General features: G+C 65.3%; 59 protein-coding genes (2 of these 59 only partly in view). 25 read left to right on the top strand and 34 right to left on the bottom strand.

All coding sequences use genetic code 11. The features are described 5' to 3' along the window. Positions 1–239 carry the 5' portion of an SDR family oxidoreductase gene (locus tag IEW02_RS17115; protein ID WP_188546010.1) on the bottom strand. It extends 691 nt beyond the left edge of the window, so only the first 239 of its 930 coding nucleotides appear in the window; its start codon is at positions 237–239; the stop codon falls past the left edge of the window. Between the two features lie 100 nt (positions 240–339). On the opposite strand from IEW02_RS17115, the gene IEW02_RS17110 reads away from it, so the two are divergent. After that, a complete protein-coding gene (locus tag IEW02_RS17110; RefSeq protein ID WP_188546009.1) occupies positions 340–1,209 on the top strand; it encodes a helix-turn-helix transcriptional regulator in 870 nt (289 codons plus the stop codon). Here the strand turns inward: IEW02_RS17110 and IEW02_RS17105 are convergent. Together IEW02_RS17105 and IEW02_RS17100 are read right to left on the bottom strand one after the other, a co-directional pair. Next, positions 1,171–1,380 carry a hypothetical protein gene (locus IEW02_RS17105; protein WP_188546008.1) on the bottom strand — a complete coding sequence of 70 codons (210 nt, stop codon included), beginning with the start codon at positions 1,378–1,380 and terminating at the stop codon, positions 1,171–1,173. The two genes, IEW02_RS17110 and IEW02_RS17105, sit on opposite strands and share 39 nt — an antisense overlap. A gap of 119 nt (positions 1,381–1,499) precedes the next feature. Continuing rightward, positions 1,500–2,054, bottom strand: a complete 555-nt coding sequence (locus IEW02_RS17100) for a CGNR zinc finger domain-containing protein (RefSeq protein ID WP_188546007.1) — start codon at positions 2,052–2,054, stop codon at positions 1,500–1,502. A 71-nt stretch (positions 2,055–2,125) separates the two neighbouring features. Here IEW02_RS17100 and IEW02_RS17095 point away from each other — a divergent pair, with 71 nt between their 5' ends. The 5 genes from IEW02_RS17095 (at position 2,126) to IEW02_RS17075 (ending at position 5,241) form a co-directional block, all read left to right on the top strand. Continuing rightward, a complete protein-coding gene (locus tag IEW02_RS17095) occupies positions 2,126–3,070 on the top strand; it encodes an EamA family transporter (protein WP_188546006.1) in 945 nt (314 codons plus the stop codon). A gap of 142 nt (positions 3,071–3,212) precedes the next feature. Beyond that, positions 3,213–3,656, top strand: coding sequence for an effector binding domain-containing protein (locus IEW02_RS17090; protein ID WP_188546005.1), 444 nt, complete (start codon positions 3,213–3,215; stop codon positions 3,654–3,656). Between the two features lie 140 nt (positions 3,657–3,796). Then, a complete protein-coding gene (locus IEW02_RS17085) occupies positions 3,797–4,090 on the top strand; it encodes a hypothetical protein (protein WP_188546004.1) in 294 nt (97 codons plus the stop codon). Between the two features lie 234 nt (positions 4,091–4,324). Next, entirely contained in the window at positions 4,325–5,032 is a 708-nt protein-coding gene (locus IEW02_RS17080) for a TetR family transcriptional regulator (protein ID WP_229746128.1), read from the top strand. 38 nt (positions 5,033–5,070) lie between these two features. Continuing rightward, the gene (locus IEW02_RS17075; RefSeq protein ID WP_188546003.1) at positions 5,071–5,241 is read left to right on the top strand and encodes a hypothetical protein; all 171 of its coding nucleotides are present in this window, start codon (positions 5,071–5,073) and stop codon (positions 5,239–5,241) included. Between the two features lies 1 nt (position 5,242). Here the strand turns inward: IEW02_RS17075 and IEW02_RS17070 are convergent, their stop codons facing one another. Together IEW02_RS17070 and IEW02_RS17065 are read right to left on the bottom strand one after the other, a co-directional pair. Beyond that, positions 5,243–5,944 (bottom strand): ferredoxin reductase, encoded by a 702-nt coding sequence (locus IEW02_RS17070; protein ID WP_188546192.1) that lies wholly within the window; start codon positions 5,942–5,944, stop codon positions 5,243–5,245. 16 nt (positions 5,945–5,960) lie between these two features. Then, on the bottom strand, positions 5,961–6,560 hold the full coding sequence (locus IEW02_RS17065; RefSeq protein WP_188546002.1) for a sulfite oxidase-like oxidoreductase: 600 nt from the start codon (positions 6,558–6,560) through the stop codon (positions 5,961–5,963). Between the two features lie 57 nt (positions 6,561–6,617). On the opposite strand from IEW02_RS17065, the gene IEW02_RS17060 reads away from it, so the two are divergent. Genes IEW02_RS17060 through IEW02_RS17040 form a run of 5 tightly spaced genes read left to right on the top strand, consistent with a single transcriptional unit; the run spans position 6,618 to position 11,329 of the window. Beyond that, entirely contained in the window at positions 6,618–7,469 is an 852-nt protein-coding gene (locus IEW02_RS17060; RefSeq protein WP_188546001.1) for an SDR family oxidoreductase, read from the top strand. A 55-nt stretch (positions 7,470–7,524) separates the two neighbouring features. Then, positions 7,525–8,757, top strand: coding sequence for an arginine deiminase (gene arcA / locus IEW02_RS17055; protein WP_188546000.1), 1,233 nt, complete (start codon positions 7,525–7,527; stop codon positions 8,755–8,757). A 2-nt stretch (positions 8,758–8,759) separates the two neighbouring features. Continuing rightward, positions 8,760–9,122 (top strand): GntR family transcriptional regulator, encoded by a 363-nt coding sequence (locus tag IEW02_RS17050; RefSeq protein WP_188545999.1) that lies wholly within the window; start codon positions 8,760–8,762, stop codon positions 9,120–9,122. 57 nt (positions 9,123–9,179) lie between these two features. Further along, positions 9,180–9,611 (top strand): DoxX family protein, encoded by a 432-nt coding sequence (locus IEW02_RS17045; RefSeq protein WP_188545998.1) that lies wholly within the window; start codon positions 9,180–9,182, stop codon positions 9,609–9,611. Positions 9,612–9,670: 59 nt separating this feature from the next. Continuing rightward, positions 9,671–11,329 (top strand): BCCT family transporter, encoded by a 1,659-nt coding sequence (locus IEW02_RS17040; RefSeq protein WP_188545997.1) that lies wholly within the window; start codon positions 9,671–9,673, stop codon positions 11,327–11,329. Between the two features lie 17 nt (positions 11,330–11,346). Here IEW02_RS17040 and IEW02_RS17035 read toward each other — a convergent pair whose 3' ends face one another. Then, positions 11,347–12,852 (bottom strand): dolichyl-phosphate-mannose--protein mannosyltransferase, encoded by a 1,506-nt coding sequence (locus IEW02_RS17035; RefSeq protein ID WP_188546191.1) that lies wholly within the window; start codon positions 12,850–12,852, stop codon positions 11,347–11,349. 116 nt (positions 12,853–12,968) lie between these two features. Here IEW02_RS17035 and rsmI point away from each other — a divergent pair, with 116 nt between their 5' ends. Then, positions 12,969–13,820, top strand: coding sequence for a 16S rRNA (cytidine(1402)-2'-O)-methyltransferase (gene rsmI, locus IEW02_RS17030; RefSeq protein WP_188546190.1), 852 nt, complete (start codon positions 12,969–12,971; stop codon positions 13,818–13,820). On the opposite strand, the gene IEW02_RS17025 is transcribed toward rsmI, so the two are convergent. Together IEW02_RS17025 and IEW02_RS17020 are read right to left on the bottom strand one after the other, a co-directional pair. Then, positions 13,817–14,245 carry an SRPBCC family protein gene (locus IEW02_RS17025; RefSeq protein WP_188545996.1) on the bottom strand — a complete coding sequence of 143 codons (429 nt, stop codon included), beginning with the start codon at positions 14,243–14,245 and terminating at the stop codon, positions 13,817–13,819. The two genes, rsmI and IEW02_RS17025, sit on opposite strands and share 4 nt — an antisense overlap. Before the next feature lie 40 nt (positions 14,246–14,285). Beyond that, on the bottom strand, positions 14,286–15,293 hold the full coding sequence (locus IEW02_RS17020) for an alpha/beta hydrolase (RefSeq protein ID WP_371829969.1): 1,008 nt from the start codon (positions 15,291–15,293) through the stop codon (positions 14,286–14,288). A gap of 269 nt (positions 15,294–15,562) precedes the next feature. On the opposite strand from IEW02_RS17020, the gene IEW02_RS17015 reads away from it, so the two are divergent. After that, the gene (locus IEW02_RS17015) at positions 15,563–16,951 is read left to right on the top strand and encodes a WS/DGAT/MGAT family O-acyltransferase (protein WP_188545994.1); all 1,389 of its coding nucleotides are present in this window, start codon (positions 15,563–15,565) and stop codon (positions 16,949–16,951) included. A 7-nt stretch (positions 16,952–16,958) separates the two neighbouring features. On the opposite strand, the gene IEW02_RS17010 is transcribed toward IEW02_RS17015, so the two are convergent. After that, positions 16,959–18,074 (bottom strand): DUF2786 domain-containing protein, encoded by a 1,116-nt coding sequence (locus IEW02_RS17010; RefSeq protein ID WP_229746097.1) that lies wholly within the window; start codon positions 18,072–18,074, stop codon positions 16,959–16,961. 144 nt (positions 18,075–18,218) lie between these two features. Continuing rightward, positions 18,219–19,772 carry a methionine--tRNA ligase gene (metG, locus tag IEW02_RS17005; protein ID WP_188545992.1) on the bottom strand — a complete coding sequence of 518 codons (1,554 nt, stop codon included), beginning with the start codon at positions 19,770–19,772 and terminating at the stop codon, positions 18,219–18,221. Positions 19,773–19,794: 22 nt separating this feature from the next. On the opposite strand from metG, the gene IEW02_RS17000 reads away from it, so the two are divergent. Further along, positions 19,795–20,652: a TatD family hydrolase gene (locus tag IEW02_RS17000; protein WP_188545991.1), complete on the top strand. Its 858-nt coding sequence runs from the start codon at positions 19,795–19,797 to the stop codon at positions 20,650–20,652. Here the strand turns inward: IEW02_RS17000 and IEW02_RS16995 are convergent. The 5 genes from IEW02_RS16995 to IEW02_RS16975 form a co-directional block, all read right to left on the bottom strand. Beyond that, positions 20,625–21,413 carry an LppP/LprE family lipoprotein gene (locus tag IEW02_RS16995; protein WP_188545990.1) on the bottom strand — a complete coding sequence of 263 codons (789 nt, stop codon included), beginning with the start codon at positions 21,411–21,413 and terminating at the stop codon, positions 20,625–20,627. The two genes, IEW02_RS17000 and IEW02_RS16995, sit on opposite strands and share 28 nt — an antisense overlap. Further along, complete coding sequence (locus IEW02_RS16990) at positions 21,410–22,057, bottom strand: LppP/LprE family lipoprotein (protein ID WP_188545989.1); 648 nt, start codon at positions 22,055–22,057, stop codon at positions 21,410–21,412. The genes IEW02_RS16995 and IEW02_RS16990 overlap by 4 nt, the downstream gene beginning before the upstream one ends. A 134-nt stretch (positions 22,058–22,191) precedes the next feature. Further along, positions 22,192–22,443, bottom strand: a complete 252-nt coding sequence (locus tag IEW02_RS16985; protein ID WP_188545988.1) for a modification methylase HgiDII — start codon at positions 22,441–22,443, stop codon at positions 22,192–22,194. A gap of 13 nt (positions 22,444–22,456) precedes the next feature. After that, positions 22,457–23,209 carry an amino acid ABC transporter ATP-binding protein gene (locus tag IEW02_RS16980; RefSeq protein WP_188545987.1) on the bottom strand — a complete coding sequence of 251 codons (753 nt, stop codon included), beginning with the start codon at positions 23,207–23,209 and terminating at the stop codon, positions 22,457–22,459. Next, on the bottom strand, positions 23,206–24,630 hold the full coding sequence (locus IEW02_RS16975) for an amino acid ABC transporter substrate-binding protein/permease (protein WP_188546189.1): 1,425 nt from the start codon (positions 24,628–24,630) through the stop codon (positions 23,206–23,208). The genes IEW02_RS16980 and IEW02_RS16975 overlap by 4 nt, the downstream gene beginning before the upstream one ends. 221 nt (positions 24,631–24,851) lie before the next feature. Between IEW02_RS16975 and IEW02_RS16970 the strand changes: the two genes are divergently transcribed. Then, on the top strand, positions 24,852–25,979 hold the full coding sequence (locus IEW02_RS16970; RefSeq protein WP_188545986.1) for a resuscitation-promoting factor: 1,128 nt from the start codon (positions 24,852–24,854) through the stop codon (positions 25,977–25,979). A gap of 23 nt (positions 25,980–26,002) precedes the next feature. Further along, positions 26,003–26,872, top strand: coding sequence for a 16S rRNA (adenine(1518)-N(6)/adenine(1519)-N(6))-dimethyltransferase RsmA (gene rsmA / locus IEW02_RS16965; protein ID WP_188545985.1), 870 nt, complete (start codon positions 26,003–26,005; stop codon positions 26,870–26,872). On the opposite strand, the gene IEW02_RS16960 is transcribed toward rsmA, so the two are convergent. From IEW02_RS16960 to IEW02_RS16950, 4 genes are read right to left on the bottom strand one after another with little or no spacing between them, the layout of a single operon-like run. Next, positions 26,862–27,521 (bottom strand): response regulator, encoded by a 660-nt coding sequence (locus IEW02_RS16960; RefSeq protein ID WP_308933191.1) that lies wholly within the window; start codon positions 27,519–27,521, stop codon positions 26,862–26,864. The two genes, rsmA and IEW02_RS16960, sit on opposite strands and share 11 nt — an antisense overlap. Beyond that, positions 27,509–28,624, bottom strand: a complete 1,116-nt coding sequence (locus IEW02_RS25170) for a sensor histidine kinase (protein WP_229746095.1) — start codon at positions 28,622–28,624, stop codon at positions 27,509–27,511. Before IEW02_RS25170 ends, IEW02_RS16960 begins: the two co-directional genes overlap by 13 nt. 2 nt (positions 28,625–28,626) lie before the next feature. Next, positions 28,627–29,331 (bottom strand): YqeB family protein, encoded by a 705-nt coding sequence (locus tag IEW02_RS16955; protein WP_188545983.1) that lies wholly within the window; start codon positions 29,329–29,331, stop codon positions 28,627–28,629. A 50-nt stretch (positions 29,332–29,381) separates the two neighbouring features. Next, positions 29,382–30,350 (bottom strand): helix-turn-helix transcriptional regulator, encoded by a 969-nt coding sequence (locus tag IEW02_RS16950; RefSeq protein WP_188545982.1) that lies wholly within the window; start codon positions 30,348–30,350, stop codon positions 29,382–29,384. A gap of 79 nt (positions 30,351–30,429) precedes the next feature. Between IEW02_RS16950 and IEW02_RS16945 the strand changes: the two genes are divergently transcribed. From IEW02_RS16945 to IEW02_RS16935, 3 genes are read left to right on the top strand one after another with little or no spacing between them, the layout of a single operon-like run. Continuing rightward, complete coding sequence (locus tag IEW02_RS16945) at positions 30,430–31,365, top strand: 4-(cytidine 5'-diphospho)-2-C-methyl-D-erythritol kinase (RefSeq protein WP_188545981.1); 936 nt, start codon at positions 30,430–30,432, stop codon at positions 31,363–31,365. Then, positions 31,365–33,143, top strand: coding sequence for an ABC-F family ATP-binding cassette domain-containing protein (locus IEW02_RS16940; protein ID WP_188545980.1), 1,779 nt, complete (start codon positions 31,365–31,367; stop codon positions 33,141–33,143). The genes IEW02_RS16945 and IEW02_RS16940 overlap by 1 nt, the downstream gene beginning before the upstream one ends. Beyond that, positions 33,143–33,820 carry a DUF4166 domain-containing protein gene (locus IEW02_RS16935; RefSeq protein ID WP_188545979.1) on the top strand — a complete coding sequence of 226 codons (678 nt, stop codon included), beginning with the start codon at positions 33,143–33,145 and terminating at the stop codon, positions 33,818–33,820. The genes IEW02_RS16940 and IEW02_RS16935 overlap by 1 nt, the downstream gene beginning before the upstream one ends. Before the next feature lie 230 nt (positions 33,821–34,050). On the opposite strand, the gene IEW02_RS16930 is transcribed toward IEW02_RS16935, so the two are convergent. Together IEW02_RS16930 and IEW02_RS16925 are read right to left on the bottom strand one after the other, a co-directional pair. Next, positions 34,051–34,410: a hypothetical protein gene (locus IEW02_RS16930; protein WP_229746094.1), complete on the bottom strand. Its 360-nt coding sequence runs from the start codon at positions 34,408–34,410 to the stop codon at positions 34,051–34,053. A gap of 272 nt (positions 34,411–34,682) precedes the next feature. Continuing rightward, positions 34,683–36,311: a peptide chain release factor 3 gene (locus IEW02_RS16925; RefSeq protein WP_188545977.1), complete on the bottom strand. Its 1,629-nt coding sequence runs from the start codon at positions 36,309–36,311 to the stop codon at positions 34,683–34,685. Between the two features lie 202 nt (positions 36,312–36,513). Between IEW02_RS16925 and IEW02_RS16920 the strand changes: the two genes are divergently transcribed. Further along, positions 36,514–38,148 carry a fatty acyl-AMP ligase gene (locus IEW02_RS16920; protein WP_188545976.1) on the top strand — a complete coding sequence of 545 codons (1,635 nt, stop codon included), beginning with the start codon at positions 36,514–36,516 and terminating at the stop codon, positions 38,146–38,148. 81 nt (positions 38,149–38,229) lie between these two features. On the opposite strand, the gene pth is transcribed toward IEW02_RS16920, so the two are convergent. From pth to IEW02_RS16905, 3 genes are all read right to left on the bottom strand, one after another. Further along, positions 38,230–38,817, bottom strand: coding sequence for an aminoacyl-tRNA hydrolase (gene pth / locus IEW02_RS16915; RefSeq protein WP_188545975.1), 588 nt, complete (start codon positions 38,815–38,817; stop codon positions 38,230–38,232). Positions 38,818–38,875: 58 nt separating this feature from the next. Next, positions 38,876–39,535: a 50S ribosomal protein L25/general stress protein Ctc gene (locus IEW02_RS16910; RefSeq protein ID WP_188545974.1), complete on the bottom strand. Its 660-nt coding sequence runs from the start codon at positions 39,533–39,535 to the stop codon at positions 38,876–38,878. Positions 39,536–39,701: 166 nt separating this feature from the next. Beyond that, entirely contained in the window at positions 39,702–40,289 is a 588-nt protein-coding gene (locus IEW02_RS16905) for a TetR/AcrR family transcriptional regulator (protein ID WP_188545973.1), read from the bottom strand. 60 nt (positions 40,290–40,349) lie between these two features. Between IEW02_RS16905 and IEW02_RS16900 the strand changes: the two genes are divergently transcribed. After that, positions 40,350–41,276, top strand: a complete 927-nt coding sequence (locus IEW02_RS16900) for a DMT family transporter (protein ID WP_188545972.1) — start codon at positions 40,350–40,352, stop codon at positions 41,274–41,276. Here IEW02_RS16900 and IEW02_RS16895 read toward each other — a convergent pair. Continuing rightward, positions 41,205–42,380: an aminotransferase class V-fold PLP-dependent enzyme gene (locus IEW02_RS16895; RefSeq protein WP_188545971.1), complete on the bottom strand. Its 1,176-nt coding sequence runs from the start codon at positions 42,378–42,380 to the stop codon at positions 41,205–41,207. The two genes, IEW02_RS16900 and IEW02_RS16895, sit on opposite strands and share 72 nt — an antisense overlap. A 113-nt stretch (positions 42,381–42,493) precedes the next feature. Between IEW02_RS16895 and egtA the strand changes: the two genes are divergently transcribed. From egtA to egtD, 4 genes are read left to right on the top strand one after another with little or no spacing between them, the layout of a single operon-like run. Then, the gene (gene egtA, locus IEW02_RS16890; RefSeq protein ID WP_188545970.1) at positions 42,494–43,717 is read left to right on the top strand and encodes an ergothioneine biosynthesis glutamate--cysteine ligase EgtA; all 1,224 of its coding nucleotides are present in this window, start codon (positions 42,494–42,496) and stop codon (positions 43,715–43,717) included. Beyond that, positions 43,714–45,045, top strand: coding sequence for an ergothioneine biosynthesis protein EgtB (egtB, locus tag IEW02_RS16885; protein WP_188545969.1), 1,332 nt, complete (start codon positions 43,714–43,716; stop codon positions 45,043–45,045). Before egtA ends, egtB begins: the two co-directional genes overlap by 4 nt. 2 nt (positions 45,046–45,047) lie before the next feature. After that, the gene (egtC, locus tag IEW02_RS16880) at positions 45,048–45,782 is read left to right on the top strand and encodes an ergothioneine biosynthesis protein EgtC (RefSeq protein ID WP_188545968.1); all 735 of its coding nucleotides are present in this window, start codon (positions 45,048–45,050) and stop codon (positions 45,780–45,782) included. Positions 45,783–45,806: 24 nt separating this feature from the next. Next, positions 45,807–46,781, top strand: a complete 975-nt coding sequence (gene egtD / locus IEW02_RS16875; protein ID WP_229746093.1) for an L-histidine N(alpha)-methyltransferase — start codon at positions 45,807–45,809, stop codon at positions 46,779–46,781. Here the strand turns inward: egtD and IEW02_RS16870 are convergent. From IEW02_RS16870 to glmU, 9 genes are all read right to left on the bottom strand, one after another. Beyond that, a complete protein-coding gene (locus tag IEW02_RS16870; protein ID WP_188545966.1) occupies positions 46,778–48,157 on the bottom strand; it encodes an ABC transporter permease in 1,380 nt (459 codons plus the stop codon). The two genes, egtD and IEW02_RS16870, sit on opposite strands and share 4 nt — an antisense overlap. After that, entirely contained in the window at positions 48,154–48,903 is a 750-nt protein-coding gene (locus tag IEW02_RS16865) for an ABC transporter ATP-binding protein (RefSeq protein WP_188545965.1), read from the bottom strand. The genes IEW02_RS16870 and IEW02_RS16865 overlap by 4 nt, the downstream gene beginning before the upstream one ends. Positions 48,904–48,977: 74 nt before the next feature. Next, the gene (locus IEW02_RS16860) at positions 48,978–49,628 is read right to left on the bottom strand and encodes a response regulator (RefSeq protein WP_188545964.1); all 651 of its coding nucleotides are present in this window, start codon (positions 49,626–49,628) and stop codon (positions 48,978–48,980) included. Beyond that, entirely contained in the window at positions 49,625–50,797 is a 1,173-nt protein-coding gene (locus tag IEW02_RS16855) for a sensor histidine kinase (RefSeq protein WP_188545963.1), read from the bottom strand. Before IEW02_RS16855 ends, IEW02_RS16860 begins: the two co-directional genes overlap by 4 nt. An 87-nt stretch (positions 50,798–50,884) precedes the next feature. Next, positions 50,885–51,103, bottom strand: a complete 219-nt coding sequence (locus IEW02_RS16850; protein WP_188545962.1) for a DUF4287 domain-containing protein — start codon at positions 51,101–51,103, stop codon at positions 50,885–50,887. A 61-nt stretch (positions 51,104–51,164) separates the two neighbouring features. Further along, positions 51,165–52,031, bottom strand: a complete 867-nt coding sequence (locus IEW02_RS16845; RefSeq protein WP_188545961.1) for an oxidoreductase — start codon at positions 52,029–52,031, stop codon at positions 51,165–51,167. Continuing rightward, positions 52,028–52,933: an oxidoreductase gene (locus tag IEW02_RS16840; RefSeq protein ID WP_371829968.1), complete on the bottom strand. Its 906-nt coding sequence runs from the start codon at positions 52,931–52,933 to the stop codon at positions 52,028–52,030. Before IEW02_RS16840 ends, IEW02_RS16845 begins: the two co-directional genes overlap by 4 nt. Positions 52,934–53,627: 694 nt before the next feature. Beyond that, positions 53,628–54,611, bottom strand: coding sequence for a ribose-phosphate diphosphokinase (locus IEW02_RS16835; RefSeq protein ID WP_188545959.1), 984 nt, complete (start codon positions 54,609–54,611; stop codon positions 53,628–53,630). A gap of 4 nt (positions 54,612–54,615) precedes the next feature. Then, positions 54,616–56,021, bottom strand: partial view of a bifunctional UDP-N-acetylglucosamine diphosphorylase/glucosamine-1-phosphate N-acetyltransferase GlmU gene (glmU, locus tag IEW02_RS16830; protein ID WP_188545958.1) — the 3' portion only. 94 nt of this gene lie beyond the right edge of the window; the window shows 1,406 of its 1,500 coding nt (coding positions 95–1,500); its start codon lies beyond the right edge, outside the window; the stop codon is at positions 54,616–54,618.

Here is a 56,021-nt window from a genome sequence, read left to right as displayed (position 1 = left end):
GAGTCAAGCGAAGACAGGTCGAGGTCGCGCAGAGACACCTCCGCACGCGGGTGCTCCTGACGAATCGCGGCGATCGCGGCCTCGCCTTTGCTCCGATTACGTACGGGCAGAATCACTTCGGCACCGGCTGCGGCGAGCCTGTGCGCGATGCCGAGGCCGATTCCGTCGCTGGCTCCGGTGACGACTGCGCGCTTTCCGCTGAGGTCGGGGACGGTGATGTCGATGTCTTTGCGTGTCATGTCCTTACGGTCGCGCAATTCGGCGTCCGTAACCAGGGCTGTCGCAGCCACTGATCGGCAGTCCGTGGATAGACGTGGGCGCGGCCGGTAGAACTGAACCATGACCATCGACCGTCCGGGACTGGCGCAATTCCTTCGTGTGCGCCGAGAGTCGCTGCAGCCCGAGGACGTGGGGCTTCCGCGCGGGCAGCGTCGGCGGACCAGTGGGCTGAGACGGGAGGAAGTGGCCTCGCTCGCGCACATGTCGACCGATTACTACGCTCGGTTGGAACGGCAGACCGGACCGCAGCCGTCGACGCAGATGATCGCGTCGATCGCCCAGGGGTTGCACCTGTCGCTGGACGAGCGACACCACCTCTTTCGTCTCGCCGGACACAACCCGCCGACGTCGGGAGTGGTGAGCGAGCACATCAGCCCCGGCATGCTGCGCATCTTCGATCGTCTTCACGACACGCCGGCAGAGATCGTCAGCGAGTTGGGGGAGACGCTCCGTCAGACCGCGCTCGGCGTAGCACTCACGGGGGATCAGGCAGTTCACACGGGTTCGGATCGCAGTCTGGCGTACCGCTGGTTCACACAGCCGGTGTCACGCAATCTGTATGCGCCCGAGGATCATTCGTTTCTGACCCGAATGTGGGTGTCGGGTCTTCGTGGAGTGGTCACCGCACGGGGTCCGCATTCACGCGCCGCTCGTATTGCAGAGGAATTGGTCGAGCAGAGCGCCGAGTTCCGGGAGGTGTGGGGACTGCACGAGGTCGGAATCAAACCGCGTGAGACCAAGACTTTCCTACACCCCGAGCTCGGCCGCCTCGAGTTGAACTGCCAGATGTTGATGGACCCGATCCAGTCGCAATCGCTTCTGGTCTATACGGCCGCACCCGGCAGCGAGAGTTACTCGAAGTTGCTGCTGCTGCCGGCAACCCGGGTGCTGTCACACAGCGGCAACGACGAGTCCTACGAGACCGAGTAGGGCAACACCGACCAACACGGCAACGACGATGGAGCCGATCACGGCGGCACCCACCGTGAGACCGGAGACGACGAACAGCGCCATCAGAACTGCACCACCACCGGACTCCACGAGCGCGGGCTCGCGAATCTCGTTCTCTGGGATCATCGGAGCCCTCTCGGTGTTACGCATGGTGCGTGTGTGACTGAAGTGAACGTACTACTCATCGGTAGTGCTTGCGGGATGTTCGGCCCACGTGTCTTCTACCCATGCGGAGCCGAACCGAACCATCACCCCACGGGCGATCCGGATCACGTCGTCGACCGGCGTCTCTTTCTTGCGCGGTAGGCCGCCACGTTCGTGCGGTTCCCGCAGTTGCCGGTGTCGCAGAAGCGGCGAGAGCGGTTGCGTGACAGATCGATCAGAACGGCATCGCACTCGTCCGCTTCGCACAGCTTCAACCTGTTCAGTTGGTCGGTGCGGACCAGTTCGGCGAACGCGACGGCGCATTCGGCCATGATTCGCTCGACGAGAGGCGCGGCGTCCTGACTCACATGCAGATGCCAGCCCCAGTCTCCGTGCCGGGCGAGTCTGGGTGCGGCATGTCCGTCGCCCAACATGGTGTTGACGTCACCGACGAGCGAATCGAGGTCGGCGAACAACCACATTCGCCGTAGCGCCGGGCGCAACTGCCGGACCTGTTCCAGCTCGATCGGCGTCCCGTCGCGGCGGCCGGTCCACTCGTACTCGTCGAGCAGCGCGTCGAGGGTGGCCGGATCGGACAACAGTTCCTCGCCGTTCCGTTCGGTGTTGATCAGCGCCGCCGACCACACCAAAGACACCTCGATGTCATGAGCAAAAGTCATTTGACCAGTGACCTCCAGTCGTTCTAGTGTCACGACCAACTTACCGTTTCACTCATGACAGGGGCACTGCCGTGGCACGCCAACACACCGGACTGCTCTTCGCAGCGCTGGCCGCCGTCGCCTTCGGCGTCTCGGGACCGTTTGCGAAAGCACTGACCGAGAGCGGATGGTCGCCCGAGGCAGCGGTGTTCGTCCGGGTGGTCGGAGGTGCGGTCGTTCTCGTCCCGTTCGTCCTCATCGCACGTCGGCACGCGTTCTCGGTGTTGAAGCGACGGGTGGGAAGCGTCCTGTTCTACGGCGTGGCCGCCGTGGCCGGGGCTCAGGTCGCGTTCTTCAATGCGATTCAGCACCTGTCGGTGGGTGTCGCCCTGCTTCTCGAATATCTCGCACCGGTTCTGGTGATCGGGTGGGTGTGGATCACCTCGAGACGCCGGCCGACCACGGGAACTCTGATCGGTGCAGCGATCGCACTCGCCGGTGCTGCCATCGTTCTGGATGTCGGCAACGGTGCCGAATTCGACCTCGTCGGCGTTCTGTGGGGACTCCTCGCCGCCCTGTGTCTGACGGTCTATTTCGTGGTCTCGGCCAGCGACGGCGATCCTGTCGACCCGTTCGTCCTTACCGCAGCGGGGTTGTCGATCGGGGGTATCACGGTCGGCGGACTGGCGGCCCTGGGCGTCGTGTCGCTTCGATTCTCCGGTGATCCCGTCGAGGTGTCCGGCCACGAGATGTCCTGGTTGGTTCCCGCGGTGGTCCTGGCCGTCGTCAGCGCGGCACTTGCGTACATCTTCGGCATCGTCGGTTCGCGAATGCTGGGTGCCGGCACGGCATCCGTCGTCGCACTGGTAGAAGTCGTCTGCGCGGTCGTAGCAGCATTCCTGTTGCTCGGAGAATCCATAACAATGGTCCAATTGTGCGGCGGGGTCGCCATTCTCGGAGGCGTTGCGCTGGTTCAACGTAGTTCCTCGGCAGATGCCCCGGTTCCGTCGGACGTCGTTGTCGCAACATCGCATTGATGCATTGCTACCGCTAAGGTGAGCGCAGGCAACGGCCCTCGAGTGGTGGTGATGTTTCTTCACGGGGTCTCAAATATCGTCGTTCGACTCGGACGAAGGCGTGGTCGTTGCAGTATCGCCCGACCACGTACTGGAGTCAGAGATGTCGTTCGAACTGGTCCATCTACCGGAGACCTGGGTGGCCGGTCTACCGGTTCGAAGCCCCAAACGGGCTCTGGGTCGGCTCGCCGACCCGAATTTGGAATCAGCGTGGTCCGCAGTCCTGAAACAGGACCTGGCAGGAACTTTGGCGTCGATCTACACCGACTACGTTCCCGGAATCGACTCGTACAACACGCAGATCGTGGGATACCGGGTCACCGCCGGTCGGGTCGCTCCCGGCCACATCGTGGCCAAGATTCCGCCGGGGCCGTACGCCCGCTTCTGTGCTGTCGGGCCGTTTCCCGACATCATGATCTCGTTGTGGAAAGAAATAGAGCATGCCGAGGAATCGCACGAATTCATACGAGCGCACACCGGTGATTACGAATTCCACGCGCATGCGTACAAAATCGAAATGTACTTACCGATCGTGGTGCGGAGTTGAGCCTTCGCCTGGATGCTCGAGGTAGTCAGGTTATCGGTGGACTCGTGGCACCGAGCACGCCGCCCGGTCCGGAATCGAGCAGTAGTGATCTGATCCAATTTCTTCGCGAAAGAATCCGGGACCGAGAACCGCCCGGCGTAATGGTCCACACCCTTTATGTACCGGACCAACTGGGGTTCTACAACGTGATCGTCGGGGTTCTCCGCGCGTCGCCCGCCGACGTCCCGTACGGCGACGTGTTCGCGACCGTCGGTCCTGCCGCCTACGCCGTCTTCACCCCGGAGATGAACTTGCCCGACCAGGTCGACGACGTGTGGGCCCAATTGGACGACGCCGTGCGTGACGGAACAGTCGTGCGGGCCGACGGACCCGAAGTCGAGACGGTGTCACCGGAGGGGCGAGTGGAACTCAGCGTGACTGTCGTTCTCGCGTGACAGGACTTCTGGTCCGTCTACCCGGTCGCAAACCGACCGTAAGTTTCCAGCACGGCGCCGAAACAAATTGCGCGACCTGATTGAAACGTGAAACGTCTTGCGAACAGGGTCTTTTCGGGTCAGAGGGGCTGTATCCCTCGTGAAGTGTGCCTATCATTGAGAAGGCGTCTGCATTTCGTCGAATTTGTGGTCGCCACGCAGTGTGAGGGCCGGGGAGCTCCTTTCGCCTTGGGAATGGTCAACGAGCACATCAGCGCACTACGACTGGAGATGGCAATGGTCAGGCAATTACGAGCAGAAGCAACACGGTCGGCCGCACTTCGCGCCGCCGCGGATCTCTTCCTGCGAGTGGGGCACGCAACGGCGACACTCAGCCAGGTCTCTGCCGAATCCGGGGTCACCAAGGGTGCGCTCTACTTCCACTTCGCGTCGAAGGAAGAGCTGTCGCGCGCACTGGTGGACGAGGGCCGCGAGCGCGTCGCCGCCGCATGCAGTGGTTTGGTCGACAACCGTTCTCCCGCACTCGAATCGGTCATCGGGATCACGTACTCGGTTCTCGAGCTCGCGAACTCGGACAATCTGGTACGCATCATGTACCGGCTCCAACTCGAGGTCGACGGTCCCGACCCCAGCCGCGGCAGCGTCTTCGGCACGTGGCAGAACCTGTTCGAGCTTCTCTTCGATCGCGCCATCACCCACGGTGACGTCATCGACTCACTCGATTCGAAGACTGCGTCGCTGCTGGTCTCCGAAGTTCTCTCCGGTGTCCTGATGGTCGCCGAGGGGACGTCGAAGCTCGCATCGGCCCCCATTCGCATGGAGCAGGTCTGGCACACCATCCTTCCGTCGCTCGTGCCGCCCGAGAAGCTCTCGTACTTCCGGGAGTTCGCCTCGCGCAGCCTGTCGAGCTTCGTTCGGGATCGCGCACCGATCGAGGTCTAGACGACATCCGGTGTCCGATCGGTGGCATAATGTGTGAGATGGAACACACTGCGAGCGATCATCGGATGTCGGACAACGAGCTCCGTAAAGCCATCAAGGTCATGCAGTCCCGTGCCGACGATGCAACGAAGCGCGGTGATCTCGACGATGCGAAACGAATCGAGAGAACCGTTCACGATTACCAGGACGAGATGACGCGGCGCCTGTAGCTCAGGTGGGACCGAACCGTTCCGTGCGAATGCGGCGCGGTTCGTGCCCGAGCGCCACCAGAATGTTGGCGGCGGTCTCGACGAAGCCCGTCGGACCGCAGACGAAGCAATCCGGCTCGAAGTCCGGCGGCCAACCGTGGGTGTTCAGGTCCGCTATGCCGAGCCTGCCCACCGGGCGTCGCGAGCCCACGGGTGCGCGTCGGGTGTGCACGAAATGTACGTCGACGACCGGGTCCGGACGTGCGAACTCGTCGGCGAAATACGTCTCCATCGGCTCGCGCACCGAGTAGACGAGCCGGAACAGAGCGCGGCTGCCCGCGTCGTGACGTGCCCGCAGCATGGCCCGCAACGGCACGATTCCGGATCCTCCTCCCACCAACAGGACCGGTCGCGTCGAGTCGGGATTCCAGACGAACCATCCGCCGATGGGCCCGCGCAGCTCGAGCTGATCGCCGGGCTCCACGACGTCGGCCAGATACGGCGAGACTTCCCCGTCCGGGACCGTCTGCACCGTGAGTTCGACGCGACCGCCGTTCCGCGCCGACGCAATCGAATAGCTACGCTGCGCCGAGTAGCCGTCCTCGGCGGTGAGGCGAACATCAACGTGCTGACCTGCGAGGTGGCCGGGCCAACCGTCGACATCGAGGACCAACGTGTGTGCGGACGGTGTCTCGACCCGTTTGTCGACGACGTTCGCGATCATCCAGGGGGTGGTCACCTCAATCGCCCTGGTACCGCTGCTCCAACCAGGGGTCGCCGTAATCGTGGTAACCGCCGCGTTCCCAGAAACCCTGTTCGTTGTCGGCCGTCAGTTCCAGCCGTGTCACCCATTTCGCCGACTTCCACAGATACAGGTGCGGTACCAACAGTCGTGCGGGACCGCCGTGCTCGGGTACGAGCGGCTGACCGTCGAATGTCTCTGCGACCCAGGCTTTTCCGCCGCGGAGGTCCGCCAGCGGAAGGTTCGTGGTGTAGCCGTCGTAGGAATGCGCGAGGACGTAGTTCGCCGACGTGTCCACACCGTCCAGCAGGAGATCGAGTGACACTCCGCCCCAAGATGTGTCGAGCTTCGACCATTTGGTGACGCAGTGAATGTCCACCGTGGGAGCTTCGTGTGGAAGAGCCCGGAACTCCTCCCACGTCCACGACGTGTCCACCCCGTGTTCGGAGGTGATCGTGAACGACCACTTGTCCGTCTTCACCACGGGCGTCGGACCGACGGCGAGTACCGGGAAATCGTGGGTGAGGTACTGGCCGGGAGGAATTCGCGTGTCGTCGCCGCGTCGCTTGCCGAGGAAGCCCTTGGAGATGAGTGCCATGACGGTCAAGTCTGCGCTCGGACTCGCCTCGGGACAAGTCGAGTAGGGTTCGATCTCATGGCGGTCAAGGATCTGCGATCGAAGAAGGTTCTCATCACCGGCGCGGGCAGTGGGATCGGGCGGGCCACCGCGCTCACCGTGGCCGAAGCCGGCGCGGAACTGTTCCTCACCGACATCGACGCGGACGGACTGGCCGAGACGGTGACGACCGTCGGAAAGCTCGGTGGCACAGTCGCTTACGCGGCTCCGTTCGATGTATCGGACTACGACGCAGTGGTGACGTTCGCGAACGACGTACACGCCGAGTTCGGGTCGATGGACGTGGTGATGAACGTTGCCGGAATCTCGGCGTGGGGAACGGTCGAGAACCTCGAGCACAAGTACTGGAAAGCCATGGTCGACGTCAATCTGATGGGGCCGATCCACATCATCGAGACATTCGTTCCGCCCATGATCGACGCGGGTCGAGGCGGTCACCTCGTGAACGTCTCGTCGGCGGCCGGTCTGCTGGCACTTCCGTGGCACGCCGCCTACAGCGCCAGCAAGTTCGGACTCCGTGGAGTATCCGAAGTGCTGCGGTTCGATCTGAAGAGGCACAAGATCGGGGTCAGCCTCGTCGTACCCGGTGGGGTCAAGACGCCACTGGTGAACAGCGTGCACATCGCCGGCGTCGACCGCGACGATCCCCGGGTCCAGAAGCTTCAGCATCGCTTCGAATCACGTGCTGTCGCACCGGAAACCGTGGCCGCCGCCATCGTGACCGGTATGGCCAAGGATCAGTTCCTCGTCTACTCCTCGCGCGACATTCGCATCGGCTACTGGATTGCGCGCAAATTCGCACTGCCGTACGAGTTCGCGATGCAGAAGGCGAACGATCAGTTCAGCAGGTTGCTTCGACCGCGTCGCTGAACGGGGAGCGCCGAAGCGGGAAGCGCGATCTCGCCCGGCGCACTACCGTCGACCCATGACGTCCTCCGCCCCGCCTCTGGGTGCCGACTCCGAAGTCGGCGCCCTCCGCACCGTCATGTTGCACCGACCGGGTGACGAGCTTCGCCGTCTGACGCCGCGCAACAACGATCAGTTGTTGTTCGACGGACTGCCCTGGGTCGACCGGGCTCGGGACGAGCACGACGCGTTCGCTGCCCTGCTCGTGAGCAGGGGCGTCGAGGTACTGCTGCTCGGCGACCTCCTCACCGAAACCTTGACCGTGAGCGGCGCCGCCCGTGTGCAGGGGGTCTCCGCCGCGGTGGACCCCCGCCGGCTCGGGATCAGCCTCGCCAAGGAGCTCGCGACGTACCTCCGGTCGATTCCCGCTCCGGATCTGGCGCAGATATTGATGGCCGGCATGACGTTCGACGAATTGCCGATCGGCGACGGCGACGGTGTGTCGCTGGTGCGCCGGATGCATCACGGCGCCGATTTCGTGATCGAGCCTCTGCCGAACCTCCTCTTCACGCGCGATTCGTCGTTCTGGATCGGGCAACGCGTGGCGATCACGTCGCTGGCGCTGGCGGCTCGCGCTCGCGAGACATCGCTCACCGACCTGATCTACGCGTTTCACCCGCGCTTCCTCGGCGTACGGCGTGCGTACGAATCGCACACCGCACCGGTCGAGGGCGGCGACGTCCTGCTGTTGGCGCCCGGTGTCGTGGCCGTGGGTGTGGGGGAGCGAACCACGCCGGCCGGCGCGGAAGCGTTGGCGCGCAGCCTCTTCGAGGACGAGTTGGCCCACACCGTCCTCGTGGTCCCCATCGCGCAGGAGCGCGCGTCGATGCATCTCGACACGGTCTGCACGATGGTCGACGTCGATGCGGTGGTCATGTATCCGATGATTCAACACTCGTTGTCCGCGTTCACGATCCGCCGTGAGGACGACGGGACGGGAGTAGTGGCTGTCACCATCAAGGGTGCACAGCCGTTCCTCGAGGCTGCGGCCGACGCGATGGGTATCGGGAAGTTGCGCGTGATCGACACCGGCCTGGACAACGTGACTGCCGAACGCGAGCAGTGGGACGACGGAAACAACACCCTGGCGCTTGCTCCGGGTGTCGTCGTCGCATACGAGCGCAACGTCGAAACCAATGCGCGCCTCGAAGCGTCGGGTATCGAGGTGCTTCGCATCGCCGGTTCCGAGCTGGGGTCCGGGCGCGGTGGGCCGCGCTGCATGTCGTGTCCCATTTCTCGAGATCAGTTGTAGCCATGCGTTTCTCGATCGATTCGAGGTCGTCCGTCGCGCCGTTCGAGCAGTTGCGCGCTCAGATCGTGAGCGGGATCGCCTCCGGCAAGCTCATCGCGGGCACGAAGATTCCTACCGTGCGCACCATGGCCGCAGATCTCGGTCTCGCGCCGAACACGGTCGCCAAGGCATACCGCGAACTCGAGCAGGACGGTGTTCTCGAGACGCGTGGACGGTCCGGGTCGTTCATCGCCGACGCAGGGGATCCGTCGCGCACCGCGACGCAGCGCGCGGCCACCGAGTTCGTCCGTCTCGCGCGTCGGATGGGTGTGTCCGATGCGCAGGCGGCGGAGTTCGTCCGATCCGCCCAACGCGAGTTGAGTTGACGCTTCAACTTAAAATGTGACACCGTCGTGCCGACCCCTCATCACAAGGAGCCCGACATGAACTCGTCCATCTTCCGCGACCTCGGCACACTCGTCGCCCGCATCGGTCTGGGTGTCGTCTTCGTCGCGCACGGTTGGCAGAAGCTCAACACCAACGGCCTCGACGCGACCAGGGCAGGCTTCGAAGGCTTGGGGATTCCGTTCCCGCAGGCCTCCGCGTACTACGCCACCTTCGTCGAACTGATCGGCGGAGCCGCGCTGATCCTCGGTGCGCTCCTGCCCGTTGTCGGCGTTCTCCTGTTCCTCGACATGGTCGGCGCACTGGTTTTCGTGCACGCAGAGAACGGTGTGTTCGTCACCGACGGCGGTTGGGAACTCGTCGTCGCGCTGGGCGCCGGCGCTCTCTTGCTTGCCGTTTCGGGCTCGGGCAAGTTCGCCGTGGACGGAGCAGTCGGCGGTCGTCGGACGAAGTCTCGGGCGAACGCCTGACCAGCATGTCCTGTATGTCGAGTTGCATGTAGGCGTCCTGCCGAGGAATCTCAATGTCTATGACATCGCGTATTGATTCCTCGGCCGGCCCAGCCGGCGCCGATCGCGATGACGCGGACGTCGCTTCCGCTTCCATCGCTCCGATTTCCAAACCTGCAGCCAAGCCCAGAACCGACCGCATCGTCTTCGGCGTCGCCGCCGTCGTCGTTGCCGGCATTCTGGTGTGGGGTCTGGCGGGATCCGGCAGCCTCGAAACGGTGACCACATCCACCCTCGATTGGCTCGTCACCAACATGGGCTGGCTCTTCATCATCGCTGCGACCGGGTTCGTGCTGTTCTCGATCTACCTCGCAGTGTCCAAGTACGGGCGTATCCCTCTCGGCAAGGACGGGGAGAAGCCGGAATTCAACAGGGTCAGTTGGATTGCCATGATGTTCAGCGCCGGAATGGGCATCGGTCTGATGTTCTACGGCGTCGCCGAACCGCTCACGCACTTCGTGACCCCTCCGCCCGGAACCGATGGCGGAGTGGGCACTGCCATGGCCACCACCATGTTCCACTGGTCACTGCACCCGTGGTCCATGTATGCGGTGATGGGGCTCGCGATCGCCTACGGCAGTTACCGGCGCGGACGCAAGCAGCTCATCAGCTCCGCGTTCATCCCCCTGCTCGGGCGCCGTGCGGAAGGCCCCATCGGCAAGGTCATCGACATCCTGGCCATCTTCGCCACCCTCTTCGGCACCGCGGCATCACTGGGACTCGGTGCGCTGCAGATCGGTTCGGGCCTCGAGGTCATCGGTTGGCTCGGAGAAGCAGGCACGTTGCTGCTGGTCGCGATCGTTGCACTGCTGACACTGGCTTTCGTTGCATCCGCGGTATCCGGTGTGGCCAAGGGCATTCAGTGGCTGTCCAACTTCAACATGGTGCTTGCACTGGTGTTGGCGCTCTTCGTGTTCGTGCTCGGCCCGACGGTGCTGATCCTGAACCTCATCCCGACCACCATCGGTGACTACGGCAGTCAACTCCTGCACATGTCGGCGCGATCGGCCGCCAACGCAGACGCAGACACCGCATCGTGGCTGTCGTCCTGGACCATCTTCTACTGGGCGTGGTGGGTCTCCTGGACCCCCTTCGTCGGAATGTTCTTGGCGCGCATCAGTCGTGGGCGCACGGTGCGCGAGTTCATCATCGGCGTGATCGTTGTTCCGAGCGCCGTGTCACTGGTGTGGTTCTCCATCTTCGGCGGCGCCGGCATCGGCGAACAGCAAGACGGCATCGACCTCTCGGCACGTGGCACCACGGAATCGCAGCTGTTCGGAATGCTCGAGAACCTGCCGCTGTTCGGCATTTCCACCGTCATCGTCATGGTGCTGGTCGCGGTGTTCTTCGTCTCCGGCGCCGACGCCGCGTCGATGGTCATGGGTTCGCTCTCGCAACGCGGAACGCGTGAACCGAGCCGTTGGGTCGTTGTCTTCTGGGGCACGCTCACCGGTGGCACCGCTGCTCTAATCTTGTGGACCGGCGGTTCCGACGCGCTCACCGGACTTCAAACGATGACCATCATCGCGGCGGCGCCGTTCGTCGTGGTGATGATCGGTCTGTGCATCTCGCTGTATCGGGATCTGTCACACGACCCGATGATCGTGGCAGCGAATCGCGTCGCCGAGGAGAAAGCCGCTGCCGAGGTGGCAGCGAGAAACGCGTCGGCCAAGTCCTGAGGTAGGTCAGGGGTGTGTCAGCGCCAGCTGGGTAACCACAACTGGTTCTGCCACATCTCCTGAGTGATCGGTGTGGCCGTGAGAATTGGCCAGAGCCACGCGAAGTTCGCGATCACCACTGCGACGTACACGCTGGCGGCGAGCAGCCCCAGCGTCCGCCGCTCGCGACCTCGGGTCACACCGATCACGTCGGAGATGACGAGCGCGAATCCCATGACCATGAACGGCGCCAGGGCCACCGCGTAGAAGTAGTACATCTGTCGGTCGAGGGTTGCGAACCACGGGAGGAACGCGGCGCCGTATCCCACGAGCACAGCCGCGTATCGCCAGTCGCGGCGGATCAGCATGCTGTAGAGCGCCCACAGGAGCATCGGCACGGCGAGCCACCACATGGCCGGGGTACCGATCAGCATGACGGCCTTGACGCAGTTGCCTGCTCCGCATCCGGTGACCTGGTCGCTGTCGGCGAAGTAGTACAACATCGGCCGCAGGCCCATGGGCCAGGTCCACGGCTTGGACTCCCACGGGTGCCGGTTGCCCGCGGAGTTGGTCAGTCCCTCGTGGAACTGCAACACGTTGCCGCTGTAGTACCAGAGCGAACGCAGCGCGCCGGGTACGAACGAGAACGGCCCACCGGTGCCGATCTCGTTGCCCACCGCGTTTCGGTCGATTCCGGTCTCGCTGGCGAACCAGCCGCCGTACGACGCGAGGTACACGATCACCGGAATCACCACCAGCGCGTACAGCGCGGGGCCGATGTCCCGGACTGCCGTGCCGATCCAGGGCCGAGGAACGCCGTACTGCTTACGCGCCGCGAGATCGAACGCGACGGACATCAGTCCGAAGAACACGATGAAGTAGATGCCGGACCATTTGGTGCCGCAGGCCAGCCCGAGCAGCACGCCGGCTCCGAAGCGCCACCACCGAACGCCGAGACGCGGCCCCCACGCGGTCATCTCGATGCGGCCTTCGCGACTGGCTCGGTCGAGCCGCTCCCGAACGTCGTCCCGATCGCGGATCAACGCGCCGAACGCTGCGACGACGAACAACGCAAGGAAGATGTCGAGCATCCCGATGCGCGAGCTGACGAACGTCACTCCGTCCGCGATCAGCAGGATCCCGGCCACGGCACCGATGAGTGTCGATCGGGTCAGTCGCCGCACGATGCGCATCACCAGCAGCACCAACACTGTGCCCGACACGGCTGCGGCGAATCGCCAGCCCCAGCCGGTATAGCCGAAGATGGCCTCGCCCATGGCAATCATCTGCTTGCCCACCGGCGGGTGGACCACCAGCCCGTACGCAGGGTTGTCCTCGATCCAGCCGCCGGTCAGCGTCTGGTAGCCCTGCGGTGCATAGTGCTTCTCGTCGAACACGGGCGTTCCCGCGTCGGTGGGGTAGCCGAGCATCGTGAACCGGGTGACGGCCGCCAGCGCAGTGACGATCAGGGTCGCGACCCAGCCGCGCAGTCGATCGGTGGGACCGAACACCGGCGGGGGCGTGGACGGACCGGGAGTCGTCATGGGGGAGGGTTGATCACCGTGCGCCGCGCGGCGCTCATCGGTCAACACGATCACACCACGATCGTAGGCTCATGGTGCCGGACGAGGGTCGACCGACGACGGAAGGGGCGAACCACGTGCAGGGAAAGCTGATTTTGGCTGCGACACCGATGGGCGACATCGGGGACGCGTCGGCCCGTTTGCGGAACGCCCTCGCGACCGCGGACGTGGTGGCCGCCGAGGACACCCGGCGTACGCGCAACCTCGCCGCAGCCCTCGAGGTGACCATCACTGGCAAGGTGGTCAGCTTCTACGACCAGGTCGAGGTGAGTCGCGCGCCCGGCCTCGTCGCCGACATGGTGGACGGGCGGACGGTCCTGCTGGTCACCGACGCCGGTATGCCGTCGGTGTCGGACCCCGGCTACCGACTCGTCGCCGCGTGCGTCGACGCCGGTCTCGCGGTGACGTGTCTGCCGGGTCCGTCTGCTGTGACGACGGCTCTGGCTCTGTCCGGTCTCCATGTCGAGCGCTTCTGCTTCGACGGCTTCCCCCCACGCAAAGGCGGGCCGCGGCGCGCGTGGTTGTCGACTCTCGTGGCCGAACCGCGTGCCTGCGTCTTCTTCGAAGCACCGCACCGTCTGGTGGAGTGCCTCGACGACGCCGTGACCGTCCTCGGCCCCGACCGGCGCGCGGCGGTGTGCCGAGAACTGACCAAGACCTACGAGGAGGTCCGTCGGGGGACGCTCGGCGAACTGGTGGCGTGGGCGCGAGACGGCGTGCGCGGCGAGATCACCGTGGTGCTGGAGGGCGCGGCACCGACCAGCGTCGCGCCCGAGGATTTGGTGAGCGAAGTCGAGGATCTGGTGTCAGCGGGTCTCGGACTCAAGGACGCGTGCGCGAGAGTGGCTGCCGTGACCACCGCGACGGTATCGAAACGGGAGCTGTACGAAGCGGTATTGGCTGCCCGCGTCGATGACGAGAACGCTTAGCGCACAACCTGTTCGCGGAGTCCTTCGGTTGCCGTCTGCAGAACGGACTTGGTGCCCTTCTTGACCAGGAAGCCGGGCATGGGCACCTTGAGGTCGACGGTCATCTCGAAGAAGACGTGAGTCTTGCCGTCCTTCTCGGTCAGCCGGTACTCCGCAGTCTGGCTCTTCTGCTGCGACGACTCGATCATTTCCCACGTCACGCCGTCGTCTGACCAGGTGTATTCGAGCACCTGGTCGTCGTTGACGCCCAGTAGCGAGATGGTCATCTCGGCACGCTTGGGCAGCCCGTCGTCGGTGCGTTCGACGACCTTGACCTTTTTGTGAATCGAGGACCAGGACGGGAGTCCTTCGAGGTCCGCGATCACGTCCAACACGGCCGACTTGTCGGCTTCGATGTCGATCTCTTTACTGTCGCTCACGGCCATGGTGTGAAGGTATCCGATCCGGTATCGAGGGGGTGTTGATTCAGCCGACCGTGGAGGCGGTCTGTGACTTGTCACGGGTGACGGCGACGCGGCCCACGACCGAGTCGACGAACGCACTGATCTCGTCGATGGCGCGACCGGACTCGGGGAGGAAATCCGCCGCCTGGAACACGTGGACCTGGTCCTTCCACACCTGCAACTCGCACTCGACGCCCGCGACACCGAGGCGGTGCGCCATCAGTTCGGCGTCGGTGAGCACGATTTCCGACGAACCGACCTGGATGAGTGTGGGCGGCATCGAGCTGAGATCTGCGTCGACCGGCGAAATCCGCGGTCCCCGTTCACCGTCGACCACGATGCGTGCGTCGACGCGATCGGCGAGCCGGGTGAGGGCAGGAACGGCGTTGGCGGGGAAGACGGCGCACGTGCGGGCGTTGGAGTGTTCGATCTTGCGGACGGGATCGAGGTCCGTAAGGGGCGACATGGTGAAGACTCCGGCCGGCTTGTGCAGACCCTGTGACTCGAGGGTCAACGCCACCATGAACGCGAGGTAGCCGCCGGCGGAGTCGCCGCCGATGACGATCTGCTCGGGCTGATAGCCGCACTCGAGCAGGTAGCGGTAGCCGTCGACACCGTCGGACACCGCGTTCGAGATGGGATTCTTCGGCATCATGCGGTAGTCGACGGACAGGACGTCGGCACCGGTTGCCTCGGCGATACGCGATGTCATGCGGCGATGCGTGCGCAGTCCGCACGTCACGAAAGCGCCGCCGTGCAGGTACAGAATCACGCGGTCTCGGTCGGCGCGTCGTGCCGGTCGGGTGGCCGGTCGAATCCACTCGGCGTTGCACTCTTCGAGGCGAACCGATGCCGTCTCGGTTCCGTCGACTGGCGGGATGAGCAGACCGGCGTAGTCCACGATCGACATCGGCCACGGCAGGTCCGGTGCGAGCGCCCAGACGGAGAGGAACGGGCGGACGGTGGAGCGCAGCGTCTTGGCCAACAGCTTCGACTGCAGGCTCACGCTGGGGAACTCGTACCTGGTCACGGACGTGGCGCGGGTCCGTCGGCTGGAGTGACTCAGGACCGTGGCAGGGCTGAATCCGCCGCGTGGGGCTCTGCGGATCGAAGTGAGGCTCACGATGCCCCTCCTTTGCTTGTTGCCTAGTAATCGCACGGTAGTTGCCAAATGAAACATCACTTTGCGAAATAGTTGTAACTGGGGTCACAATGTGACGAGGCGTTGTCGATCTTGGTACCCGTTCGTGACCATCCACGGAGGGGCTGGTGTCGTCGCCGAAAAGGGGAGGGCCAGCCGTGCCATTCATGCCGGTAACCGAGTCGATGTTCCTGCTCGCAGAGTCGCGTGAACACCCCATGCATGTGGGTGGTCTGCAACTGTTCGTCCCGCCGCCCGGTGAGGAAGAGGACTTCGGCGCCACGGTGTACGACACCCTCGCCGAGCACACCGACGTCTACAAGCTCCTCCGCAAGCACCCGGCCGACCCGGTCAACGTGTTGGGCAATACCTGGTGGTCCTACGACGACGACATCGACTTCGAGTACCACCTCCGCCGTGCCGTGTTGCCGAAGCCCGGCCGTGTCCGCGAACTGCTCAAGTACGTGTCGCTGAACCACAGCTCGCCGCTCGACCGGCACCGACCCATGTGGGAGTTCCACGTGATCGAGGGCCTCAAGGACGGTCGGGTGGCCATCTACAGCAAGATCCATCACTCGCTGGTCGACGGGGTGTCGGCCCTCAAGCTGATGGACAAGTCGCTGACCTCGGATCCCGACGCCCGTGACAGCGGAGCCTTCTGGGATCCCGAGCTCTTCGAGCGGCGTAAGCCTCGGGGCGACCTGGAGAAGAGCGGCGGGTCCGGTCCGCTGTCGCTGTTGTCGAGTGGGGTGCGGGCAGCCGGTGAGGTCGCTGGTTTCGGCCCGGCCGTGGCGAAGATCGGTCTGCGCAAGTTTCGTGAGCACAACCTGGTGCTCCCGCTCGAGGCGCCGCGCACGATGTTCAACGTGCCCATCGGAGGGGCCCGCCGATTCGCTGCCCAGCAGTGGTCGCTGACCCGAATTCGCGGCGTTGCAAAGGATCTCGGGGTCACCCTGAACGACGTCGTGTTGGCGATGTGCGGTGGGGCGTTGCGCTCGTACCTCATCGATCAGAACGCGCTGCCGGATCAGCCGCTGGTGGCGATGGTGCCGGTGTCGACGCGCGAGGCCGGTGCCGATTCTTCCGAGGGGAACGCCGTCACCAGCGTTCTGTGCAATCTCGGCACCGATCAACCCGACGCCGAGCGGCGTCTGGCCACCATCACCGACTCGATGAACCAATCCAAAGCTGTTCTGCGCGATATCAGTCCGTTGCAGGCGTTGGGGTACGGCGCCGCCGTAATGGCGCCGCTGCTGTTCGGCCAGGTGCCGGGTTACGTGCGGGCTGCCCCGCCCCCGTTCAACGTCATCATCTCGAACGTGCCGGGACCGAAAGAGGAGAAGTACTGGAACGGAGCGCGTCTGGACGGGGTGTACCCGGCCTCGATCGTCACCGACGGTCTCGCGCTCAACATCACGCTGGCCTCGAACGCCGACAATCTGAACTTCGGACTGATCGGATGCCGGCGAACGGTGCCGAGCCTGCAGCGCATTCTGACCCACCTCGACAATGCGCTCGAGGAACTGGAGAAGCTCGCGGACAGGTGACCGCACCTCACGCACCGCGTGTGACCCGTTGCTGCACACCGAGACTGGCGTGATCGGCGGCGACTCTTCCCGAGTGGTATCCGGCCGCGTCGAAGGCACGTCGCCGAGTGGTCCCGAGCCGCGGATACCTCCGCGTGATCTCGGCATCGAGTTCGTCCTTGCGTGCAGCGAGCGCAGGTAGGAGGTCGCTCACCGGAACCGACCGTTCGGCGGCTACCTGTTCGGTCGCGCGGCTACCGGCGCTGCGCAGACGCTCACCGATGCGTATGGCGAAGCCCGTGAGAAAGCCTTTGCGAAACGATGTGGTGCTGGACCCTGACGCGGACGCTCTGGCTCCCGCCATCGCTCTGGTCGCCTGCACCAACAACGACGTGAACAGCATGTCGAGCTGTTCGAGGTCGTTCGCCGATCCGTGCGCCTCGACGATGGATCTGTTGGTGAAGATCACCGATCGGCAGGCGTTGGCTTCGGCAATGGTGAACAGCAGGGAGCTCTTCTCGGCGACGTATGGATTGTCGATGTGGAAGCGCCGTCCCCGGATCCACGTCTCGGAGCTATCGGGCTCTCGAATCAGGGTTTCCGACAACGAGTATCGGCTCATCAGCTCCTGGGCCTTCTCCGTGAAGACTGCCGCCTCCTCCTCGAATTCCGTCGACTCCGCCTTGGCGAGCAAACCTCGAATCCGCGCCAGCATCTTGTCGTCGACTCCACGCTCGGGACGACCGACAGCGCGAACCGTCGGCCATTCGGAGGGGAGCGGGCCGATGGGACCCCACATGGGGCCGAACCGCCACGTGGCCGAATGAACCCGCAGGGGATGCACGTCCGCGGCAACGGGTCTGCGCGCGGGCCCGTACCTGTCCTCGATCGATCGCAGCTGCGACACCCATTCGTCCGGCGCACGATCGGCGGCGCCGCTCGTGGTGGCCTCGAACAACACCAGCCGAGCTACGGCGCGGATGTCGTCGGTACCGGTGATCTTCGGTGTCGTGTGGACGACGTCCATCGGTTGCCATCCGTGTTCGTACCGGATGCGTACTGCGTCGACGGCGTCCTGAACACCGTCTCGGAAGTCGGGGTCGATGTGGTCGTAGGGATGGCGGTGGGTGCGTTCGATGTCCATGCCGGGCAGTGTGCACGGTGGGTCCGACAGTCGAGTGTCGTTGGCGCAGTGATCTTTACGCTCGGTCTGCATTCTGCGAGTGGAATGTGTATCCGCGCTGGAAATTTCCCTCGCGGATGCACATTCGACTCGCGAAATCGAAGGTCAGGCTTTTTCTTCGGGCTCCACGTACCGCGGAAACACGCCGACCGGAGCGGGCAGATCGACGCCCGGGACCAACCTGTCGGCGATGGTGGCGAACGAGCGCTCCTCCACCCCCAGCAGGGTCAAGATCTTCCCCCCACTCTCCGGCATCACCGGCTGCACCAGAAGCGCTGCGACGCGCAGCACCTCGAGCGTCACGTACAGCACGGTCGCCATGCGCGCGGGATCGGTCTTGCGGAGCACCCACGGCTCCTGCGCGGAGAAGTAGCGATTGGTCTCGCCGAGGACCGACCAGATCGTCTCCAGGTACAGGTGCAGTTCCTGAACGTCGATGTGGGCGCGAACGAGATCGAGCAGAGCGTCGGCTCGTTCGAGCATGGCCGAATCCTCGGGCGTGAAATCACCGGGCACCGGAACCTGGCCGCCCAGGTTCTTCGCCACCATCGACAGCGACCGCTGCGCGAGATTGCCCAGTTCGTTGGCGAGGTCGGCGTTGATGCGCTGCACGATGGCCTCGTGGCTGTAGCTGCCGTCTTGGCCGAACGACACTTCACGCAACAAGAAGAAGCGAACGGCGTCCAGTCCGTACGCTTCGACCAACGTGAACGGATCGACCACGTTGCCGACGGACTTGGACATCTTCTCGCCCTTGTTGTACAGAAAGCCGTGCGCGAACACCCTTTTCGGTAGTTCGATGCCCGCCGACATGAGGAACGCCGGCCAGAACACCGTGTGGAAGCGCGTGATGTCCTTGCCGATCATGTGCAGATTCGCAGGCCAGTAGCGACGGAACTCGTCGCCGTCGACATCCGGATAGCCCACGCCCGTAATGTAATTGGTCAAGGCGTCGACCCACACGTACATCACGTGGTCCGGGTCGCCCGGCACCTGCACGCCCCAGTCGAACGTCGAACGCGAGATGGACAGGTCCTTGAGGCCGCTGCGCACGAAGCTGGTGATCTCGTTCAAACGCGTTGCGGGCGCCAGGAACTCGGGGTGCGCCTCGTAGTGGGCGAGCAATTTGTCCTCGTACGCGGACAGCCGGAAGTTGTACGTCGACTCCTCGGTCCACTCGACGGGGGTGCCCGTCTCGGTCGAGATGCGGCTTCCGTCCTCCTGCAGCGTGGTCTCACCCTCGGCGTAGTAGGCCTCGTCGCGCACGGAGTACCAGCCCGAGTACGAGTCGAGGTAGATGTCGCCGCCCTCGGACATCTTCTGCCAGATCGCCTGGCTCGCAAGGATGTGGTCGGTGTCGGTGGTGCGGATGAACCGGTCGAAGGTGATGCCGAGCATCTTCTGCATGGATTCGAACACGTCCGAGTTGCGACGCGCGAGGTCGGCGGTCGAGATGCCTTCCTTGGTCGCGGTCTGCGCCATCTTCAGTCCGTGCTCGTCGGTTCCGGTCAGAAAGCGCACGTCGAAGCCGTCGAGGCGCTTGAACCGCGCGATCACGTCCGTCGCGATGTACTCGTACGCGTGCCCGATGTGCGGGTCACCGTTGGGATACGCGATGGCCGTGGTGATGTAGTACGAGGTCGGGGCTGCGTCAGTCATGGTGCGAATTACTCTAGCTTTCGTGAGCAAACCCCGTCCCGCCCCCGACCTGCCGTCCGCGCTCTCCCCGCTGATCGACGCGCACACCCACCTCGACGCCTGCGGTGCGACTGATGCGGCGAGTGTGACGGCCATTCTCGACAGAGCCGAGTCCGTCGGCGTCGGTCGGGTGGTCACGGTGGCCGACGATCTCGATGCCGCACGCTTCGCGGTGAATGCGGCGCAGTGGGATTCACGCGTGTACGCGGCGGTGGCGATCCATCCGACCCGAGCGAACGTGCTCGACGACGCGACGAAGGCGGAGATCGAACGGCTGGCGCGGGACCGGCGCACGGTTGCGGTGGGGGAGACGGGCCTCGACTACTACTGGCCGGGCAAGCTCGACGGCTGCGCCGACGTGGAACAGCAGGTCGAGGGTTTCCGATGGCACATCGACCTGGCGAAGCGTCTACGCAAGCCGCTCATGATCCACAACCGCGACGCAGACCACGACGTCTTGGCCGTCCTGCTCGACGAAGGTGCGCCCGACACCGTCATCTTCCACTGCTTCTCCTCGGGCCCGGAAATGGCGGAGGCATGCGTCGACGCGGGGTACGTGCTGAGTTTCTCCGGAACCGTCAGTTTCAAGAACAGTCACGAGCTGCGTGAAGCAGCCAAGTTGGTACCCGACCACCAGTTCCTGTTGGAGACGGACGCGCCGTTCCTCACCCCGCACCCGTTCCGCGGAGCACCCAACGAGCCGTACTGCCTGCCCTACACGGCCGTGTCTCTGGCCGAGACGCGTGAGCAGGAACCGGAAGAAGTAGCGGCGCTGGCGACGGAGAACGCGGAGCGGGTGTACGGGTTGGCGCGTCAGCCCCAGTCGGCAGCGGGGAGTTGACCGTCGACCACGATGACCCCGTTGTCGAGGGTGTACGTGACGGTGGACACGTGCGCGGGCGCCGAGTGGTCCGGTAACGACTCGGCGGACTGGAACAAGATCGTCGCACTGTCGTCGGTCGAGGCTGTGAGGTGCGAATTGGTGTGGAATTCGGGCGTTGCCGGGCCCAGGTAGGTTCCCTGCGCGTCGAAGAACAGATAGAAGTTGTCCGGCGCCCGCATGTCCTGGTCGTCGCCGCGCGCCAACACCCAGTTCAGGGATGGACATCCGGCGGCGACGGTCGTGTGGTCCCACCACCCGGCGACGAAGCGAAGTCCCTGTGAATCCGTCCCCAGACCGGCCAGCGCATCGAGCACCGCGGCCGACTCGGGGTCGAGGCACCACTCGCTCTGCGGTATCGGTGCCGGTGCCGGACCGCCGCCCGCGGGCGGGGATTCGGTGCCTGGCTGGTCCGCACCGGGAGCAGGGCCGGCCGGCGCCGGCGTCGCGGCAACCCCGCCGCCCGACTCGGGTTCGGCATCGACCACGTCCGATCCCGACGAATCGACCACGTCCGATCCCGACGAGACGGATTCGGCGTCCGATGCCGGGGCTGTAGTCGGGACGGGCGCGGTGGTCGAGGCTGGTGCGCCGACGGACGACAGCGGTGGCGAGGCGGGTAGGGGCGGGACGGCGGTCGTTTCGGTGGAGCCGCACGACACCGAAGCGCAGGCGCACAGTGCCAGCGAGAACAGCGCGAGCCGTGAACGTTGGCCGATCATGGCTTCGGCGGGAACTGGCCGCTGGGCGTGATCGTGTTCCCGTTCAGCGTGAAGTCGACGTACGACTCGTTCGAGGGGCAGCAGAACGGATCGTCCGGGCTGAGCCACTTGTAGTGGACCGTCACGCTCGAGTCCGTGGATTTCACGACGTCGGTGTAGCTGTATGCATACGACGTTGCGGTACCGAGGTAGTTGCCCTTGTTGGTGAAGAACAGCACGTGGTACTGCGAGGTGGCGTCCTGAATGCCGGTCCCCTGAGCAAGGGCCCATTCCAACGTCGGGCACCCGTCAGCGCTGTTACCACCGGTGTGACCGATGACCTGAAACGGTCCGCCCTGCGAGTCGGTCCCCAGCCGTCCCACGGCGGCACGCACGTTGTCGGAGCTGGGATCCACGCACGGCACTACCTGCGCGGGCTGCGCCGGTTGTCCTGCCGGCACCGTGACGGTTTCGGTCTGGGTTTCCGCGGACGGTGCCTGCGCCGCTGACGTTCGGGTCAGAGGGGGCAGCGTGGTGACCGTGGCGCTCGGTGTCGTCGTCGAGGCCGATTGCGGTGTTCCGGTGTTGCCACCGCTGCACGACACGGCAGCCACTGCGCACGCGGCCAGCGCCGCCGTCTTGACGATGCCTGTTGAAATACCCACCCGATACCTCCTGACCGAACCGAGCGGTCTGCTCGGTTATGCAGGGTGTGTCGGTACTCGCGGACCAATCGTTAGCCACGTTAGGTAACAACCGGATACCGGCTCGGCGAACGGTCCGTGACGCCGTAGGACCGCTACTCGTCCCCGTACGTCTCCACCAGCCGGTCGAACTCGGCGCGGTCGATCAGGTTCGGCTCACCGATGGCGTAGGCCTGCGCGAATTTTCCCGCCAGGTGGTAGTCGCGGCCGAGCGGGCCACGCTCGCCGTCATCATCCTGGGCGCTTGCACCCGGGGGCACCTCGTCGCGCAGTCCGTTGGTCTGCGTTCCCAGGCGTGCGTCGAGTTTGGCGACAATCTTCTCGATGGTCTCGCGGTCGTCGCTCATGGCGTCCTTTCCGTCACAGCACTTTGTTCAGGAAGTCCTGAGTCCGCGGATTCTGCGGATTTCCGAACAGTTCGTCCGGCGAACCTTCTTCGACGATGTACCCATCCGCCATGAAAATCACACGATCGGACACTTCGCGGGCGAATCCCATCTCGTGGGTCACCACCACCATCGTCATGCCGCCCTTCGCGAGGTCGCGGAGGACCTGCAGCACCTCACCGACCATCTCGGGGTCCAGCGCGCTGGTGGCCTCGTCGAACAGCATGATGTCGGGGTTCATGGCCAGCGCCCGCGCGATCGCGACGCGCTGCTTCTGCCCGCCCGAGAGTTGCGCGGGCTTCGCATCGGCCTTCTCCGCCAAGCCCACCTGCGCCAGCAGCCGTGTCGCTTCTTCGCGGGCCTTGGCCTTCGACAGCTTCTTGGTTTCGGTGGGGGCCAGCATCACGTTCGCCACCACCGACATGTGCGGGAAGAGATTGAAGTGCTGGAACACCATCCCGATGTGCTGTCGAACGTGGTCGAGGTTGACCTTCTTGTCGGTCAGATCGAATTCGTCGACCACGACGGTGCCACCGGTGATGTCCTCGAGTTTGTTGAGGCACCGCAGGAACGTGCTCTTGCCCGATCCCGACGGCCCGATCACGCACACCACCTCGCCGGCGTGGATGTCGACGTCGAGACCTTTGAGGACCTCGAGGGAGCCGAACGACTTCTTCAGACCCTTGACCCGGATCTTGACCTCGGCGGTCTGCGTTTCGGCGCTCACTTGTTGATCCTCTTCTCGAGACGGTTCGACAGCATGGTCAGCGCCATGATGATGACGAAGTACATGACACCGATGATGAGCCACATGTTGAACGACTGGAAGTTGCGGGCGATGATGATGCGCCCCGATTGCGTCAGTTCGGCCAGGCCGATGACCGACAGAATCGACGTGTCCTTGAGAGTGATGACGAACTGATTGATGTACGACGGAATCATCGTGCGAATTGCCTGGGGCATCACGACCTTTCGCATCGACGTCAGGTAGCTGATGCCGAGGCTGCGGGACGCTTCCATCTGACCTCGGTCGACGGACAGGATGCCGCCGCGCACGATCTCCGCCATGTACGCGCCCGCATTGAGCGAGAGAGTGATGATACCGGCCGTGAACGCCGACATCTGGAACCCGAGCGCCGCGGGGATGCCGAAGTAGATGAAGAACGCCTGCACCAGGAGCGGGGTCCCGCGGAAGATCGCGACGTAGGTGGCCCCGATGGCGCGCAACCAGGGTTTGGTGGACACCCGGAACAGTCCGAAGAACGCGCCGAGTACCAGCGCGATGACGATCGAGATGAACGTCAACACGATCGTGAGCCACAGGCCCTTCAGCAGTTCCTTGTACTCGCTCTTGATCAGCCCGGGAATGGAGTTGTCGGACTCGGTGGCCGCGGCACCGATGTAGGTGTTCAGAATGTCGTCGTACTTGCCCGAGCTCTTCAGGTTGTTCAGACCCGTGTTGAACGCGGCCAGTAGTTCCGGGTTCTGGCCCTTGTTCACCGCGAAGCCGTAGTTGCTCGGCGATTCCTTCTCGGTGACGGTCTTGAAGCCGTTGCCCTGCGCGATGCCGTACTGCAGCACCGGGAAGTCGTCGAAGACGGCGGCCGAGTTACCGGTGCGCACTTCGTCGTACATGCTGGCCGAGTCCGCGAAGTACTGCGTCGTGAATCCGTACTGGCCTTTGATGGACTCGGCGAACGTCGCGCCCTCCGTGCCGTTCTTGACCGCGACCTGCTTGCCGGCCAGATCCTCGTACGACGTGACCTCGTTGTCGGTGTCGAGCACCGCCATCTGGACGCCCGACTCGAAGTACGGCTCGGAGAAGTCGAACACCTGCTGGCGCGCCGGCGTGATCGTCATGCCGGCGATCACGGCGTCCGCCTGATTGGCCTGCACGGCCTGCAGTGCGGCGTCGAAGCCGAGGGGAGAGATGTCGACGGTGAAGCCCTGGTCCTCGGCGATGGCACGGATCAGGTCCATGTCGATTCCGACGAAGTTTCCGGACGAGTCCTGGAATTCGAACGGTGCGAAGGTGACGTCCGTGGCGATCGAGAACGACTGTCCCGCAACGGGATTCTGGGTTCTCGCGGGTCCGGCATTCGCAGTCGGTGCGATCAGCAGCGAAACCAGGAGAAGAACGGCGGCCATCACCGGGATGCGGAGAATGCGGGACCACCGCGGCGTGCGGGTCGGCGTCACAGAGGGTGCCTTTCGGGTGTGATGCAGAGCGAGGGATACGTCGGTCCGCACCGTATCCCCACCCGGTCACCAACCAGTGAAGTTGCCGTCCGTGCGCCCATTCGTTACCGTACCGTGATCGTTCGTGACGAAATGTCACGGCTCGTTACATACCTAGGGACCCCGCTTTCATGTCGCATGTCGCTCGCCTCAACCACGCGCAGTCGCGCCTTCTCTACGTGGTCGTGGCAGCGCTGCTCGCCACGTTGATCGTCGGCGGCGCGGTCGCCGTCGCCAATCACAAGACGGTGACTGTCGACGTAGACGGGCAGGCCATCACGCTGAGCACCATGTCGTCGGACGTCAAGGGTGTGCTCAGCGCGGCCGGTTACGTTCCCGCCGACAAGGACGTCGTGGCACCGGCGCCGGATGCCCGGATCGGTGACGGAGACACCGTGACCCTGAACCGGGCCCGCGAGGTCACGTTGACCGTCGACGGCACCCCGCAGAAGGTGTGGACCACCGCATCGACCGTCGACGACGCGATGAAGCAACTTGCCATCGCCCCCGACGTGCACGTCGACGAGCCCAAGGACCAGACCATTCCGCTCGACGGCGGCAAGCTCGAGGTCGTCCTGCCGAAGAAGGTGGCGTTGTCCGACGGGGGAGCGCCTGCTGTTCCGCTCACTCTCGCCGCGCCGACCGTCGGTGATTTCCTGCAGGCGAACAAGACCCCGCTCGAACAGAACGACACCGTCGAGCCGGCTGCGGACACACCGCTCACCGACGGCCTCACGATCTCCGTCACACGCACCCGCACCGAAACCGTCGAGGTCACCGAGCCGATTCCGTCGCCGGAGCAGCGGATCGAAGATCCGACCATGAACATGAGTCGCACCGTGCCCGTGATCCCTGGCACCGACGGACAGCAGAACGCGACGTACGCCGTCACCACCGTCAACGGCAAGGAGACGGGCCGCCAGCTCGTCACTGCCGACGTCACCACCCCCGCCGTCCCGACGGTCATCCGGGTCGGCGCCAAGCCGGGTACCGAGGTCCCGCCGGTCGAGAACGGCGCCACCTGGGACGCTCTCGCTCAGTGCGAGGCCACCGGCAACTGGGCCATCAACACGGGTAACGGCTTCTTCGGCGGCGTGCAGTTCGACCAGAACACCTGGGAGCGTCAGGGCGGCTTGAAGTACGCACCGCGCGCCGACCTGGCGACACGCGAAGAGCAGATCGCCATCGCCTCGGTCACCCAGCAGCGTCAGGGCTGGGGCGCGTGGCCTGCGTGCACCAGCAAGCTCGGTTACCGGTAGGCGTCAGCGCCTAGAGTCCTCACGTGCCCGATAGTTCTCGCCGCGTCGCCCTGCTCGGACCTGCCGAAGTGCGCTCGCTCGCTGCCGACCTCGACATCCGCCCCACGAAGACGTTGGGGCAGAACTTCGTGCACGATGCCAATACGGTGCGCCGCATCGTGGTCTCCGCCGGCGTCGGACCCGACGACACCGTGCTCGAAGTGGGCCCCGGTCTCGGGTCGTTGACCCTGGCCCTTCTCGATGTCGTCGAGCATGTCGTCGCCGTGGAGATCGATCCTGTTCTTGCTCAACGGCTTCCGGTGACCGTCGCCGATCGAGCGCCCGGCGAGACTTCCCGACTCAGTGTGGTCGGCGCCGACGCGTTACGTGTCCGCGCGTCGGACATCGGCGCCGCGCCCACCGCGCTGGTTGCGAACCTCCCGTACAACGTCGCGGTTCCGGTTCTACTGCACCTGATGTCCGAACTACCCTCCATCAGAACAGCTCTCGTGATGGTGCAGGCCGAGGTGGCCGATCGCCTCGCCGCCCCGCCGGGAAGCAAGACCTACGGGGTGCCCAGCGTGAAGGCGGCGTGGTTCGGCACCGTGCGCCGCGCCGGATCCGTCGGCAACTCGGTGTTCTGGCCGGTCCCGAAGGTCGAATCAGGCTTGGTGCGCATCGACCGGCACCCGGATCCGCAGTGGCCCATGGACGAAGCATTTCGTAAGATCCTCTTCGCAGTGGTCGATGCAGCATTCGCGCAGCGCCGCAAGACGTTACGCGCCGCACTGGCTGGTTGGGCAGGATCGCCCATGGAAGCGGAGCGGCGGTTGACGGCGGCGAGGATCGACCCGTCGGCCCGCGGGGAGACGCTGGACGTGGCAGCGTTCGTGAGGCTGGCGCTCACCCAGTGAGCGCTTCGTGCACCAGGATTGCCACCTGAACCCGATTCGTCATCTCGAGTTTGGCCAGAATGCGCGAGACGTAGGTCTTGACCGTCGGTCGGCTCATGAACAGTTGCTCACCGATCTCGGCATTGGTCCGACCCTTCGACACGGCGTCGGCGACTTCCCGTTCCCGCGGCGTCAGCGCCTCGAGACGTGTCCGGGCGCGGTCGGACCGCACCTCGGTATCGTCCTGCGCTGCAACGTGATCGATGAGCCGTGCGGTCACGGCGGGCGAGAGCATCGGTTCACCGGCTGCGACGCGGTGGACGGCGGCGATCAGCTCCCGTGGTGCGATGTCCTTCAGGAGGAATCCGTCTGCGCCGCACCGCAGCGCGCGCAGGATGTATCGGTCGGAGTCGAAGGTGGTCAACACGATCACCGCGGTGCGGGTGTCGGTTCGCCGGAGTTCCTCCAGGGCGGCGAGCCCGTCCATGGTCGGCATTCGGATGTCGAGTAGCACCACATCGGGTCTGAAAGCGGCGATCGACACGAGCCCCTCCCGACCGTCGGCGGCCTCACCCACCACCGCGAGGCCGGCGTCCGTCCCCAGGATCGCCGACAGTCCGGACCGCACGAGCGCATCGTCGTCGATGATCACGATCCTCACCTGGTCCACGGCAACCACACCTCCAGTACGAACTCGTGCCGGCCGCCCCGAGCGACGATTCCGTGCTCGAGTGTCCCGTCTGCCAGCCGCACGCGTTCGGTGATGCCGACCAGACCGGACCGTGACCCGGGACCGGTGGGGTGGTCGCCGCACCCCACCTGGTTCACGACGGTCAGATGCAGTCTGTCGCGTTCGTGCTCGACGGTGAGTGTGACGTGTTCTCCCGGTGCGTGTTTGCGCGCGTTCGTCAACCCTTCCTGGGCGATCCGGTACGCCGCTCGGGAGTTCGCGGGATCCAGATCCTCCACGTCGCAGACGTCGACATGGACCGTCGTGCCCGCCCCCTCGGATTCGCGTACCAGCTCGGCGATGTCGTCGACGCCGCGCTGGGGTCGAACCCCTGGCGAGGTGTCCGACCGAAGAACGCCCAGGACGTCTCGTAGATCGTCGAGTGCGTCGCGCGCGGCGAGGCGAATGGTTCCGGCGGTCGCCTCGACATTGTCGGATCCGAGTTCGAGTGCACCCGCGTGCAGGCTGATCAGCGAAATTCGATGGGCGAGAACGTCATGCATCTCTCGAGCAATCCGTTCGCGCTCTTGCCACCGCGACCGTTCGGCTTCGAGCTCCGCCTCGGTCTCGGCGCGCTCGGCACGCTCGCGTAGGGACTCGAGGAGTTCGCGTCGCTGACGCACCGCTGTGCCCCACGCCAGAGCCAGGGCAACCAGTGCCGCGCCGAACAAGTTGCCGCCGACCACACCCAGCGCGGTGTCGTACGTGATCACCGTGACCGGTATCGGAGCGAGGAAATGGAGAACGGTGATCCACAGCGCGGTTCGCCAGGTGGTCAGCGCCGCGACGCAGAACACCGCGACCAGCGCGGCGCCCCCGGCCACCTCGGTGACCGCGACGATCGGCAGCAGGGCCACCGCAACACCCACCGGGTGTCGCCGCCGGACAGTCAAGACGGCGAAGGCAATCACGGTGAGCGCGAGTGACACGGTGGTGTACGTCGACCAGCCGCTCCCGGCGTCGACGTCGTCGATCAGCGTCATTGCGGCGACAGCAAGGGTCAGTGCGAGAGCACCCACGTCGCCCAGCCGCACCCGAGTCACGGTCATGATCGTACGAGCGGACGCCAGTACTGGGCCTTCTTCACCTCCCGGACGACGAAACCGAGCTTTTCGACCTCCACGCGGAACTCCTCGATGTCCGCACGCGACTTCTTCTCCAACGCGTCGGCCCGCACTTTCAGCAGCGCGTTGGCGGCAGGTGGGAGGTCGGGTGTGCCCGGAGCCCAGCGGCGGAACAACTCGGCGTGCGGGTCGGAGTCGAACCAGGGGTAGTGGTGGCGTCGAGCGCCGTCGCGTATCTCGTCCGTCTTCGCCTCGACGGCCGTGCGGATGACCTGAGTCGAGTCCTGCCCGAGTACCACGAGTTGCTTGCCGTCGAGAAAGATCGCACTGACCTCCTCGTGCGGAACGGATGTCTCCCTGTTGTCGTCTTCGAATCGAATCATGCTGTCCGACATGGTGACGACGACTTGCTCGAGTAACGCGTACACCCCGAAAGCGCCCCCGGCCAGGAGGCCTACGCCGGCCAGCACGCTCACCGCGACCCACCGCGTCCACGAATCGATCAGCTCGAGCGGGCCGTAGAACGGTGGTGTCCATTGCAGTGTCAGCACCCAATGTCCTACGAACGGAACGGCCGCGCCGACGGCCGCAGCCAGCAGTGCGAAGCCGACGACGACGGCCACACGGTCGGTTCGGCTCAGGCCGAGGACGGTGGCGTTCTCTTTCGAGTACTGGATATCGGTCATGACACGAGACGCTATCGACGACGACGGTCCCGCAGCAGTCGCCGAAAGTATCAAGCCTGCTGATACCTTCGGCTCAACGCCGAGTGCCGCTCCGCCAGCCGTCGGCACTCGTCGCGCAGCTCAGGGGGCTCGATCACGGTGAAATCCACGTCGAATGCCGCCAACCAACGGGCGACGGCTTTCATCGTCGTTCCCGACAGGGAGATCTCGCACGTGTCGTCGTCGACCGACTCCAGCATTCCCCAGGCCGGGTCTACGACAGGCGCGATTCGTTCCACCGACGCGTGCAGGGTCACCCTCGCGTGTACCTGAGCGAAGGCGCGATCGATCCCGGTCGCGACGAAGTGCGCAGCACCTCCCTGAGGAAGTTCGCGCGGCGCGAAGCGCGGACCGGTGGGAATTTTCGGTTCGAGGCGGTCGACGCGGAACGAGCGCCAATCCTCCCGTGAGATGTCCCACGCCACGAGGTACCAGCGGTTGCCCGCTCGCACCAGGCGATACGGTTCGACCTCGCGCCGGGTGCTCGTTCCGTCGTGTGCGGTGTAGTCGAATCGCAACCGCTCGCGCGCGTGGCAGACCGTGGCGACGGCGGTGAGCGTGGCCGCGTCGACACTGGACTGTGCGGGCCCGTGTTCGAGTACGTCGATGTCGAGTGCGTCGAGTCGGTGACGCAGACGCGATGGCATGACCTGTCGCAATTTCGTCAGCGCCTGCAGCGATGCCTCACCGAGGCCGGTCACCGAACCGGTTGCGCCGGACTGCAATCCGATGGCCACGGCGAGGACCTCCTCGTCCGCGAGGAGCAGGGGCGGCATCTCCGCCCCGGCGCCGAGTCGATACCCGCCGCCGACGCCGACGGATCCGTCGATCGGGTAGCCGAGGTATCGGAGTCGGTCGACGTCGCGCCGCACGGTTCGGGTGGTGATCTGCAACCGCTCCGCCAGTTCGGCCCCGGACCAGTCGCGACGGGTCTGCAACAGCGACAGCAGTCCGAGCAGTCGCGCCGAGGTTTCTCGCATGGAAGAAGTGTGCTCGCAAACGCGGACAGCCGCAGTCCTCGATCGGGGGGCACCTGCTCACCGACTAAGCTTGTTTCTCGTGCTCACCGTTGTTCCGCGTCCCGTCACCGTGCGGGCGCCCTCCAAGGTCAACCTGCATCTCGCGGTGGGTGACCTCCGAGAGGACGGCTTCCACGAACTCGAAACGGTGTTCCAAGCTCTCTCGCTCGGGGACGACGTGTCGATCGTGCCCGCGCCTGCCACGTCGGTGACCGTGCGAGGCGAGGACGCCGCGTCCGTCCCCACGAATTCGGACAACTTGGCGTGGAGAGCGATCGAGATGGTGGCGGCCGCGACCGGGCACAGTCCCGACGTGGCCATCACGATCGACAAGGGGATCCCGGTGGCGGGTGGCATGGCCGGAGGCAGCGCCGACGCCGCCGCCGCACTGCTGGCCGCCGATGCGCTGTGGAATCTCGAACTCACTCGTGCGGAACTTCATTCGTTCGCCGCTCGGCTGGGCAGCGACGTCCCGTTCGCGCTCACGGGTGGAACGGCCGTCGGCACCGGACGCGGAGAAAAGCTTCTACCGGTGCTCTCTCGCAACACATTTCATTGGGTACTCGCACTCGCGAAGGGCGGCTTGAGCACCCCCGCCGTCTACCGCGAGCTCGACGAGTTGCGCTCCAAAGGCAGCCCACCACGTCTCGGCGACTCCAAGGAACTCATGCTCGCGCTAGCCTCCGGTGACCCCACTCGGGTCGCCCCACTTCTCGGTAACGACCTTCAGGCCGCTGCCGTCTCACTGCAACCCGACCTGCGGCGCACCCTGCGCGCGGGCGTCACGGCCGGCGCTCTCGCCGGCATCGTGTCCGGCTCCGGACCTACCTGCGCTTTCCTCTGCTCGACGGCCGACGCCGCTGTCGAGGTCGGTGCCGAGCTCGCCGGAGCCGGCGTGTGCCGCACCGTTCGGGTCGCCACCGGACCCGTCGCGGGTGCGCGCGTTGTGCCCCGCTCTTCGAGGGGTGGCAACTGATGGCCAATCTGATCAACCTCGAGAACGTCAGCAAGTCGTTCGGCGTGAAGCCGCTGCTCGAGAACGTCTCCCTCGGGGTGCAGGAGAACGAACGTATCGGTGTCGTCGGCCTGAACGGCGGCGGCAAGACGACCATGCTCGAAGTCCTTGCCGGAGTGGAGGAACCCGATTCCGGACGCGTGAGCCGCGTGAACGGCCTGCGGATGGCGGTGGTGACGCAGCGAGGCGTGCTCCCGGCCGGATCGACCATCGGCGACGTCGTGCTGGCGCCGCTCGGCGTCGACGAGCACGAGTGGGCGGGCGACGCACGCATCCGCAACGTCCTCGACGGAATCGGCATCACCGGGCTGGGTCTGGACGCACAGGTCGAGTCGCTTTCCGGTGGCGAGCGACGCCGCACCGCGCTGGCCGCCGCCCTGGTTCAGGACCTCGACCTGCTCGTGCTCGACGAGCCCACCAACCACCTCGACGTCGAAGGTGTGCAGTGGCTGGCAGAGCATCTGGTGAACCGGCGCTCCTCGCTGGTGGTCGTGACCCACGATCGGTGGTTCCTCGACACCGTCGCCAACCGCACCTGGGAAGTGGTCGGCGGCGGCGTCGAATCGTACGAGGGCGGGTACGGCGACTGGATCTTCGCGCGCGCCGAGCGCACCCGTCAGGCCGACGCGGCCGAAGACCGTCGACGCAACCTCGCTCGTAAGGAACTCGCGTGGCTGCGCCGCGGCCCCCCGGCACGAACGTCCAAGCCTCGCTACCGAATCGAAGCCGCCGAGGCACTGATCTCCGATGTGCCGGCACCCCGCGACTCGGTCGCGCTGGCCAGGTTCGCCCAGACTCGTCTGGGCCGCATCGTGATCGAACTCGAGGATGCGACGCTGGAGACACCGGACCATCGCATTCTGGTCGACGACTTCACGTGGCGCCTGGCACCTGGTGAGCGCATCGGCTTGGTGGGGGTCAACGGATCCGGCAAGACGACGATGCTGCGGACGATCGCGGGCGAGATCGAACCGGCCAAGGGCAAGCGGATTCAGGGCACGACGGTTCGCATCGGTTGGCTGCGTCAGGAACTCGACGATCTGCCGGTCACGATGCGGGTGCTGGACGCAGTGAAGGACGTGGCCGAGCGAATCACGTTGGGAGACAAAGAGGTGTCGGCCGGTCAACTCGCCGAGCGCCTCGGGTTCACGCCCGCTCGTCAGCGCACTCCGGTCGGTGATCTCTCCGGTGGAGAACGTCGTCGACTCCAGCTGACCCGAGTGCTGATGTCCGAGCCGAACGTCCTGTTGCTCGACGAGCCGACCAACGATCTGGACATCGACACCCTGCAGCAACTCGAGGACCTGCTCGACGGGTGGGCCGGAACGATGGTGGTCATCAGCCACGACCGGTATCTCATCGAGCGTGTGTGCGACTCCACCTGGGCGCTGTTCGGCGACGGTAAGTTGACGAACCTTCCCGGTGGCATCGAGGACTACCTGCGTCGGCGGGCAAAGATCGCGGCGACGGAAACACCGGGTTCGCCCAGCAGTTCGGGTACGTCGTCGCCGTCCGCCAAGGGTGGCGCCGACGAACGCGCAGCTCGGAAAGAGCTGTCCAAACTCGAGAAGTCGTTGGTCAAGCTCGACGATCGCGAGAAGCAGCTGCACGCCGCTCTCGCCGAAGCGTCGTCCGATGCGGCCCGGCTGCAGACCCTCGGCAAGGAGCTCGAGCAGGTCGTTGCAGACAAGTCGACGACCGAGGAACGGTGGATGGAACTGGCGGAGGAATTGGGCTGATGGCTGTGTCTGTGGTGCGTTCGGTGATGGGCGCGGAATTCGAATTACTGCATCCGAAGGAACAGTGGCGCTTCGGATTCTCCTCCAGTGACCACGTGGCCCAATTCGGGACCGGCGTGATGGAGAGCATCGGCCATTCCAAGCTCGTTCCGCCGCCTGCGCTGTGGCTGGGCGGCAAGCGCAACATAGTTCCGTCCATTCAGGGCGAGAACATCCCGTTCACCATCGCCAACTACGCCTACGTCGACGACCTGGGTCGCGAGACACTGGCCTTCGTGCGCCGGTTCCATTTCCCGGGTCGGGACGTATCGCTCGACTCGGTGATGGTGTTGGGGCAGAAGGGCGCGTTGGACTACATCGGCGCTGGGCCGGACATGGTGGTGCACACCCAGTGCTCCGCCGACTCCGAGGGAGGACTGCGCCTCTACAGCGGATTTCCTCGATTCCTCGCACCGCGTGGCTCGATCAAGCCGCCGGCGCTGCTGTCGGCCGAGACGTTCGGCCGCGAGTGGTGGGACGAGTCGACGTCACGGCACTGCATCGACATCGAGGTGCGTGGCCGCGCCATGGGGACGCTGTTCCGTTACTCGGGATGGTTCACCGCTACCCAGGAGCCGTGCGCGCCCAGCGATCTTCCGAGCGGGCTCGGGCCGAACCGAGTCGAGCCGAGAGAATAAACAGCACCCATCCCCCCGTCGGGCGGAACCGAATGCGAGATGACACGTTCGTGAGAACGTGATGTCTCCTCCTGGCGGTTGTCCCCCGACGTAGGCCGTCAGCGAGGTTGCGCAGGGCGACTCGGAATCCGTTCCGAGTCGCCTTTGTGCGTTCGGCTCCACGGTGGTAGACGACGAAACCGCCGACTCACCATGAGGTGAGTCGGCGGTTTCGGATCGAACGCGTCAGATCAGCGGAAGCCCTTGGCCGGGTTCTGCAGGTCCAGCACAACGGTGGTTCCGTTCGAGCGCACGTGCAGCTCGGGGCTCTGCAGACCACCCGAGGTCAGGTATTCGCCGAGGAGCTGCAGGAGCTCGTCGGGACCCGTCGAGGCGTCGAGCGGACGAGAGTCGCGGCTCGCGATCTCGTTCTGGGTCAGTCGGCCCGCGATGCGGATGGACGCGATGCCCATGGCGGTGCGCCGGTCGGGGCTCGGGTGGCGTCCGGCGCCGTAAGCACCGTTGCTGCCGCTGGACGAACCGTTGGTGGCCGGCGCGCTGCTGCTACCGGGCAGTGCGTGCTCGGAGATCTGGTCGCTGGATGTAGTCATGTCATCGCCCTCACTACTCGGTTGCGGGGGTACCGCGGTGGTGGGAGTCCGTGTGGACCTGTGGGCCGGTGTCTTACCGACCTTGATGCCCGTGAGTGGCACACCTGGTCCGTTGCTCATTCGGACTCTCCTCCGGCTCTCGTAACGTACCCAAAGTTTGTTCTGGTCGTGAAAACGGTAACACGCAGATTGGTATTCCGGCTATAAGTACGGAAAACTCTTGGAAACTGTCCTACTCGCCGGTATTGCTACTGGGCGAAACAGGCGTCGGGCTAATCCGCAGCAGCTACCAAGGGCTCGAGTGTCAGGTCCGGGAGTTCTTTTTCGATATATTGCAGCCGCCATTTGTCACTGACCAAGGCGAGCATGACGCCGTCCGAGCGAGTGAACACCTCGACTCCGCGCTGACGTCCCAACTCGGGGGCCGACTCGGCGTCGGTGCGGCGGGCCAGTGCGTATCCGAGTGGTTCCATGCGAGCTTCGACGCCGAACTCGGCCTTCATTCGAGCCGCGACGACTTCGAACTGCATCGGACCGACCGCAGCGAGAACAGGCGAGGCATCACCGCGAACGTCGTTGCGCAGAATCTGAACGACACCCTCGGAGTCCATCTGGTCCACCGCGCGTCGGAATTGCTTGTACTTGCTGGCGCTCTCCGCCCGAAGAACGGAAAAATGCTCCGGAGCGAACGACGGTATCGGCGGAAACTCGACCTTCTTGTCGGCGTACAGCGTGTGCCCCGGGGCGAGCGCGGTTGCGTTGACGAGGCCGACGACGTCGCCCGGATACGCGTTCTCGACGGTAGAGCGTTCGCGGCCGAACACGGTCTGTGCATATTTCGTGGTGAACGGCTTCCCCGTCTGCGCATGGGTGACCACCATGCCGCGCTCGAACACACCGGACACGACACGCATGAAGGCGAGACGGTCGCGGTGCGCGGTGTCCATACCGGCTTGGACCTTGAAGATCACGGCGCTGAACGGATCGGTGACTGCGCGCGGGTGTCCTTCGACATCCGGACGTGGGCCGGGCGGGGGAGCGAACGAGATCAGCGCGTCCAGAATCTGGTGGACCCCGAAGTTCAGCATCGCCGATCCGAAGATCACCGGCGAGGTCTGGCCCGCGAGGAACATCTCCTCGTCGTGACGCTGTCCGCTCTCGATTAGCAGGTCACTCTCCTCGACGGCGGTGGTCCACTCGTCGCCTTCCCGCTCGAGAGCGGCCTCGACACTCATGTGTTCTTCGGGGGCGATGGTGGCTCCGCCGGCCGTACGCGTGAACCGAATGTATTCGTCGTTCGTGACGTCGAGCAGTCCGCGGAAGTCGCCCGCGATACCCACCGGCCAATACAGCGGTGTCGGGGTCAGTCCGATGCGCTGCTCGATTTCGTCGAGCAGTTCGAGAGGTGACCGGCCCGGCCGGTCCCACTTGTTGATCACCGTGATGACGGGTATCCCGCGGTGCCGACACACCTGAAACAGCTTGAGCGTCTGCGGTTCCAGACCCTTGGCCGCGTCGATGAGCATGACCGCGGCATCGACGGCGGTGAGGACTCGGTAGGTGTCCTCGGAGAAGTCGGCGTGCCCCGGGGTGTCGACGAGATTGATTGTGTGATCGAGGTATTCGAACTGAAGTGCGGTGGAACTGACCGAGATTCCGCGCGCCTTCTCCATCTCCATCCAGTCCGACACCGTCGACTTGCGGCCGGACTTGCCGTGGATGGCGCCCGCCTCGGAGATCATCCGGGCATGCAGCGCAAGGGCTTCGGTCAACGTGGACTTGCCCGCGTCGGGGTGGGAGATGACGGCGAACGTTCGACGTCGGCCGACCTCGTTCGTCAGCCCCTTGGGCACCGTCGTCTTCTCGGTCGGGACGGTGTCGGTCTCGGGCGGGGTTGTCACACGGGCCTTTCGGAGGTTTTGCGGCCGGAGAACAGGATGCCGGTCGAATTCGAACTGAGCGGGTTGCCCAGACAAGGATACTCGCGACCCATCTGCCGTAACGGCGGGCGGAGGCGGTGCTATAGAGGTACTGGTGACGGCGCCGACAATCTGCGGCCGGCCTTCGGCCTTCCCGCCGACACCTCGCGTGAGGAGAACGATCTTGAGCAAGTTCACCGAGGAGATGTACGCGACTGCGATCGCGAGCAACCGCGGACTCAACACCGGCGAGCCCGACGCGCCCCTGCGTCAGACCTGGGGTGAGATCCACGACGTCGCCCGCAAGATGGCCGGCGGGCTCGCCGGCACCGGAGTCGGACACGGCGATGCCATCGGCATCCTCGCCGGTCAGCCCGTCGACATCGCCCCTGCTTGTCAGGCCGCCTGGATGCGCGGGGCGTCGGTGACCATGCTGCATCAGCCCACGCCGCGCACCGACCTGGGCGTGTGGGGCGCCGACACGGAAACCGTCATCGGGATGATCGACTGCAAGGCCGTGATTCTCGGTGCGCCGTTCGATGTGGCGGCCCCCATCCTCGAGGAGCGCGGCATCACCGTGCTGAAGATCGACGATCTCCGTCACGGACCGGACACCGATCCGCTGGACACCTCGGAATCCGACATCGCGTTGCAGCAGCTCACGTCCGGCTCGACAGGGTCCCCGAAGGCCGTTCGGATCACGCACGAGAACTTCTACACCAACGCCTACGCGATGATCGACCGCATCAAGTTCTCGCTCGACGACGACGTGATGGTCAGCTGGTTGCCGCTCTTCCACGACATGGGCATGGTCGGCTTTCTGTCCGTCCCCATGCAGGTGGGTGCCGAGGTCGTCAGCATCACTCCGCTGGACTTCCTGCGGTCGCCGTTGCTGTGGGCTCAGCTCATCGACAAGTACCGCGGCACCGTCACTGCGGCGCCGAACTTCGCCTACTCGCTGCTCGCTCGCCGGTTGAGTCAGGCGCCCGCCGACACCGAACTCGATCTGAGCTCGCTTCGGTATGCGTGGAACGGCGCCGAGCCGGTCGATCCCGACACGATGATCGCGCTCGCCGACGCCGGTGCCCGATTCGGGCTCGCTCCCAGTGCGCTCGCACCCGTGTACGGCATGGCCGAAACCACTCTCGCCGTCTCCATTCCGGACCCCGATCAGGGTCAGGTGCTCGACGTCGTCGACGCCGATCTGCTCGAAGCGATGGGGCGCGCGGTTCCCGCGACCAAGGGCAACGTTCGACGCCTCGCCACCCTCGGCAAGATGGTGCCCAACCTCGAAGGTCGCGTCGTCGACGCGGAGGGTCAGGTGTTGCCCAGTCGCGGCGTCGGCGTCATCGAGGTGCGAGGCAAAGCCGTCACGCCGGGATACGTCACCGTCGACGGTCCGCTTCCCACGCAGGACGGCGAGGGGTGGCTCAACACCGGTGACGTCGGCTACTTCACCGAAGAGGGGCTCGTCGTGGTGTGCGGACGAGTCAAGGACGTGATCATCATGGGCGGCCGCAACATCTACCCGACGGACATCGAACGCGCCGTCGGCACCGTCTCCGGTGTGCGGCCCGGCAACGCGGTTGCCATCCGTCTCGACGCTGGACAGAAGCGCGAAAGCTTCGCTGTCGCAGCCGAAACCAACGACATCAGCGATCCGGAGGCAGTCAAGCGCATCGAGCACGACATCGTGCACGCAGTGTTCTCCGAGGTCGGGGTTCGGCCGCGCACGGTAGCGGTGCTCGGGCCCGGCACCCTTCCCAAGACCTCGTCCGGGAAGCTGCGGCGGGCGAATTCGGCGTCGTTGTTGTCGTAGCTGCTTTTCTCGGACTCAGGGGCACATTCAGTCGATCTATCGGTATCAGGGTGCCCCTGAGTCGCAGCGGCGACAACCGCCCTACGGCCGGTGCACCCTGTTCTGCGCTTCCTCGAGCCCGAGCTTCAGCAGTAGCTCCACCGCATCGGCCGCTTCCTCCACCACGATGCCCAGTTCGGTACGTTCGGCTGCCGCAAAGGGTTTGAGGACATACGACGCCGCGTCCATGCGTCCCGGCGGGCGGCCGACGCCCACGCGCACCCGCAGGTAGTCCTTGGTAGCCAACGACTTCGAGATCGAACGGAGGCCGTTGTGCCCACCTTCACCGCCGCCGAGCTTGAGCCTGACGAGCCCGAAGTCGACGTCCAGCTCGTCGTGCACCACGATCATGTTCACCGGTTTCACGGAGAAGAACCGCACCAATCCGGCTACGGGACCGCCGGATTCGTTCATGTACGACCGCGGCTTGGCGATGACGACGGGCCGGTCTCCGAGCCGGGCCTGAACCACGTCGGAATTGCTGCGTTTGTGCGCGCTGAACTTGCCGCCGACTCGGGCCGCAATCGTTTCTGCGACAACGAAACCGACGTTGTGCCGGGTGCGCTCGTACTGCGATCCGGGGTTGCCTAGCCCGACGATCAGTGCGGTGTCCACGAAATCTCCTGACATACGACAGCGGCGCACCCTCCCGAAAGAGGATGCGCCGCTGCAGAAAAGCGAACGAAGGTCAGTTCTCGTCGGCTTCTGCGGCCTCGTCGGCTGCGGAGCTGTCCTCGACTGCTTCTTCTTCCTCGGCAGCGATGTTCGACGCGAGATCGCCGGCACCTTCGGCTTCGAGAGCTGCCTCGCTGGGCGCCTCGACGACGTTGACCAGCAGGGTCTCGGGATCGGAGATCAACGTCGCACCGCTCGGGAGGTCGAGCGAGCTCGCGAGGAACTGTGTGCCGATCTCGGCCTCTTCGACGGAAACCTCGAACTGCTCGGGGATCTCGGTGGCGTCGACCTCGATCTCGACGACGTTGGCGTCGGTGGTGACGAGCGCGCCGGGAGCTGCTTCCCCGGTCACGACGATGTTGATCTCGACGGTGACCTTCTCGCCCTTGCGGATGACGAGGAGGTCGGCGTGCTCGATGTAGTTACGGATGGGGTGAACCACGACCGACTTGGTGAGCGCGAGGTGCTTCTCCCCGTCGACGCTCAGTTCGAGGACGGCGTTGGTGCCGTCGGCGCGCAGGACCGCAGCGAACTCGCGGGCAGGCAGGGCGAGGTGCTTCGGGTCGGTTGCGTGACCGTAGAGAACGGCGGGAACCTGGCCGTCGCGGCGGGTGCGGCGAGCGGCACCCTTGCCGAACTCGGTACGGGTGGTGGCGTTGAGGGCGTTGGCCATGGTGGAACTCCTATGAATCGCTTCGGCTGGTACTACTGGTCCAAGTACTTCTCGTCTGGCGTGGACACGGACGAGGACGGCCGAAGGGACGGTCGAGCCTGCGTCGATCACGGTGAAGCGCGAGCTTCACCCTCGCCGAGACAACCTGGAGAACTTTACCGGACCTTCAGGCCGCAGCCCTAATCAGGTCGGCGGCCAGGTTCTTGGCCACCGCCATGCCGTCGGCGAAACCACCGGCGGTGCTGGAGATGATCGCGCCCTCGTGCACCAGAGACAGTCGGCGACCGAGCGTGTCGGCGTCGTGGAGGTCGGCCTCGTGCGCCAATCGCACCATCAGGTCGCGGCCCCAGTTCTTCTCCTTGCGGATGACGCCAAGGCCGGGGTGGTCGGTGCCGCCGATCTCGGCGAAGGCGTTGACGAATCCACAGCCACGGTCGTTGTCCCGCATCCATTCCTCGAGCGCGTCGAACACCGCGAGAACTCGATCGGGACCGGACGTCGGAGCGACTCGGTCGAGGTGGTCGAGTACGAAGTCGCGCCACCGCAGGTACCGCCGTTCGAGGTAGAAGACGACAAGGCCGTCCTTCGATCCGAAGCGGTCGTACAAGGTCTTCTTGGTGGTTCCGGCCTCGTCGGCGATGAGGTCGACGCCCACCGCTCGGATGCCTCGCGCATAGAACAGATCGCTCGCGACGGCGATGATGCGCTCACCGGCGGGTGTGAGCTGGGTGGTCGGGTCCGGTGCAGTGCGCACGGCTGGCTCCTTCGATGGGGATACTGCAAGTATACAGACCTGTATGGTTACCTGGCCGGTATGAGAACTCGATCCGACTCCATGCTTGCCGTCGCCATGGTGATTCTGTGGAGCTCCGGCTTCATCGGCGCCGAACTCGGAACCCGGTACGCCCCGGCGCACACCCTGCTGCAATGGCGCTACGTCGTCGCGATCGCGCTTCTCGCACCGTTCGTTCTGTGGCGGCGAATGCGTACCTCGCGTGCCGGGGTGCTGCGCCACGTCGGACTGGGTCTGGCGATGCAGTGCGTCTACCTCGGGTTCGTCTTCAGTGGAATTGCCGGCGGGGTGTCGTCCGGTATCGCCGCTCTGATCGCAGCTCTGCAACCGCTCGTCGTGGCCGCGGTGGCCGGACCGCTGCTCGGTGAGTACACCGGCGTCCGTCAGCGCATCGGATTGGCAATCGGCATAGTCGGAGTCGCCGTCGTGGTGGTCGGCGACGTCGGCGGCGGCAATGCACCGTGGTGGATGTACCTCCTCCCGGTGGCCGGGATGCTGTCGCTCTCGGCGGGGACGGTGGCCGAACGGCGAATGAAACCGACCGAACCCCTCGCGCTGTCGCTGCTGATCCAGTGTGCGACGGGCGCCGTGTTCTTCTCGATCTGGGGAATCGGCGCCGGTGATCCCCTGCCGCCCATGACCGGCGGTTTCTGGCTCGCCGTGATGTGGACCGTCTTCCTGTCGACGTTCGGCGGTCTGGGGCTCTATCTGATCGTGGTGCGACGTACCGGTGCGACCAAAGCCAGTGTCCTGCTGTACCTCACGCCGCCCACGACACTGCTGTGGGCATGGCTGATGTTCGGCAACGACCTCACGATCGGTGGGTTCGTCGGGCTGGCAGTGTGCGCAGCAGGGGTCTCGATGGTCCTTCTCCGATCAAGTAACCAGGCGCCGAACGGCACCGATCGCGCGATCCAGATCGTCGAACGAGACAAAGTAGTGCGGTGACGCACGCACGACGGCCGCGAGTCCGCGTGCCTCCATGTCCAGTCGGGTCGATCCCGCGAAGCTGACGGTCACGGTGATCTCGTCCGCGGCGAGGACATCGCGCACCTCGGTGGGTTCGTAGCCGTCGACGGTGAACGTGACGATGCCGCTGCGACGATCGCCGAGATCACGAACTGTCACGCCCGCGATCTCGCCGAGACCGGCGCGTAGATACTCCGCTCGTTCGGACACCGCCGTCTGCACGTCGTCGATTCCGAGGCCGAGCAGGTAGCGCACCGCAGCGCCGAGTCCGAGCCGTGCGGCGACGTCGTGCTCCCACAGCTCGAAACGCGTTGCGTCGCCGGCGGAGCGGTAGGTGCCGGCGCCCGTCCACTGGGCGCTCCGCAGGTCCTGAACCTGCGGAACGAGCCGATCGATCGCGTTCGGTGCGACGTAGAGGAAACCGGTACCACGGGGCCCACGCAGCCACTTGCGGCCCGTCGCGGACAATCCGTCGACGCCGAGTTCGGACACGTCGATCCGAAGCTGCCCAACCGACTGGCATGCGTCCAGCAGTACCAAGGCGCCGTGGCGGTGGGCGAGTTCGGTGACGTCACGAACCGGGTTGACCAGGCCTCCGTTGGTAGGTGCGTGAACGACGGAGACGATCTTCACGCGGTCGTCGAGCATGGCCTCGAATCGACCGAGGTCGATACGGCCGAGTTCGTCGCTCGGCACGATTTCGACTGAGGCGCCGGTGGCTTCCGCCCGTTGCAACGCCTCGATGGCGTTGCTCGCGTACTCCACGCGGGAGATCAGAATGCGATCACCCGGCGCAAGCGGGACGGCGAAGAAGAAGTCCGACCACGAGCGAGTCGCACTGTCCGACAGGGCAATGTCCGACGGCGCCGCACCGATCAGTTCGGCGACGGCGGCCCGAACGTCGGCCAGTTCGTATTGACGCTCAAGCGCGGCGCGATAACCGCCTATCTCCGCCTCACGGCGCAGATGAGCGATCATCGTGTCGGTCACGACGGTGGGAGGCAGGGACGAACCGGCGCTGTCGAGAAACGCGCGGGCCGCAGCGCCAGGGGTGTCGGCGCGAGCTCTCGTGAAGTCGATCATCGAGACCGACAGTACTCGAGTGCCGGCTGACGAATGTGTCGGTGCGTTGTGCTTCACTCGAGATTATTCTGGTGCAAGACGGGGTAACGCCCTTGCTGAAGAACGGAGCACTCATGACCAACACCACCGGCGAGCTCAGCTCGCGCCCCGCGGCGGAGGCGTACATGTCGCGGGTCTGCTTCAAAGTCGGCCCACCTCGTCTCGTCGGGGCCGAACTCGAATGGTTCACCCGATGTCCCGACGGCAGCCGACCCAGTCTGGATTCCCTGGCCAGCGCCTTGGGTCGGTACGCCCCACGATCCATAGATCCCACCTCCGATTTTCTGCCCTTGCCCTCCGGAAGCATCGTCTCCGTCGAGCCAGGCGGGCAGATCGAATTGTCTTCTCTGCCCTATTCGTCCGCTTCCGAGGTCTGCGACGCACTCGCGTCCGACGAGGTCCGTTTGCGGTCCATGCTCGAGCATGCCGGCATCGCACTGGGGGGTGGCGCCGCGGATGCGCACCGCCCACCGGAACGGCTGCTGACCCTCCCGCGGTACTGCGCGATGGAAACTCGTTTCGAGCGATTCGGCCCCTTCGGAAAACTCATGATGTGCAACACCGCAGCCGTGCAGGTCAGCGTCGATGCTGGAGCCGACGCCGACGACATCCGACGGCGCTGGACTCTGCTGCACGCGGTCGGTCCGGCGCTGGTGGCGGCGTTCGCGTGTTCCCCGGACCTGTACGGCGTGCCGGCCGGCGGATGGGCGTCGCAACGCATGCGGACCTGGATCGAGCTGGACCGCACCAGGACTCGGGTGCCACTCGGCGTCGATCCCATCGCCGACTACGCCCACTGGGCGCTGGACGTACCGTTGTTGTGCGTCCGTCGCGGCGAAACCCTGTGGTCGCCACCGGGTGACGCCACCTTCGGCGACTGGATCGACGGCCACCTCGACGACGAGATGGGTCGACGCCCCGACGAGCGAGACCTGGACTATCACCTCACCACGTTGTTCCCGCTCGTTCGCGCCAGTGGGCACTTCGAGGTGCGGTACCTCGACGGTCAGCCCGACGGGGAGTGGTCCGTCCCCGTTCAGGTGGTCGACTCGCTGCTGCGAACTCCGTCGATCACCGAGGAAGCGACGGCGCTGATCGCCCGTACGGCGCATCGGTGGGACGACGCGGCGCGAGACGGATTGACCGACAACGACCTTCGAGACGCCGCGGTGGACCTTCTCACCCTGGTGGCCGACACCACAGCCGAGCCACGAGTACGTACCGAGGTCGCCGACGCAGCACGACGCTGCCGGTCGGGAGCGATGCCCGCGGCGCATTCGCGAGAGGAACGAGCATGAGTGTGCAGAACTTCACCCGACCCGACGTCGCCGCGCTGCGCGGTGAGCTCGAGACCGCGCTGACCCGAAGCCGCGCACGGACTCTGGGTCTCACCGACTGCGTCGACGAGGCCGATCTGGTTGCGCAGCACTCCACGCTGATGAGCCCCCTGGTGTGGGATCTGGCGCACATCGGCAACCAGGAAGAGATGTGGCTGGTCCGCGACATCGGGAAGCGACAGCCCGTGCGGGGCGACATCGACGAGCTCTACGACGCGTTCAAGCATTCGCGGTCGTCGAGGCCGAGCCTGCCGTTGCTGAACGCGGGAGAGGCGCGAGACTACGTCCACACCGTGCGGGAGAAGGTATGGGATGCGCTCGAGGCGAGCCCCCTGACCGGTCGTCCACTCGAACGTGACGGTTTCGCCTTCGCAATGGTGGCGCAGCACGAGCAGCAGCACGACGAGACCATGCTCGCCACGCATCAATTGCGTACGGGGGCAGCTGTTCTCGACCTGCCGAACGCACCGGAGGCCACCGTGCCGCCGGGGCGCGATCTCGAAGTCGTCGTTGCGGGCGGTCCCTTCGAGATGGGTACGTCCAGCGATCCGTGGGCGCTCGACAACGAGCGTCCCGCCCACGTGGTCGACGTGCCGACTTTTGCGATCGATGCGCTCCCCGTCACCAACGCCGAGTACATCCGTTTCATCGCCGACGGCGGATACGACCGCGAAGACGTGTGGTCCGAGCGCGGCTGGGCGCATCGTGTCGACGCCGACGTGACCGCGCCGCAGTTCTGGGAGCAGGATTCGGACGGCACGTGGTGGCGTCGGGTGTTCGGTGTGATGAAGCAGGTACGGCCCGCGCAACCCGTCGTACACGTCTCGTATTTCGAGGCCGACGCCTACGCCCGCTGGGCCGGCAAACGGCTTCCGACGGAAGCGGAATGGGAGAAGGCCGCCCGGTTCGACCCGAGCGCACAGAAATCCCGCCGCAACCCGTGGGGCGAATCCGACGCGTCCGAGCGGGAGGCGAACCTCGGCCAACGCCATCTCGAACCCGCCGATGTCGGTGCCTATCCGGAGGGTGCGTCAGCGCTAGGCGTCGAACAGTTGATGGGCGACGTGTGGGAGTGGACCTCGTCCGACTTCGTCCCGTATCCCGGTTTTCGGGTGTTCCCGTATGCCGAGTACTCGCAGGTCTTCTTCGGTGGCGACTACAAAATTCTGCGTGGCGGGTCGTTCGGCACCGATCCCTTCGCCGTACGGGCGACGTTCCGGAACTGGGACCACCCGATCCGGCGGCAGATCTTCGCCGGCTTCCGGTGCGCTCGCGACGTCGGCCGATAGGAATGTGCAGACATCTCGGATACGTCGGTCCGCCGCGCTCGGTTGCCGAAGTTCTGACGGGGCAGCCACATTCGTTGCTCACTCAGTCCTACGCACCGACCGACATGCGGCGAGGCGGCACCGTCAACGCCGACGGGTTCGGAGCGGCGTGGTCGGCGCCGGACGGCTCCATGGTGTCGTATCGCAACGCGATGCCGATGTGGACCGACCCTGCGGTCACCGACGTGTTGACGCAGGTGACGTCGACGTGCGTGCTCGGTGCGGTCCGGTCGGCGACGGTCGGAATGCCGATCGTCAGGACGGCCAACGCGCCGTTCGTCGACGGCCGGTTCGCGTTCAGCCACAACGGGGTCGTGGCCGAGTGGCCGACGTCGATGGCGGCCCTCGCCGCGCAGATTCCAACCGAAGACCTGATGACGCTCGAAGCGCCCACCGATTCGGCCTCGGTGTGGGCTCTGCTCAAAGTGGCGCTGCGCGAACATGGTCCAGGGCGTGCGCTACGTACGGTGGCCACCGCCGTCGACTCTGCCGCCCCGAACTCGCGCCTGAACTTCCTCCTCGGGGACGGGGAGGCTCTGTACGCCACGGCCGTCTACCATTCGCTGTCGGTGTATTCCGACGACGAGTGCGTGATGGTCGCATCCGAACCACTCGATTTCCGTCCGGGATGGCAGTCCGTCCCGAATCGTTCATTCGTGACCGCGCGCATCGGCAACGTCGACGTGCAAGACCTGTGAAGTGCCAAAATAATGAGGAGCACCGTGACCGCACCAGCTCTCGACATTCACATCTCACCCGACGACCTTCAGCGGGCTCTGCGCGCCGACGTCGCCTCGGGACTCGCCGCCGATCCGAAGTGGTTGCCGCCCAAATGGTTCTACGACGCCGCGGGTAGCGAGCTCTTCGAACGTATCACCGAGCTACCCGAGTACTACCCGACCCGCACCGAGCGCGCCTTGCTGGCCGAGCACGCAGCCGACATCGCCGCCGCGACCGACGTCGAGACCCTGGTCGAGCTCGGATCGGGATCGTCGGAGAAGACGCGTCTTCTGATCGAGGCAGGTCTCGAGCACGGGTCGCTGACACGGTATGTGCCGCAGGACGTCTCACCGTCCGCCCTGACCGGTGCCATCGACGAACTGGGCGTGGCCTTCCCGAATCTCGACGTACGCGGCATCGTCAGCGACTTCACCGACACGCTCCGTACCTTGCCGACCGGTGGGCGTCGTAGCATCGCGTTCCTCGGCGGAACGTTGGGCAACATGGTTCCGGCCGAGCGCGCCGAGTTCCTCGGCGACATCGCGGAGACGTTGGAGGTGGGGGAGTACCTACTGCTGGGAGTCGGGTTGGTCATAGATAGTGCAGTCATGGTCCCCGCCTACGACGACGCGGCCGGCGTGACCGCGCAGTTCAACCTCAATGTGCTGTCCGTCTTGAACGACAACCTCGGCGCCGGTTTCGATCCCGCCGACTTCGAACACGTGGCGCTGTGGAACGACGAGGACGAGTGGATCGAGATGCGGTTGCGGGCCACCCGCGCACATACGGTCCGAATCGACGGTCTCGACCTCGACGTCTCGTTCGCCGAGGGCGAGGAAATGCGCACAGAGATTTCCGCCAAGTTCCGACGCGACGGCATCGAACGCGAACTCGCCGACGCCGGGTTCGGCATCGGCGAGTTCTGGACGGACTCGGCGAACAGGTTCGCGCTCATCCTGGCAGAACGCCGGCCCTAGGCGTCCGCGAGCGCCACCACGGGCGGGATTGCGTTGGCCCGTCGGGCCGGGATCAGTGACGCACCGACGGCGAGCAAGGCGGCGCACACGACAGTCCCCGCGATCAGCGTCCACGGCAGGGTGGGGGCTGCGATACCGGAACGGGCAATGGACCCGAGCAACGACTGTGCGGCGGCCCATCCGTACACGATGCCGAGGATCAGTCCGAATCCCACGGAGGCAATGACCAACTGGGCGCTCTCGGAGACGATCATGCCGCTAATCTGCCTGCGAGTGAACCCGAGTGCGCGCAGCAACCCCAGTTCGCGAGTGCGCTGCAGGATGCTCAGTGACAGGTTGTTGGTCATCCCCACCGCAGCGATGACACCGGAGAAGCCGATCAGTCCGGTCATGATTCCGACGGTCACTGCCAGCGATCGATCGAGCGACTCCTCGCTGAACTGTTCGGAAAGCATGGCGCGATAGCTGTACATCGCCACGGCGAACGTCACGACGAGGGTCACCCCGATCAGCAGCCCGAGGGCAGTTCTGGTGCTGCGCTCGGGGTATCGGGTGGCGTTGGCCGCGGCGAGTCGCGCAGACGGTGTTCGTCCGGCGAGAAGTCCGACCAGACCGAGAACCGATGGCACGATGCGGTGGGCCCCCACCAGAACGCCGGTGAACGAGAAGACCCCGCCGAAGAACGCGACGAGCACACCGGCCGGTGTCAGCGATCCGACCAGCACACCCAGACCGAGAAGTATTGCGCCACCGGCAATCAGGACGATCGACATCGTCGTCCGCACGCGGCGCGCCCTCGGGTGAACGTCACCGGATTCGATGACGACCCCGGCGGCTTCGATCGGCGTCACTTCCAGTACGCGCTTGGCGCCGACGTGCGATGCGGCCCAGGTGGTTCCGACGACGATGACGACAGGCAATGCGGTGAGCGGTTGAATCAGGGTGTACGGGAGATCGGGCAGAGCGCCCGTCGACACGCCCACGGCCCGTGCGAGGTGGCTGGTTGCGACTCCGACGACGAGTCCGACGACAGATCCGAACGCACCTACCGACAACCCCTCGCGCGACACCGACCGACGCAGATCCGAACCGGATGCGCCCAGAAGCCTGAGCAGAGCAATAGTTTTGGTACGTCCAGCCACGATGGTCGCGAACGTGTTGGCGGTGACGATCGCGGCGACGTACAGGGCCAGGAGGATGAACACCATTGCGACGCAGTACAACGCGACCGCGACGGCCCCCTCTCCGTCCGTACCGAAGATGTCGAGCAGAAATGCCGTGGCCTGGATCAAGACCACCCCGAAGAACGACGCCATGGCCGTCACGAGTGTGCTCGCGCCGTGATCACGCTCGGTAGCCCCCGTCATGGCCCTCATGCCGCACGCTCCATGGAGAGCATGTAACCCGAGATCTGGTGGGCGCTGGACCGACCCCGTTCGTCGACGATGCGTCCGTCGGCGAGAAATACGATGCGGTCCGCGTAACTGGCTGCCACAGGGTCGTGGGTGACCATGACGATCGACTGGCCGTACTCACTCGCCGCGGCGGCGAGCAGCGTCAATACCTCTCGGCCGGTCCGGGAATCGAGATTGCCGGTCGGTTCGTCCGCGAAGATCAAGTGGGGTCGAGCGCCGAGGGCGCGCGCAATGGCGACGCGCTGTTGCTGGCCGCCCGAGAGCTGATGCGGCCGATGAGCGATGCGCTCGCGCAGGCCCAGGGTGTCGACGAGCTGGTCGATCCACGCGGTCTCCTCCGAAGACGGAGACCGTCCGTCCAGTTCGAACGGCAGCACGATGTTCGACATGACATCCAGCGTCGGAACGAGGTTGAACGACTGGAAGACGAAACCGATCTGCCGCCGACGCAGTTCGGTCAACTTGTTGTCGCCCAGCCTGGTGATGTCGGTGCCGGCGACCAGGACGTGCCCCGAGGTGACGGAGTCGAGGCCGGCCATGACGTGCATCAGCGTCGACTTGCCGGACCCGGACGGTCCCATGATGGCAGTGAATTCGCCGGGGCGAATGTCGAGTGACACGTCGTCCAGCGCGGACACGACTCCGGCTCCGCCGTACTTCTTGCTCACGCGGTGGACACGGGCAATGGGTTCGAGTGAATTCGTCATGACCACGACGCTATGAGCGCAGCGGCGGGAAAGAATCAGGCTGCAGTCTTTGCGTCGTACATCTACAGGATGACCTACGTGAGTGCGTGTTCGAACGCGTACACGACCAGATGCACCCGGTCGCGGACGTGCAGCTTCGCGAAGATTCGGCTGATGTGAGTCTTCACCGTTGCCTCGCTGAGGTATTCGTGCGCGGCAATCTCGGAGTTGCTCAGACCCCGCGCCGCGAGCCGAAATATTTCCTGCTCTCGGCTGGTGAGCCGGGTGAACTCCGGCGGCGTGTCGGGCGTTGCCGGAGTCGGCGTGAACCGATCGAGCAGCGCGGTGGTGGCCGACGCCGCGATGACCGAATTGCCGGCGTGGACCGTCCGGATGGCGGCGAGCAGAAATTCGGGGTCGGCGTCCTTGAGCAGGAATCCACTGGCCCCCGCTCGAATCGCACGCGCCACGCTCTCGTCCAGATCGAAGGTGGTGAGCACCAACACCTTCGGTGGATCATCGGTGGAGTCGACGATTTCCCTGGTCGCAGCGATCCCGTCGAGAACGGGCATCCGGACGTCCATGAGGACGACGTCGGGTGCTTCCCTCGCCGCAAGCTCGACACCGGCGCGCCCGTCACCGGCCTCACCGACGAATTCGAGGTCGGGCTGCGAGGAGATCAACATGCGAATGCCGGCGCGAAACAGTTGTTGATCGTCGACGAGGGCGACACGAATGCGCGTCATGACGTGTGGGCCGTAGGAATTCGTGCCACAAGAATCCACTCCTCGTCGTCGGGACCGGCGGTGAAGGTGCCGCCGGACAGTACCGCCCGTTCGCGCATACCGACGAGACCGTGGCCGCCCGACACCGCGGGGCCTCCTGATTGGACTCGATTACGCACGGTCAGCTGTGTCGACGAACCGTCGGTATCGAGTCGAACGGACACCGGTCTGCGCTTGTCTCCGTGACGCAGCGCATTCGTGAGCGCTTCACGCGTGATGCGGTACAGCGTCAATCGACCGCTTTCGCCGAGGTCGGCCGCGTCCGTCGTGGCCTCGAACCGGACGTCGAGGCCGGCGGCACGCATCCGCTCCACCAACGTCTCGAGATCTCGAGAATCGTTGTCCGACACATCATCCGTGTCGTGACGCAGCTGAGCCAGGACGTCCCGAACGTCGCGAAGTGCGTCTCGCGACGTCGACGCGATCGTGGCCAGCGCGCGGTCCACGGCATCGGGATCGGACGTGCGTGCGTAGCGCGCACCGTCGGCCTGCGCGATCACGACGGCCAACGAGTGGGCAACGATGTCGTGCATATCCCGAGCAATGCGGCTGCGCTCGAGTTCGACGGCCACCTCGTGGCGGGAGCGTTCCTGTTCGATCTCGGCGAGTGCGCGGGAGTGCTTCTCCTCGACGGACATTCGATTGGCGAGGGCGATGCGGCCGAGCGCCCACGACAGTCCGAGGACCCCCCACGACGCGATCAGGATGATGGCGAGTTGCTGGACGGTCTCACCGACACTGCGCCCGTCCGACACTGGGACATAGGGCTCCCCGCGAAAGCCGACCAGGTAGATCGCCGCGACAATTCCGCCGACCACGACGGACGCCAACCCGATCCGTCGCAGGCGTGCCGACCCGTAGGCAGCGGAGGAATAGAGGGCGAACAGGATGGCAACGTTGCTGGGCTGCGTCCCGAGTCCGGCAATCAACTGTACGACGGCCAAGACCCACGACGCTGCCAGAGCCGGGCCGGGGGCGAACCGTCGGACGGCGAGAATCACGCCGAAACCGACCAGGAGCACCACCGCGGTGGCCCCGTTGGACACACCTTCGGCGAGGAACAGCAGCGACAGCGCCACAGCGATCACGATGTCGACGACGATCTGCACTCGCGTCAGGGATCGAAACACGGGGTCCAAACTACGGAAGCTTTGGGATCACGGCGAGCAGGGGATGCAGAAGTGTTCTCATTCGAGTCGCGATGGACTGTCCGTCGGTCAGGCGGGTGGGACAACTACCCCGGTCTGACGGGCATGAGCGACCAGTGCGTTCGCGTGGCCATGCCCCATGCCGTGCTCCGTCTTCAACCATGTCACCAGTTCACCGTGCTTCTTCAGCGGCGACGCAGCAAGCGCGTCCATCCACTCGTCGATGGATTTACCGTACTTCTTCTCGATCGAGGGGAAATAGCTCTGTGGTCCAGTCACATCGGACATGGGCGTTCCTTCCGTAGACGGTTCAGCGTGAAGACTTCTCGCACCGTCGAAACTCATCGAGTCATGTCGACGTCGCCCGCTCCGAGACCTCCCAGAGCCGACGCGCCAACTCGGGGTCGCTTGCCTCGGAGCTCCGACCGACCAGCGTTGGGTGACCTCGGGTTTCGAACCGGCCGTCCGGGCCGACGTAGCTTCCGCCCGCGATGTCCGCGGTGGCAGCGAAGAGGGTCGGCCATGCGCCCGCCTCCGGTGACTGGGCCACCACCCGATCCCCGACGGCGGTCATGACTCGCTCGAACACGGGAACGTCGTCGTCGAGGTTGAGTCCGGTCGTTGCCCAGCCGGGATGCGCCGCAACAACTTTGACGGGCGATCGAGACTCGGTGAGGCGCCGCTGCAGTTCGGAAGCGAACAGAAGGTTGGCCAACTTCGACTGCCCGTAGGCGGCGAGCCACGTGTACGTGCGCCTGTCCCATCCGAGGTCGGACAGGTCCATCGTCGTGCGCCGATGTGCCAGCGAGGCGAGGACGATAATGCGATCGGTGATCAGCGGCAGCACATGTTGCGTCAGCGCGAAATGCCCGAAGTGGTTGGTGCCCATGTGCATTTCGAAGCCGTCGACCGTATGGCCGAGCGTGCGGCTGGTGAGCCCGGCATTGTTCACGAGAATGTCGATCGGGCGGTCCCACTTGTCGGCAAACCGGCGCACCGACGCCAGGTCGGCGAGGTCGAGCCGCCGGACCTCTGTGCTTCCCGCTATCGACGCGGCGGCAGCCTCGCCCTTGTCGGTGTTGCGAACGGCCAGCACCACGTGCGCACCGGCCCGTGCGAACTCACGAGCGGTCGCCAGTCCCAGTCCGCTGTTCGCGCCGGTCACGACGACAGTCCTGCCCGACTGATCGGGCAGGTCCGCCGCCGTCCACCTCACTTGGTGGTTGCGCCCAACGAGAAGTGAACGCCCGTAGCCTCTTCCGACGCGTCCCACAGCTTGCGCGCCATGTCGGCGTCCTTGGCCTTGTCGCTGCGGTCGACCACCTTGGGGTGTCCGCGCAGTTCACCGATGCCGTTCGGACCGACATAGCTGTTGCCGGCGAGCGGCTCGGTGGCGGCAAACAGCGCGGGACGTGTTCCCGCGTCGGCGCTCTGAGCGAAGAGCAGATTGCCGACCGACATGAACGCGTCGGCGATGGGGTTGCCGTAGTGGCTCTGCAGGTTGGTGGCGGAGTAGCCGGGATGTGACGCCACCGCGATCACGCTCGATTTCGCGCCCGTGAGCCGGCGCTGCAGCTCGGACGTGAACAGGAGGTTCGCGAGCTTCGACTGCGCGTAGGCGCCCATACGGTCGTACTTGCGCGTGTTCCAGTTCAGGTCGTCGAGGTCGATGTGACCGCGCTTGTGCACGAACGACGACATCGTGACGACGCGGTCCGTGATGTGCGGTAGGAGCAGGTTCGTGAGGGCGAAGTGGCCGAAGTGGTTGGTGCCCATCTGTAGTTCGAACCCGTCGGCGGTGCGCGCGAACGGGGGCACCATCACGCCGGCGTTGTTGATCAGGACGTCGATGGGCTCGGTCCAGGACTCGGCGAAGGCCCGAACCGACGACAGGTCCGACAGGTCCAGCTTTCGGACCTCGGCGTTGCCGGTGATGGATCGGGCCGCTTCGTCACCCTTCTGGGTGTTGCGCACCGCGAGCACCACACGCGCACCGACGCGTGCGAGTTCGCGGGCCGCAACCAGGCCCAGTCCGCTGTTGGCGCCCGTGACGACGATGGTGCGACCCGTCTGGTCGGGCAGATCGGCAGCTGTCCACTTGGAAGTCATGCAGTCCAGGTTACCGATGCCGTGGGTCGGTCGGTCTCGGGAACTGTCATGGCTTTACCGCTCACGAATAAGGTATTCGGCCAGTCGGCTTGCGCGCTTGTGAAGCGGCAAATGCTTCACAAGCGTTCGTGGTCACGTGTGGATAGGGCGCACGAGGTATGGCCGGACCGCTTGTGAAGGGAAGTCCGCGCCTGCCGCGGCAAATCCTTCACAAGCGCCCGTGGTCACGCGTGGATAGGGCGCACGAGGTACGGCCGGACCGCTTGTGCAGGAAAGTCCGCGCCTGCCGCGGCTAATCCTTCACAATCGCGCTTGGTGACGTGGATCGGGCACCCCCTCCCGAGGCGGAGGTATGGCCGGGCCGCTTGTGAAGGAAAGTCCGCGCCTGCCGCCGCAGATGCTTCACAAGCGCCCGTGGTCACGTGGATCGGGCGCACGAGGTATGGCCGGACCGCTTGTGAAGGAAAGTCCGCGGCTGCCGCGGCAAATGCTTCACAAGCGCGCTTGGTGACGCGTGGATGGGGCGCACCCCTCCCAAGGGAGGTATGGCCGGACCGCTTGTGAAGGAAAGTCCGCGCCTCCCGCGGCAAATCCTTCACAACCGCCCGTGGTCACGCGTGGATCGGGCGCACGACGTATGGCCGGACCGCTTGTGAAGGAAAGTCCGCGCCTCCCGCGGCACATCCTTCACAAGCGCGAAGGGCTACGCCGAACCGTCGAAAAGGCTTGTCACCGAACCGTTCTCGAACACCTCGCGGATGGTGCGGGCAAGGAGGGGGGCGATCGACAGCACCGTGAGCGTCGGGAACTTCTTGTCGTCGCTGATCGGGAGGGTGTTGGTGACCACCACTTCCTTGGCGCCGGAGTTCGCCAACCGCTCGGCGGCGGGTTCCGACAGAACACCGTGTGTTGCGGCGATGACGACGTCGCCGGCGCCCGCAGCCTTGAGTACCTTCACGGCGCCGGCGATGGTGCCGCCGGTGTCGATCATGTCGTCGATCAGGATGCAGGTACGGCCCTCGACGTCGCCGACGACGCGGTTCGACTTGACCTGGTTCGGCACCAACGGGTCGCGGGTCTTGTGGATGAAGGCCAGCGGCGCACCGCCGAACGAGTCCGCCCACTTCTCGGCGACGCGCACGCGGCCGGAGTCGGGGGAGACGACCGTGATGTGCTCGAGGCTGTATCCCTTGCGAATGTGCTCGGCGAGCTGGCTGTGCGCGTGCATGTGATCGACGGGTCCGTCGAAGAAACCCTGGATCTGGTCGGTGTGGAGGTCGACGGTGATGATGCGATCGGCGCCGGCAGTCTTCAGCAGATCGGCGACCAGGCGAGCGGAGATGGGTTCGCGGCCGCGGTGCTTCTTGTCCTGGCGGGCGTACGGATAGAACGGCAGGATCGCCGTGATGCGCTTGGCCGAGCCACGCTTGAGCGCGTCGATCATGATCAGCTGTTCCATGAGCCACGTGTTGAGCGGGTACGGGTGGCTCTGCAGCACGAACGCGTCGGATCCGCGAGCGGACTCCTCGAAGCGAACGAAGATCTCACCGTTGGCGAAATCACGGGCCGTCTGAGGGGTGACCTCGATGCCGAGTTCCTTGGCAACCTGCTCGGCCAACTCGGGGTGTGCGCGACCTGAGAACAGCATCAGATTTTTCTGATTGTCGATCCAATTCGCGGTGGTCACTGTGTTACTCGCCGTCCTTCGTGTCGTTCCGATCGGTGCCGCGTGCGCGCGCCGCCGCTTCTGCTGCTGCCGTACCGGGGCGCTTCTTCTCGACCCAGCCGTCGATGATGCGCTGGGATCCACCGGAAACCGCAAGTGCTCCCGGGGGTACATCATTGCGGAGAACGGTTCCGGCCCCCGTATAGGCCCCGTCCCCGACGCGGACCGGCGCGATGAACATCGTGTCCGACCCGGTCCGGACGTGTGATCCGACGACCGTGCGGTTCTTGTTCACGCCGTCGTAGTTGACGAACACGCTGGACGCCCCGATGTTGGAGTGTTCGCCGATGTCGGCGTCGCCGACGTACGTCAGGTGCGGCACCTTGGTGTGCGCGCCGATGGTGGCATTCTTCGTTTCGACGAACGCGCCGAGTTTGCCCTCGTCGCCCAGGACGGTGCCGGGCCGGATGTAGGTGTAGGGGCCCACCGTTGCCCCGGCCGAGATGACGGCGCTGTCCGCGTGTGTGCGCATCACGGCCGCCCCGTTTCCTACTGCGACGTCGGTGAGGGTGGAATCGGGACCGATCACGGCGTCCTCGCCGATGCTCGTGCGCCCGTGCAGGTGGACGCCGGGCTTCAGCGTCGCGTCCTGCCCGATGGTGACCTCGATGTCGACCCACGTGCTGGCCGGATCGACGACGGTCACACCGGCGCGCATGTGGCGCTCGAGTATGTGCTGGTTGAGGATTCGGGTGACTTCCGAGAGCTGCACTCGGTCGTTGACTCCGCGCACGAGCGAGGGGTCGGTCAACTGAGTGCTGAACACGGGCAGGCCGCGCTCACGTGAGATGCGTAGAACGTCGGTGAGATAGAGCTCGTGCTGAGCGTTGTTCGTCCCCAACCGCTCCAGTGCGGTCCGCAGCGATGCGGCGTCGAAGGCGTACACACCGGAGTTCACTTCGCGGATCAGTACCTGCTCGGGGGTGGCGTCGGCGTGCTCGACGATCTCGGCGACGTGGCCGTCGGCGTCACGCACGATGCGCCCGTAACCGTTCGGTTCGTCGGGTACGAACGTCAGCACGGACATCGCCACCGGTTCTGCCGTGGACAGATGGTCGTGCACCAGGGCACGCAGCGTGTGCGCGTCGAGGAGAGGAACGTCCCCGGCCGTCACCACGACGGTCCCGTCGAAATCGTCGGGCAGCGCGGTCAACCCGCACTGGACGGCGTGGCCGGTTCCGTTCTGTTCCGCTTGCAACGCCGTGACGATGGTGCGGTCGAGCTCCGTCGATAGGGCGTCGACGGCGGCGCTCACCTGCTCGCGGTCGTGGCCGACGACGGTCACCAGATGATCGGGATCGAGTCCAGCCGCGGCGTGCATCGCGTGCCCGAGCATCGTGCGACCGGCGAGCGCATGGAGAACTTTGGGGG

This window comes from Rhodococcoides trifolii, from assembly GCF_014635345.1.
Lineage (GTDB): Bacteria > Actinomycetota > Actinomycetes > Mycobacteriales > Mycobacteriaceae > Rhodococcoides > Rhodococcoides trifolii.
The sequence above is the reverse complement of the archived record's forward strand: the minus strand, read 5'-3'. Positions and strand labels throughout refer to the sequence as shown.

What these genes read in the sequence shown, in the direction of transcription:
- IEW02_RS17110 (WP_188546009.1), top strand. Translation starts at nt 340, where the DNA reads ATGACCATCGACCGTCCGGGACTGGCGCAATTCCTTCGTGTGCGCCGA.
- IEW02_RS17105 (WP_188546008.1), bottom strand. Translation starts at nt 1,380, where the DNA reads ATGCGTAACACCGAGAGGGCTCCGATGATCCCAGAGAACGAGATTCGC.
- IEW02_RS17100 (WP_188546007.1), bottom strand. Translation starts at nt 2,054, where the DNA reads ATGACTTTTGCTCATGACATCGAGGTGTCTTTGGTGTGGTCGGCGGCG.
- IEW02_RS17090 (WP_188546005.1), top strand. Translation starts at nt 3,213, where the DNA reads ATGTCGTTCGAACTGGTCCATCTACCGGAGACCTGGGTGGCCGGTCTA.
- IEW02_RS17085 (WP_188546004.1), top strand. Translation starts at nt 3,797, where the DNA reads ATGGTCCACACCCTTTATGTACCGGACCAACTGGGGTTCTACAACGTG.
- IEW02_RS17080 (WP_229746128.1), top strand. Translation starts at nt 4,325, where the DNA reads ATGGTCAACGAGCACATCAGCGCACTACGACTGGAGATGGCAATGGTC.
- IEW02_RS17075 (WP_188546003.1), top strand. Translation starts at nt 5,071, where the DNA reads ATGGAACACACTGCGAGCGATCATCGGATGTCGGACAACGAGCTCCGT.
- IEW02_RS17070 (WP_188546192.1), bottom strand. Translation starts at nt 5,944, where the DNA reads ATGATCGCGAACGTCGTCGACAAACGGGTCGAGACACCGTCCGCACAC.
- IEW02_RS17065 (WP_188546002.1), bottom strand. Translation starts at nt 6,560, where the DNA reads ATGGCACTCATCTCCAAGGGCTTCCTCGGCAAGCGACGCGGCGACGAC.
- IEW02_RS17060 (WP_188546001.1), top strand. Translation starts at nt 6,618, where the DNA reads ATGGCGGTCAAGGATCTGCGATCGAAGAAGGTTCTCATCACCGGCGCG.
- arcA (WP_188546000.1), top strand. Translation starts at nt 7,525, where the DNA reads ATGACGTCCTCCGCCCCGCCTCTGGGTGCCGACTCCGAAGTCGGCGCC.
- IEW02_RS17050 (WP_188545999.1), top strand. Translation starts at nt 8,760, where the DNA reads ATGCGTTTCTCGATCGATTCGAGGTCGTCCGTCGCGCCGTTCGAGCAG.
- IEW02_RS17045 (WP_188545998.1), top strand. Translation starts at nt 9,180, where the DNA reads ATGAACTCGTCCATCTTCCGCGACCTCGGCACACTCGTCGCCCGCATC.
- IEW02_RS17040 (WP_188545997.1), top strand. Translation starts at nt 9,671, where the DNA reads ATGACATCGCGTATTGATTCCTCGGCCGGCCCAGCCGGCGCCGATCGC.
- IEW02_RS17035 (WP_188546191.1), bottom strand. Translation starts at nt 12,852, where the DNA reads ATGACGACTCCCGGTCCGTCCACGCCCCCGCCGGTGTTCGGTCCCACC.
- IEW02_RS17025 (WP_188545996.1), bottom strand. Translation starts at nt 14,245, where the DNA reads ATGGCCGTGAGCGACAGTAAAGAGATCGACATCGAAGCCGACAAGTCG.
- IEW02_RS17010 (WP_229746097.1), bottom strand. Translation starts at nt 18,074, where the DNA reads ATGGACATCGAACGCACCCACCGCCATCCCTACGACCACATCGACCCC.
- metG (WP_188545992.1), bottom strand. Translation starts at nt 19,772, where the DNA reads ATGACTGACGCAGCCCCGACCTCGTACTACATCACCACGGCCATCGCG.
- IEW02_RS16995 (WP_188545990.1), bottom strand. Translation starts at nt 21,413, where the DNA reads ATGATCGGCCAACGTTCACGGCTCGCGCTGTTCTCGCTGGCACTGTGC.
- IEW02_RS16985 (WP_188545988.1), bottom strand. Translation starts at nt 22,443, where the DNA reads ATGAGCGACGACCGCGAGACCATCGAGAAGATTGTCGCCAAACTCGAC.
- IEW02_RS16975 (WP_188546189.1), bottom strand. Translation starts at nt 24,630, where the DNA reads ATGGCCGCCGTTCTTCTCCTGGTTTCGCTGCTGATCGCACCGACTGCG.
- IEW02_RS16970 (WP_188545986.1), top strand. Translation starts at nt 24,852, where the DNA reads ATGTCGCATGTCGCTCGCCTCAACCACGCGCAGTCGCGCCTTCTCTAC.
- IEW02_RS16955 (WP_188545983.1), bottom strand. Translation starts at nt 29,331, where the DNA reads ATGACCGATATCCAGTACTCGAAAGAGAACGCCACCGTCCTCGGCCTG.
- IEW02_RS16950 (WP_188545982.1), bottom strand. Translation starts at nt 30,350, where the DNA reads ATGCGAGAAACCTCGGCGCGACTGCTCGGACTGCTGTCGCTGTTGCAG.
- IEW02_RS16940 (WP_188545980.1), top strand. Translation starts at nt 31,365, where the DNA reads ATGGCCAATCTGATCAACCTCGAGAACGTCAGCAAGTCGTTCGGCGTG.
- IEW02_RS16935 (WP_188545979.1), top strand. Translation starts at nt 33,143, where the DNA reads ATGGCTGTGTCTGTGGTGCGTTCGGTGATGGGCGCGGAATTCGAATTA.
- IEW02_RS16930 (WP_229746094.1), bottom strand. Translation starts at nt 34,410, where the DNA reads ATGACTACATCCAGCGACCAGATCTCCGAGCACGCACTGCCCGGTAGC.
- pth (WP_188545975.1), bottom strand. Translation starts at nt 38,817, where the DNA reads ATGTCAGGAGATTTCGTGGACACCGCACTGATCGTCGGGCTAGGCAAC.
- IEW02_RS16910 (WP_188545974.1), bottom strand. Translation starts at nt 39,535, where the DNA reads ATGGCCAACGCCCTCAACGCCACCACCCGTACCGAGTTCGGCAAGGGT.
- IEW02_RS16900 (WP_188545972.1), top strand. Translation starts at nt 40,350, where the DNA reads ATGAGAACTCGATCCGACTCCATGCTTGCCGTCGCCATGGTGATTCTG.
- IEW02_RS16895 (WP_188545971.1), bottom strand. Translation starts at nt 42,380, where the DNA reads ATGATCGACTTCACGAGAGCTCGCGCCGACACCCCTGGCGCTGCGGCC.
- egtA (WP_188545970.1), top strand. Translation starts at nt 42,494, where the DNA reads ATGACCAACACCACCGGCGAGCTCAGCTCGCGCCCCGCGGCGGAGGCG.
- egtB (WP_188545969.1), top strand. Translation starts at nt 43,714, where the DNA reads ATGAGTGTGCAGAACTTCACCCGACCCGACGTCGCCGCGCTGCGCGGT.
- egtC (WP_188545968.1), top strand. Translation starts at nt 45,048, where the DNA reads ATGTGCAGACATCTCGGATACGTCGGTCCGCCGCGCTCGGTTGCCGAA.
- IEW02_RS16870 (WP_188545966.1), bottom strand. Translation starts at nt 48,157, where the DNA reads ATGAGGGCCATGACGGGGGCTACCGAGCGTGATCACGGCGCGAGCACA.
- IEW02_RS16865 (WP_188545965.1), bottom strand. Translation starts at nt 48,903, where the DNA reads ATGACGAATTCACTCGAACCCATTGCCCGTGTCCACCGCGTGAGCAAG.
- IEW02_RS16860 (WP_188545964.1), bottom strand. Translation starts at nt 49,628, where the DNA reads ATGACGCGCATTCGTGTCGCCCTCGTCGACGATCAACAACTGTTTCGC.
- IEW02_RS16850 (WP_188545962.1), bottom strand. Translation starts at nt 51,103, where the DNA reads ATGTCCGATGTGACTGGACCACAGAGCTATTTCCCCTCGATCGAGAAG.